The organism is uncultured Sphingobacterium sp. (assembly GCF_964277905.1).
In the GTDB taxonomy this organism is placed as follows: Bacteria; Bacteroidota; Bacteroidia; order Sphingobacteriales; family Sphingobacteriaceae; genus Sphingobacterium; species Sphingobacterium siyangense.
Window position 1 is genome coordinate 1,038,084 of record NZ_CAXYKD010000048.1, and the last position, 57,208, is coordinate 1,095,291.

Here is a 57,208-nt window from a genome sequence, read left to right on the forward strand (position 1 = left end):
TTTTTGCCCGCTGCCAAAACTTTGAATATTGGTAGCGATATCGTTTTCAAAGAAAAATCCTGTGTTTTTGACAGTTCCATCAATAACATAATAACTTCTACAATAGCCTTTGTCGATAAAAAAGAGCGAATTGCAAACTTTACCCTGTTCCAGCAGTAAATCATTTTTTTTGAAGTTACGCAATGTCAATGCTGGTTGCAGCAAGTGCCAGCTATCCGTCGAAAAGTCAACCAGTGCGTGAATATAATTGCGAAGATTGTCCACGATTAAATGGTTTCCTCGTCGTAGTGACGCATAATGTAATAAAAATAGTCTATCATCTTCAAGTAGTTTTCAATGCTGATGTATTCATTGGTACTATGCATACTCTGCTGTTCAGCGTGATTAATTTTAATAGGCATAAAGCGATAAATATGATCACTGAGATTTTGGTATTTGATAGCGTCGGTTCCGCCAACGGTCAGGTAAGGCGTAACGATAAGATCAGGGTATAGCCTGCGGATAGAAGCTTCCATCATCGTATAGGCTTTAACGTCTGTTGGTGAGACTTTGGATGCTTCTCGGGCATTGTCGACCTGTTCGATTTCAACATCAAACCCGCTTGTAACCTGCTGGACATGATCCCGAACTTCCTGCAGGGTGTTTTCAGGCAGTAGCCTAAAATTGACGACAAATTCAACTTCAGGTGAAAGTACATTGGGGGCATCGCTGCCTTTCATCATCGTTAGTGCCGTAGTTGTTCGCACGAGGGCATTAGTCGAGTGGTTTTTCGTTAGTTGAGCCAGAAGTAAAGGTTCCATAATCCAGCGATTAGCGATCGCAAAACGGGAGACAAAAGGCATGCTACCACCAACCTGTTGAAAGAAGTTTTGGATAATAGGGCTGATCTGTGCTTTCATCTGGTGATTTTCTAAGCGCTGCATGATGACTGCCGCTTTACCAATTGCACTCGTTGTTGGCGGCATCGAAGAGTGCCCACCAAGACCTTTGACCTTAATTTTCAGGGATAAAAATCCCTTCTCTGCGCAACCGATTAATGCTACATCGGAGCTGATTCCCTTGACCGAGCCCTTTTCCAGAATGAGTCCACCCTCGTCATAAACGGCTTCGAATTTAAGGCCTTTTTCTTTGAAGTAGTCTGCTATTTTAGCTGCGCCGCGTACGCCACCAACTTCTTCATCAAAACCAAAAGCGAGGTAGATATCCCGCTTGGGCTGTACCTGTTCTCGAACCAACTGTTCCGTAGCTTCAAGTAAGGAGAAGAGCATACCTTTCATATCTAAGCTTCCGCGGCCATAAATGCGACCGTTGGCTACTGCCCCCGAAAAAGGTGCATAGTCCCATTCTTCGGCTATTTCACTAACGGGCGGTATTGCCTGGTCTCTAGGCTGAAATAGCGTTGAATCGTTATTTTTTATGGCAGCTGAACCGGGAGGAACCACATCCATATGCGAAAGAAAGAGTAGCGGAAGCAAGCTATTGTCGCTTCCCTTGAGTCGAATGACCAGCGCGTGGCCATTGACCGTATAGGTTTCCAGGGAGCGATAGATCAGTGGAAAATTGTGCCTGATGTAACTATTAAGTTCTTCAAAAGGAACATGGTTAAATAATGTCGAGTCGCCAATAGAGATTGTGGCTATTTTGATGCCACCGGCAAATCGGGCAACAATGCTATCATTGATCGCTGGCTGCACAGGCGCTGCAGCCAATTTTTTGACACGCGCAAACGGGTAAGTCAGCGTTCTAATTAAAAGCCCAATGATAAATAGGATAAGTAAGACAAAAAGGATTAAGAGAATTTTCTTCATAACAAACCTCATATTAACATAAGAACTTACCTTACATACGCTCGTAAAAACCTGTCCAGCGTATATCCTGTTGTTTCTAGTAGAACACGAAAGCCCTTCGTTTGTTTCTTATTTTTCCGTTAAATGTGCAATAGCTCAAATTCTTGTTGAACCGTTTCTTGCCCATTGACGATAATTGAAATTTTATGTTTCCCTGCATAAAATTTCCGGGTAGTAATCAATTTAAAAGACTGCTTTCGCTCGATACGGTTTATTTCAGTTCCCTGATAGATTCGTTCACTAATTTTAAATACCTTTCGAGATAGCTGACCATTTGACTTTTGATAATATAACCCATACTCCAAACGTAGTGATCTGGGGGCGCTGCTTCCATTCTCAATTTCAAAGGAAAAAATAAGGTGTTCACCTATTTTAACTGCTGGTGTATGGATACTGAGATTCCTAAGATGAAAATCGCTACTATCCAGTCCATAAAAGCTTAGAATTGCTGGATGTCCTTGTTTGAGTAAGGTGCGGCAGCCATGCTTGATGATGGCATCTGTATTTTTACTGATGCCATTCCACTGCTGGGCAATGGTTAGAACGAGATGGGGATGATCTTTGGCGATATCGTTGAGATTGTTGGCCACACTTCTTCTGACACTCTCGGATGGGTCATTATGGAGGTTTTGGAGGATAGACAGGATAGGGGAAGGGTCGTTTTTCAACGATGGAATTGCCATCGCCCAGGGGAGTCGGGGTCTAGATCCTTCACTTGCAAGGCGTCTAACCTGAGGATGTGGGCTTTTGGACCATCTTTCCATTTCCGCGATCATACGAGATCCATAGTCGATAATAAATGGACGAACGGCAAATTCGCAGGTTATGAATCTCGTGACGATTTCAAATGACTGCACAGCTGTTTCAAAATCTTCGATACCGTAAGTTTCGATATAGTCCGGAAAAATAACATATTCAAGGCCTCCCGGATGCTTGGTTTCCAGGAGATGTTCCACAACTTGTGTTAGCAAAGTCGCTGCTTCGGAAAAGGATGCCGGCATAAATTCGTGCAGGGCCGCTGTGCTGTGTTTTGTACGCTGTTTCCATTCCATTTCATGAAAACTGCCTGAAAAAACGCGTTTGATAAACTGTTCTCTGTTAAAACTGTTGTCAACGCGGTGGAACTGATCGGCAATAAACTGATAAAATTCCGGTGTATATATATCTTTAATTAGGGCCATGAGTTGAAAAATAGCTGTTAAATATCGATTAAGGAAGACAAGATACTATTTTTTAGACGTTAGTATCTTGTCATGTGAGCGGATTAGTGAGTGGATTAGTTTGTGGTTTCTACACCAAATTTTTTGATCGCCTCAGGGCTCAGCGGAGTAAAAAAGTTAAGCATGTTACCATCGGGATCACAAAAAAGCAATGAGCGATTACCCCAAGGCATTGTTGTCGGTTCCTGAATGATTTTTGAAGCACTATTTTTGATCCGAATATATTCATGATCTACATTTTCCACTAAAAATTCAATAATAATTGGGGCCATGCTGCCAAAGATAGTGGGGCTGTCACTAAACATTTGCATCGTGCGAGTACTTCCTATAGCTAGGGTAATCGAACTGGTGGAAAGCTCGGCAAAATCTGGTGTAAACCATTGTGCGGTGAGCCCCAGGATTTCTTCATAGAATCTGACGGACTGCTGAATGTCATTTGCAATCAGTCGAATAGATGTTAGTTTCATGCTGATATAAATTTATTGATGACAAAGTTAAAAGGGCTATTGACAATAGTCTGTCAATAGCCCGATTGAAACTGTCCATAAATTTACTTATCCTGGCTAGATTAGTACGTCGTCAATAATTCCAAACTCTTTTGCTTCTGCAGCAACCATCCAGTGATCCCGGTCGCTGACATCATGTACGCGTTGATAGCTCTGTCCACTGTGTTTGGCAATAATATCATACAGCTCTTTCTTGATTTTCAGCACTTGATTGGCTGTAATTTCGATGTCCGAAGCCTGGCCTTGAACACCGCCAAGTGGCTGATGAAGCATCACCCGTGCGTGTTCCAGTGCGCTACGTTTGCCGGCAGCACCGCCGCAGAGTAATATCGCACCAAAGGAGAGCGCCATACCGGTACAGATCGTTGCAACATCCGGACTGATCAATTGCATTGTATCATAAATACCTAATCCGGCATAAACTTCGCCTCCGGGTGAGTTGATATACAGTTGTATATCTTTTTTGGGGTCAACAGATTGAAGGAATAGCAGCTGGGCTTGTACGATATTGGCGATGTTGGATTCTACAGGAGCACCCATAAAGATAATACGGTCAATCATCAATCTGGAAAATACGTCCATTTGTGATACACGCAGTTCGCGTTCTTCGGTGATATATGGCGTCATGGCCAACGGAATGCGTGACTGCTCGATGCCTGAAATATAATGATCCACCAGATCTTTTTGGACATAACAATGCCCTACCGCAAATTTACGGAACTCATTTTTGTCAATCGTCATGATGTTAGGAATTTAGGATTTGCTAAATAGCTTTATTATTTTTTTTCTAAAAGAGACATGTTCAGGATGTGTAAATAATGCCTGCGTTATAGCTTCAATTTCCATTTTCACTTGTTTGCGGCCGAATTGCCGAATAGCTGCATAAGCTTTTTGTTGCGCAATAATCTTTTGTGCCAATTCCTCGTCCAACACCAATTTCGCTTCAAAAAGCAGTGCATCTTCCGGCTCAGCTATTCCAAAGATATAAGCTTCTATCTGCCGGGTTTCATTCCATGAAGTCATCATAAACCAGGGATTTTTGTTTAACGGATTCTCTAACTTTCTCCAGGCATTTAAATTTCTGTACAGTGGCACTCCTTGCTCCCGAATAGCCATATTCATCTGCAATTTCCTGCAGTGACATTTGATCATAATAGAAGCTTTTCAAGAGTTCTAAACATTTACGCCCAGCAGTCTCCAAAAAACGGATCAGCCTTGCGCTAGAAGGAGACTCTTCCGTTGTCAAAGCAACATCTACTTGATCTAGGGGAAGGTTTGGACTGGATTGACCATACCGTTTTAACCATAGATTTTTGGCTGTTCCAACCAAATAGCCAATATCGTTGTTTAGTGGTGTCGCTGTTAAAAGAATCTTTTCATAATACACAAGCAAAGCGTCCTGAAATACATCTTTGGCTTCATCCAAATTACCGCCCATGCGACTGATATACTTAGCCACGATGGGAAATGTACTTTTATACAAGTTCATAAAGAGTACCTGTCGGTCTATTGTTCGATTTGAATTGATCAATTGTTGCATAGCAATATCATTTATAGACATGTACCAATTTAGTGAAAAGTATCACCTTTTATTTGAAAAATTAGTTAAACAAAAATGCTTCCCTTTTTTGGGGAAGCATTCATTCGCTTATCAGAGTTAGCTTATTCCAGTTTAAGTTTCTACTGCTCAAGGTTATTTTTTTAAATCCAGTTCCATCTGGATATTACATCGTTGATAAGGACTTGGATAGCCGCTAATCTTTTGGAACCCCAACTTGTAATAGAGATTGATTGCAGGTTTCAAAATGGTGTTGCTCTCGAGAAACAGTTTTGATGCCCCTAAGGTTTTTGCTTCTTCAATAATTGCTCTTCCCAAAAGATAGCCTATACTTTTGCCTTGCACTGTTGGAGATACCGCCATTTTTGCCAATTCATAGTCAAAATCGGGATGATTCATTTTAATAAGTGAGCATACACCTACAGGTTCATCGTTATAAAGAGCAACCATAATTTTACCCCCTTTTGCCAAAATATATTCCTCGGGATTGTCAAGTGCTTTATGGTCAGTTTCTTCCATTTCAAAATAGGTGGAAATCCATTCCTCATTCAAAGACTTAAATGCCAGGCGGTATGTTGGATCATATGGAACAATGTCGACATCCTTACTTTCACGCATTTTCTTTTGTTCCTGAACGCGTTTCAATAAGGATTTTTGTTCAAGAAGAAATTCCCATTCAGCTAAAGCTTCCCATAGATTGTGCGTGGCTTCTTCGATAATTCTATCAATGGCGCGATCGATATCGATGCATTGAATTTTCATTCTTTCCCAAAGCATTTTTCCTTTATTGGTCAATCCAACCATATTTCGCCGTTTATCCACAGAGCGAAGGTTATCCTCTACAAGACCTACGTTGATCATTTCTTTAACGATTTTAGTGACTGATGGCTGGGAGTGGCCAATCTCTGTTGCTATATCGGTAATTGTTTTTGAATCACCCTCAGACAGGATAAAGAAAACGGGAAACCACTTGGGCGCAAAATCAATCTGATAAAGCTCATGTAATCGGGCGGCCTCTTCTGTGATATTTGAGGCCATGTAGCGCAATCTGCTGCCTAATGCTATTTTTCCTGTTTTTTCAAATAGTTCCATCGTATTATAAGTAATTATATAACCAGTTATGCAAATGTAGGAAAATAATTTAAATGCTGTAAAATTTAAATTTTAAAATTCTACTGAAATAAAAATATATCGTTGCTTTTTTCGTTATATTTCAATAATTTCAAAGCATAAAAAACCAGAACCCCTTAAAATAGACCGAAGGACATGAACGAGTTAGAAACTTATTTCCGAAATAATGATGCGAAGCTAATCAATAAATGGATGCATTATTTCGATGTATACGACAGGCATTTTAGTCGTTTCAAAGGCAAAGAGATCGTGGTGTTGGAAGTTGGGGTTTTTCAGGGCGGAAGTCTTCAGATGTGGAAGAACTATTTTGGTGATCGTGCGAAAATTTACGGTATCGACATCAATCCGCACTGTAAGGAACTCGAAGAAGAGAATGTAGAGATATTTATTGGTTCACAGTCGGACCGGAAGTTCCTGCGGCAGGTAAAGGAATCTATTCCGCCGATCGATATATTGATCGATGATGGTGGCCATACGATGATACAACAGATTGTGACATTTGAGGAGCTTTTTGATCATGTGAAAGATAATGGCGTTTACCTTTGTGAAGATTTACATACATCTTATCAGGTATTTTACGGTGGTGGCCATAAAAGGAACGGTACTTTTATTGAATACAGTAAAAATTTTATTGATTACATCAATGCTTACCATTCCGAACAACGTGGATTGAAGGTCAATGGATTTACACGTTCGGTAAGTTCCCTGCATTACTATGACAGCATCTTGGTCGTGGAGAAGCATCGAAGGGATGAAGCACCGATACATATGAAGACAGGGGCGGCGACAGTGAAAGATTTCAATGCGGCTCCCACAGGATTCGATGGATTAAAATGGAAGATTAAGAAACCTGCTTTGACCATGATCAACAAGTTGCTCCGTTTCTTCCGTATTGGCGGGTTTATGTGGCGTTAAATTGTTCATCTTATATTTCCTCTTTCTTCAGGATCTTAGCTTGAGGGATAGATTTTTATGTAAGACTATAAGCCAACTCGCACGGGATAATTTTTGGTGAGAGTTGGCTTATAACTGGTCTGGGGCTGAATAAGGAAAGAAGTCTCTGATTAGACACCCTATACTTCAAAGTCTGTTCTGCCAAAAGGGGGCTTCGTGCCAACGCTGTTCTTTTTTATAAAAAAAGGCTTTGGTTTCGATATATTGACGATAAATTGCATTGATGTTTTCCTGATAATTTGAGAAGGTCCTTTCGTGGCCTAGATCTGCATCGATAATCGCTTTGGCAGCATTGCATGCAGAATTTATGGCGAAACCAATGCCCATAGAGGAAATTGGATCAAATGATGCTATTGCATCGCCAACTGCTACAAAGTTGTTTTTCGAAAGCACGTTGGAAATCTGCGAAAAAGCATTTCTTACCCAAGGTTTTCCTTGACTCTCAGCAGGGGCTATTTTATGTTTAATGTATTTCGTTTTTGATAGCATGTCGTTCCAATTTTCTATTTTTTCAAGTCTTTTTTTTCGAATAATAGCAGCATCTGAAAAGAATGTAAGCGTCATTTTTTGATTGGGTAAGGTCGCGCAATACCACCACCCATCTTCGACGGCTTCGATAAGAATATCTTGTTTGACCTGTTGTGATGCTTTAACGTGCAAAAATTTTCCAATTGCGGTTAGTTCGTCGTATCGTTTTGATTCAATGCCTAATTTTCGACCGACACTTCCTGACCTCCCGGTAGCGTCGATCAAATATTTTGCCCGTACTGTAAAGTTTCCCTTTATGTCATGTTTTAACTTCACCGTCCAATAATTCTTGTCGTCCTGTTCAAAATTCAGACATTTCGTCCTTGGGAAGATGAGTGCACCTCTTGCAGCAACTTTTTTCAGTAAGAGATAATCAAATTCTTCTCTATTTAACTGAAAATTTTCGCTGTCGGTATTAAAAATAGAATCTCTAACGACCATTTTGTCGCTGCCCCAGGCTGCAATATTGCTGTAGCCTTGTATAAAATGATCGGGACTGAGATTGTCTTTTTCAATGCCTATATAGTCAAGTAGGTCAAAAATACTTGAATTGACCTGTTCCCCGATTTTTATTGTTTCTAAATTCGTCTCCTCAACAATAACGACCTTTAGGTTCGAATATTTGAGTAAACTTAAAGCGGCGGAGGTCCCTGCGGGGCCTCCACCGACTATGAGTACATGAGTTTCAAAAAAATGTTGCATTATTTATCTTCGGTTTCGTGTTCCAGAGCGAGGCAATGGCATGCGTTCTGCCGCGAGCTCAATCTTTTTGAATCCAACTTCTTCCAGGTGTTCCATCAATAGCCGCCCTTTGTCACTTCTTTGCGTGATAACATGTGCTTGCTCCTCGATATAAAAAACAGGAATTGAAGTTTCTTGATCCTCCATATTACCGCTTATCTGACTCACTGGCACATTGTCATACGTAAATATTTCGTTGTTTCTTTCCGTTTCAACAAAAAATGGGAATCCTGTGCTATGGGAGTTTTTATCTCTGATGAATCCTAATGCATACCAATACTGAACCATCTGTGTAAAGCTATTTATTCCGCGGGCATAATTCATTTGCTGGCCTGCAGGCACGTTTGTTGCCTGCTGTCCCTCAGCGGTGAACTCGCCGACCAAAACATCCCAGGGGCTTTGAGGCGGCCACCAATACGCGTAGTAAGTAGGAGGCAGCGGGGCTGCTGGGGAGCCGGCTTTATTCACTGAAGGATCCGTGAAATTGATTAATTGGATCGTACATTGGAAGAAGTCTGCCTGCCATGGACAAGCCATTCTTTTTGTCAGGTCACCCGGTTCACAGCCGCCGCCTTCGCATTCATCACGTGAAGGTGTTAGGCCCGATGTTGCATATTGTGACTCGTTTCCATACTGTAAAATTTGGTAAGGGGCAGCGTAGATAATTGGATTTTGCAGACTCCAGGTAACTTCAATTCCAGGGCACATTGGCAAACCTACACAGTTGCCCACACTTGCTGTATCCATTGGATTTATAGGATATTGCTCATAATTTGGATCGTTTACGAAATTACCATTAGCCCATTGTTGCATCAAGAATAGCTGTGTTTGGTCCAAAGCCAAGAATTTCATGATATTGATGTTGCTTACGGAATTGCTGCCGGAATTCATTGGCATCATAGGGAATATATCGGTCCCATTTTCTTTTAGTAATTGCTCCTGTGGTAAATATTCAGGTGACGGTGGTTGACCATCATTTTGCCTGAAGTATGAAAAATAATTTTGTCTATTTTGCCAGTTTGCTTGAGAATTATCGGTAAAATCAAAGATATTGCTGGTAAAGGCCATCATGGACTGTACATTAGATACCCACTGATAGCGCCCTATTCGGTTGATAATTGGCAAAATGTCCCGTTGAAAATTCGCCACGTAGCTCGAGTTATAGTAGCCATTGCTGTACATGCCTGGGACTAAATTGAAATTTCTTATAGCGACGTCAAACATAGTATCGCTTAAGTTAGAGATATTTACAATTTCCGGTGCAAAATCAGGGGATCCGATTACCACCCAAGCCGTTAAGTAAGAGGAACTTCCGTCATTAAATGTTACGGTGCAATAGACTGCCCCGTCAGAAATATCATCGTGCCAGGTACTTGATCCCCCATAACTGGTCAATGGAAGATCGCCACCGGCATTTCCAAAACCACCCAATACGACGAGCCTACCAGCGTTATCTGTAAGGAGGTCTCCCAAGGTAGTTACCGGCACGCCATAGTGGACATGGTCCGGTGGATATTGGGCAGGATAGCCTACGGGGACATTATTCTTATCGAAACCGATTGAATTAGCTCTTCCTGAAATACTTCTAGGTCCGGGATCTATAATTAGCTTGCTTCTATCTGGTGCGTCTGGATTTCTGAACTGAACATCCCAGCTTTGATAGCTGTTTTGTGGACCATACAGCAAATTTCCCTTTAACTCACTATACTGATACCAAGCTGCTTTTTTGTTCGCCAAATGCACTGTCCACTCAATGGATTGTACACCAGGGCTATCGAGCGTGATTTCTTCGCCATAATCAGTAAGGATTGTAAATGGCTGGCCTTGTCGTTTGATCAGACCTTTCGCATCTTTGAAATCTGTAATGGGACCCAGGGAATTTCCGTTGCTGTCCGCATCAAAAGGAAGGCCTCCGATCGTTGTCGGAGATAAACAGATATCGGTAGTACTGTTCCCGAGACGGGCAACACCTACAGATGGATGAATTGATAAATTCATGGTTTATTTGTTTGGTTTTTCCTACTCTATTAATGGCTTTTCGGTTCCGCCATATTGAAATAATAATTGAATTGCGAAAAAACAATGCCTGTAATGGTGAGTAATAGTTTATAAGGATAAAAATATGCTATTATAAATTTAAATAATATTTTTAATATATGTATGTTATTTTATTATTAATTTAAATAAAATCTATTTTAGCTGATTTTAGGTATTTATAAGATATTTATTTATTGTATTACATTTTATTTGAACAGTGCCAACCGCCTTTTCTTTCGGTTTTTTGTAATTTTGTGTGTTGTTAAAATTCTTATAATTAGTTTTTTATATTTATTTTATGCTCTTTTTAAGCAGTCTATATTTACAAATTTATATTGCGAGTCCATAGTTCGCTGTGTAAAGCGGATGGAACAATGAAGTAATTAATTTTTTTCCTCTGTTGAAAACATTAAAGAACTTAGCGTAGCTTCGTCTGTGTTTAATCAGCTTTATTTAAATAGGGATTTGACAGCGGGTGATTGTGGCTGTAATATTGATTTCATCCAAAATAGGGGTGTAAAATGGTAAAATGAATTGTCTGTTTTTAGCGCCTTTTGACGTTTTTTTTAATTTTTTTCAAAATGTTCTTAAGAATTTAGTCAGCGCTAACCGGATACATCGAACAGATTGTTTTTCAATAAGTATATGTAGGAATAGTAATTCTAGCGTTTAAACTTTATAGATAGCAGACAATATTATTTCTTTACTTTCCGAAATCAAAAATATGTGCCCCGAAAAATCATAAAATAGTTGAATTTGTAAACTAAAGGAATGATTTTGATAACGTACTTTACATTTCAATAGGTTAAATTTGTGATATCAAAATAGGAATAACAATCATAACACACACTTACCTTGCTTCGGTTTCCAAGAATCCGTCAAGTTCCACCGGAGCGGGTAAGTTTCTTTTGATTCCCACAGATTCCATTGCTATAGTCGAAAACTCCCCTGCATCTACCTTTAAGATTAACAATATGCTAATTGCTCTTGAGACAAAAACGATAGATGATGAAAATACTGTCGTTAAATGGCCGGGAACTACAATTTGGTTTATTCCTTGCACGATTTAAATTTTTACTTATACTATTTGTTGAATTAGAATAAAAAACAATAGAAACTGAATTCAATTCAATTTTATTGTTTTGAAGATTGGACAGATGAAAAAATATTAGCCTAGCTGATAAATAAATTTGTAAACAAATGGAATGATTAAGATAATAAAAAGAAAGGACTAATGAATTAGCTTTGTTTTTATTACGATATGGCAAAATTAATAGCTATAAGATTTAATTTTCCTAACTCCGGTTTCCAAAGAATCCGTCAAATAGGCTGCTAAAAATCCCATCGTACCTGTATGAGTTGGATTTGGCCAAGGGGAATAATTTAAGATACAATAAGAGTAAAATAGCACTAACTTATGGGAATATTTGAGATTACATTAACAAAATATGGCGAATATCAGTTTCAATTAATCGCAGACAATGGACAGGTAATTTTAAATAGTGAATGTTATATAACTAAAGAAAATTGTTTAAATAGCATTGCTTCCATCCGTAGAAATGCAAAAGATGATACTAAAATTAAGTGTAGAGCCATTAGTGGAAAACTCTATTTTGAGTTAACAGGGGATAATGGTCAGATCATAGGTAGTGGCCTAAAGTATGAAAGCTTGGCCAGTTTAACAAATGCAATTGAATTCGTCAGATCATTTTCTGAAACAGCATTAATCAATGACCGGACTCTTTAGTCATGTGTTTAATGATCTTAGGATAGTATTTAATGTCCAATAATGTAACCCTTGATTTTTCCCAAAAGATTTACTTACGAAAATTTGCAACATGAATCGTAAAGGTCAGTTTAGTTTTTTTTCGAATAGATTAGATTAATAAGGACTTACAAGAAAACAAAAAAGGCAGATCATTTGATCTGCCTTTTGGGTAAGTAATCGGGCTCGAACCGACGACCCCTAGAACCACAATCTAGTGCTCTAACCAACTGAGCTATACCTACCGTGATTTTGATGTCACAAAAGTAGTATTATAGCTAATATGTTCCAAATGTTTTTTAAACTTTTTGACTAAACAATTGTCTATCAAAAGGTATAATTTCCAAGCATGCCCGTTTAGGGACCCTGGAGAATAATATCTAGGTAATATTTTCAGGTTAAATGCCTAAAAAAGCAGCTTGGTCTTTAATTTGTATACTATAGTTTATGGGAAAATTTTTAAAATTTTTAATTATCGTAGCCATTTTGGCAGTGGGCGCTTGGTTCGTTTATAAAAAATATAACAGCGGACCGGCAGTGGAAAGTAAACATCAGTTACTGGTGGATCGCATTGAAGCAATGGGAAAACTAGAATTGGTCAAATATCGCTATAGCGATGTGGTGGAGCATAAAAACGTGAATACGTTTTTACCGGATGCAAGTGTATTGTTAATCGTCAAAGCAGATGCTGTAGGCTGTGTAAACCTTACAAAACTTAGTCAGGAAGATATTAAGGTGGTAGGGGATTCGGTTTCCATCAAATTGCCGGCTCCAGAAATCTGCTACATTAAGATCGATCATGAAGCATCCAAAGTCTATGATACCAAAATGGCTTTCTTGCGCGAAGCAGAGCTTGTGGATGAAGCTTACAAAACTGCGGAAAAAGCTGTTGCTGATGATGTTAAAAAATCAGATATTCTGCAGCAAACCAAGGCCAATGCAACCACCGTTTTTAAACCGCTCTTACAGGGATTGGGGTTTTCGAAAATCAATCTGACTTTCGAATAAATCCAAAAAAAAGCTAGGCAATGTTAACATTGTCTAGCTCTCTACAATAAATCTAATCTCCAGCCGTCTCACGACGGGAGGATTTCATAATTATGCTATCACGCAAAGAACAATAGCCAATTTATATTTGTTTTACTTTTTTGTTGATGTATCGGGCTGGGGTGTTGGCGGGATTTCTCCACGGGATTCTGCAGATGTAGTATCGCGATATTGTATCGTCGTGGTATCGTTGGGAACGGAGTCTCGCATCAGTTCCTTTGATTTTTGATCATCAGTTTTAACGCCATTACATCCATAGGCAGCTAAGCATATTAGACCGACGGCAATTAATTTTGTTGGTTTTTTCATATTATTTATTGTTTAATGATGGCATGCCACTGCATGCTCTCATCCGAAGAACAAAGGTCACATCAAAATCGTTTCGGATTTTCAAATTAGCTATTATGATAGAAAAAGAAAATCTATCTTATATTCTTAGTTTTTAGATAAATTAAATTGTAAAAAACATTTTACAATTGAGTGCTGTTCCTATGAGTACATAAGTTCATTAAACAGATAGATATGATTCAAATATTGCTTGTCGACGACCATCACCTCGTAAGGAGTGGTTTTCGGCTGATTTTAGAAACGCAAGATGATATCGCTGTTTTGGCTGATGTTGAAAGTGCTGAGGCGGCCTTGGATGTTTTAAAAATCAATCATCGACCTGATATCATCCTTACTGATATTAATATGGGTAAAATGGGAGGAATAGCCCTCATTAAATTTGCCAAACAGAAATATCCAGATATCAAAATCCTTGCGTTGACGATGGAAAATGACAAACATGTCGCCGCAGAAGCATTGCATGCTGGTGCAGATGGCTACTTAGTGAAGGATAGTAGCTGTGATGAGGTGCTTTTTGGCATTCGGCAAGTTGCTAAAGGAGAGAAATATATCAGTGGTTCCTTAGGTGCTTCCTGTCTTAATGATTATAAAAACTATGCGGACAAGGCTCCTGACCTAAACCGGATTTTGTTGAAATATGATATTTCAGAACGGGAATTGCATGTATTGGAACTGATCGCTGAGGGATACACCAATGGTGAAATTGCTGATCGTATTTTTTTGAGCAAACGTACCGTAGAAGGACATCGACAAAAACTTATCGAGAAAACCAATACAAAAAACACCGCGGGCCTTGTCCGATTTGGTTTTCATCATATGCTTTTACATTGATTAAACAACAAAAAATAGATGAATATGGCTACAAAGAATGAAAACCGCGTTGTCGGGACCGAAATGGAAAAAAAGAAAAAGATCAAGCTAGGAGTGAACGGGGAGTCACTTCGGGATGTAAACGATAGGGATCAAGGAGATGCCGAGGCTGGTGTAGACCCGCAGGTGGATCAGCTCAATGACATACCCAATGACCCTGCTGATAGGCCGAAGGAAAAGAAGAAATAAAAAAGACCTGCATTTGCTGCGGGTCTTTTTTATACTGGCCGAACCTATCTGTTAAAACGGGTCTATTTTTTGCCCTGTTTGTCGATGGCTTTAATAAGTTCATCTTTTGTCATATCATGACGACCCGTGATATCCATTTTCTTTGCCATTTCCAAGAGCTCAGCTCTGGTTTTTTCGGAATTTCCATTTTGCGAGTTCTTAGCTGCAGAAGCGCTTTTAGCAGTTGCTGGAGTAGATTTTTTTTCTTTGTTGTTGCTGTTGCCCTGCGATTGTCCTTTGGCAGTCGTATGGCTTGAACTTTTCGTTGTATTCATAATGTTCTGTTTTATTTGTTACTTATATGCTGAACATGTTACAGGCACAAAAGGTTGTTCGTTTTAATACGTTATTGGACGGTACAATTACGCTTTGTTCTTTTTTACCATAGCAAATGCTTTGATAATGGCTTTATTGAAAGCAGGTAAATCGTCGGGCGTGCGGCTCGTAATAAGTTTATCGTCAACGACGACTTCACTGTCTTCCCATAATGCGCCTGCATTAATCAGGTCCATTTGAATGGCTTCGACAGACGTTATTTTTCTATCACGTACCAAATCCGCATTAATAAGTAATTGTGGACCATGACAAATTGCCGCGATCGGTTTATCGCGTTCCCAAAAAGCATTGATCAAAGCAATAGCCGTTTTATTGGTTCTCAATTTATCGGGGTTTATGACTCCGCCGGGCAGCAGCAATCCATCGTACTTATCCTCTTCTGCTTCCTGAAGAGCAACATCGACAGGATAATCATTTGACCACTCATCACCATTTTTTGCGCGAACTTTTCCTTTAGCCGGTGATATAATATCTGTTTTGGCGCCTGCATTTTCCAGCGCTTCTTTGGGGCTGGTCAATTCAATTTCTTCAAATCCATCTGCTACCAATATGGCAATCCGGTTATTTTTTAAATTTTCCATATCTAAATTTGTTTTGTATTATATGTTTTTTGTTTTCTTAAAAGGAACGGATCTAAACCTACGAAGGTTTGATATAAATTACCTTCGAGATTTGGTCTGCCAATTACCATAATGAGAAGCTAAAGTTGATTTTAAATTTAGATATCGATAAGTGCAAAACATGTATCGTCACCATGATGAGCTTTCAGTACAGGTACTGCCACATTATAAATCGGTATTCCGGCCGGGGATAGGGCTTTGAATTTTCCCGCATGCGCATGCCCATGAAAGGCAGCAGTAACTTTACGCCGCTGGAGCGGCTCCATTAAATGTGTTGAGCCTAAAAAAGGATAAATTTGTTCGGGTTCACCCAATACTGTTTCCGCGATAGGGGCATAATGGAGCAAAGCAACTTTTTTTATAGCTGCATGCTCTTGCTCCAACCTTGCCAAAGCGCGGTCCAGTAGCAATGACTCGTTAACAGCTTCCTGCACAAAACTTTTCATGGCATCTTCGCCGAACATCGACAACATATAACGGTCAAATCCACCACCAAATCCTTTTATCCCAGCAAAACCAATATTTTCGATCACGATTGCTTCGCCGTCCAAAACCGTAATTTTACTGTCGGTCAAAATTTGGCGAATCTGTTTCTGCCGTCCTTTTTCATAATCGTGATTTCCTAATACGGCGAGGACCGGAACTTTGATGGATTGAAGTTCGGCAACGAGTAATTCAGCTTCTTCTTCATCCCCAGTGTCGGTTAAATCACCACATAATAGCAGGACTTTTGCTTTTTCTGAAATCTCTTCAAATTTTGTTTTCCATTTTCCATGCTGATTTGCATTCATATGTATATCGCCCAAAGCGGCTATTGTTGTCTTTTTATTCATCTCAAACAGTTTTTATGGTATATGATTTATAATCCCATTCTTTAATATCGATCTCATATTGTGTCTGGTCGATGAGTGGTCCCAGGCAAACTTTCTCTAAGCAAGGAGGTAGTTCATACTGATCTGCTGCGCGCTTAATCAGCTGATCAAATAATTCCTTCGGAAGAATATCGCGATAGTCATGCGGATAGGTAAACTGAAAGATGAGCATTTGGGCCAACAAGAGGTGCCAATGTTGATCCATTCGCGCCAATAAGCGATCCCAGTCCAGTTTCTTCCCATATTTTAACCAAATATGGTTTATATCGGCACTGTCGTGCCGCTCTCTGTTTTGTACATACAGTTTACACCAAACGAGTTCTTCTGCGGGCATATAACGTACTGTTGTATCAAACAGCACTCCTTCGGGTCCTCTGTCAAACCAATCTTGCTCAACAGTACAATTGTGGTTAACACTATCAAAAATAATGTCAATAAAATAGGGGGCCTTATAAATCTTGGCCAGCCATCTTACATCCGTCAGTTCCGTTTTATAACCACTGGTGGCAAAGTGCTTGAGAATTTTTGGGTATTCGCTGCTTTTGCAAAAAATATCCATGTCTTTCGTAGGCCGTATGATTCCTGTGTAGTGAAACATAGCCAAACCGCCGCCTACCATAAATTGACATCCGTTCTCCTGCAGCAGCCTCAATGTATCCTGAAAGAAAGCCAAGCAATCCTCAGGTGGATTATCTAAATGAATCATATTGTCTACTTTTTCTTAAAGACAGTCAAAGAAATGCAGTAGTTTGTTGATTGTCAATGAAAACGTATTATCCACCTGTTTAATAGGTAAAAGTACTCCATTTAAAAATTGTTGGAACTCGGAGGGCTCTTATCGATGTTCTGAAATAAAAAGTTCTGAAATAAAGTAAAGGCTCATTGCCCGATGAAGTATGGATGGGCGTATCACAAAGATATAAAAACAGCATAAATATGGACAGTTTTTTTGGCTCTGGTGAGGATCTCACGATGTTACAGATGGGATCGCGCGCGTTTATTATGTTTATTATAGCGCTTTTTCTGGTTCGACTGGGAGGAATTCGAATTCTCGGCCGAAAGTCGGGTGTGGATTTCGTAATCATTATTATGCTAGGTGCGGTATTGGCTAGAGGAATAGTTGGCGCCTCGCCGTTCCTGTCAACGGTGTTCGCTGGCTTTGTCATGATTATTGTCAATAAAATCCTGGCCCAGGTATCAGCCCGGCTTTCCTATTTGGGTAACATGGTAAAAGGTAAGCCGGCTGTTTTATACAAGAACGGTAAAATCCAATGGGATCAGATGGATAGACTGGGTGTAAGTCGCACAGATCTACTGACGAGCTTGCGGTTAGAAACAAACAGTAAGCACCTTGATGAAGTGGATATGGCTTTAATGGAACCGAATGGCCGAATAAGCTTTACACTCAAGGAAAGAAAATAAATATTTAACAGATAACTCTTCCTTGGTAAAACCATATTGTGACGTCGAAAGGGATCACCTGAATCAAAGCCTATTGATACTTCACATAGCTAACCTGGGAAGGGGTAAAAAACTTAAATAAAAGATAAGATTATGATAAAATATTTTTATTTGACCATCGCATTTGCGGCAACAGCAATATCTTGCGATAATAGGGCTAATAATGAAGGAGAGGAAACTAAGATAGACACAGCAGTCAACCAAAATGGTCTACCGTTAGACAATATTCACCGAAGCCGTGGAAAAGATACGACAAAAAATGACGGGAGCGCAAAAGAAGGGGTGCCATTGGACAATTTGGATCGCGGCAAAAATACAGATTGACCTGGTTGTATCTTTACGAACAATGGTGCAAAATTATTTATTTCCCGAACGATAATAGATCCAACCCGGTAACTGCTCTAATGGGTTTGGTATTTTCAGATCTACAAGTGTATTCAACCCTAGTTCTTGGGATAATTTTCCGAATGCATCTATGTCATGAACGGGATAGAATATCGCGTGCTCATTGGGCATATCCACATTTCCTTGTAACCAGCGGTAGCCCTCGGCATGTAGATTGTCGATAAAGGTATCGGTAATAACCTCTAGGTAACGCATCATTTTGTTAATCCACATAAGTTCATCCTTCGCTCGCGTCGGATAGTGTTCATGTGTGAAATCAAGGATCAGTTGTTCGCCCTCCATGTCCCAGCCATCGCGAATCATTGCAAGCCCCATAGACCGCACTTCTTCCTGATAAAAATCCTGCCCATAGCTCATTTTAATTTCGCCCGCAATAGGACTTTCTTCTATTTTAGCACGTAGGGCCATTTGTCTATTAAGAAGTTCATGTATGTAGTCGAATGTCTGTTCCATGGTATGATAAGAATTAACGAAGGACAGAGCCTTAATGAATTTGTCCTTCGGAGTGAATGAATGGAATAAATATGCTTTTATTTTAATGTCGGTTTGGGCACCTTGTTCTTAACAGCTGGCGATGGCGCATTTGGTGTAATGTGCATATCACCTATCGAAGGATCTGAAGGCTGCATATTTTTAATTTGATCAAGATGTTTTTCAAATGCGGGAATTTTATCAGTAGCGAATTTCTTAAGGTCAGCATCTGTAATTGCTGTGCCTGCACTCGCATCTTTGAAAAGTGAAATAGCATCCTGATGGCTCTTAATCATCAGATCGGTATAGATGCGGTCAAAACTTGCTGTGTCCGCATTATTGAGTTGGTCGATCATAGATTTATAATTTTGATCGTCACTCGTACTCAGCTGCCAATTTTTATTCTTTACAATGGCCGACAGTTCATTTCCTAAAGCAGTATGCTCGTCTGCGATCATCTGTGCATATTGTTTTATATTCGCGTTTTGTGATTTTGCAAGAGCAATGCTTGCTGCCTGCAGTTCGAAATTGTTGCTGGCCGTGGCTTTGCTGGCGAAGTCCAGGTCTCCAGGCTGTGGCTGAGCGGGTTTGCTGTCTTGCGCCTGAACAGTTAAGATGCAGGCGAAAATCACAAGCAGCGTTCCCAAAGTTTTTAAAATGGTTTTCATAATGCTATTGTTTAATTGTTAACGATGTATGCTATTTCGGTTATCATTTCCTTATTTGTCCATCACTAATGATGATAGCGGATGCTAAAATGAATAAAGACGATACCGATGATATAAACTTAGACTCCTTTATGTGTGTGATTTAAATAGTGAACAGTGGTCGAGAAGGTAGGGTTTGGAACTGTGATATTTTACGTATTTAAATCGAAAAGGGGGTTGTTTACGTAAATGCATCGTACAAATTCGTACTACACTATGATTAAAGCTCTTATAATATGGGTAGAACAGCTGTACAATTTACAGTAATCCCCATTACGGGGATTTATTTTTTTATCATCAATAATTTGAAATGTTAATCCGTATTGTCTGTTCTATTATCGTATGAGGCGTCGTGTCTTTCTTTTCGAGCCTTCATTTTAAAAGCGTGATTTTCCTTTGCGGCATCAATTGAGTGTGTGCAGGTGAGATCACCTTCCTGAAGCGCCAATTTAGCGACGTGGGCATAAAATTTGGCAAGCTGATCAAGTTCTTCTTCACTGAGATCTTCCAAATTAACCATTCGGTTGCTAGTGCCCTCGTGAGAGGCAATCAACTCATTGAGCTTAAGGTGGATTGCCTTTGAATCTTTATTCTGCGATTTCTGAATAAGAAATACCATTAGAAAAGTAACAATGGTCGTACCTGTATTGATGACCAGTTGCCAGGTTTCAGAGTAGTTAAATATGGGGCCACTCACTGCCCAAATGATAACTGTAGAGGTTGCAATAATAAATGCCGCTGAACTACCAGTTGCGTGTGTCGCCCAGTTTGAGAACCTTTCAAATAAGTTTTTTCTTTTTTTCATCGCTAAACTTTAAGTTTCTATAGAGACCCCACTGAAACTGAATTTGTTTGCATTGATTAGCTTTATCTTAAAAGATCAGTTTTTCAAATATTTGTCTGCTCCATAGCTAAGAATAGCCTACCTGCTTTGTTGCTACTACCGTATTTGAACTTTGTACTGACTAGGTGTGACTCCTTTAATTGACTTGAAAATTTTATTAAAGTTTGAAAGGCTATTGAAACCACAAGCATAAGCAATGTGCGTGATTTGATGCTTATTTTCAACGATCAATCTACAGGATTCACTAATGCGCACCTCATTGACAAACTGGACGAAGGTTTTCTGCGTACGGGATTTGAAGTAACGGCAAAAGGAATGTTTCGACATATTAGATAGCTTCGCAACTTGATCCAATTGAATTTCTCTAGTATAGTTGTTAAATACGAATTTAAAGATGCTGTCAATTTTACTATTGTCAATAGGATTATAGTTGTGGGTGTATCCCGCGCTGGAGAGGTAATCAAATTCATCTGTGGAAAACATCAATTCGATAATCTCCAATAACAAAATGGTTTTCTCAAAGCCATAATCCAGCTGTACGATCTTTTTTAGTTTTACCTTTAATTTTTCCTTTGTTGCACCACGGAATAGGAGACCACGTTTTGAGGCCGAAAAGAATGCTTCGATTTTGTGTGTCTGAAAGAAATGCCCTAAAACTTTAATCATTAATTTAGGTTCTATATACAAGGCCAAAGAGCGGGATGTCTTTGTCTCCGCCATGGCCGAGCCCGGGCAATTTATATTGTTATTGTGCCAAACATGTGGTAGATCGGGCCCTACAAAAGTGAGTTCATCAGAAACAAAGTTACTCACATTATCTCCAATGATCCGTTTTCCCTCACTTTCCACAATATAGGTCATCTGACAGGCGCTATGAAAGTGAAATTCGGTGGAGAAGAATGGTCGCTGCACATCTTTGGTCGCAAAAGTCGTAATAGCTGCACCTTCCAGAATTTTTGCAAAAACAGGTTTCATGCGTTTGGTTATTTTAATTAAGAGCAAGTAATATAGCTTATTTTGTCCTAAAAAGAGGTAAACAGAGGTAAAAATGTTAATATAGTGGGAGAAATGAGCAATCTAGCAGTAGTCACAGTACTGTTAAGCGCGTAATTTCGTATAAAATAACGCGTAGAACTTATGAATCCTAAATTATATCCTTATAGCATGATGATCGTCTTTGTCGTATTTTGTGCGACAGCCTTTCGGTCTACAGAAAGAAGCCACCCTGTGGCTCGCTATGCATCTATAACAGGATTAAAAGCAGAGAAAGTAGCTTATTATAAGAAACTTCATGCCAAGGTTTGGCCTACGGTACTTCGAAAGATCAAGGCATGTCATATCCGCAATTATTCTATTTTTTTGAAGGAAATAGACGGTAAATTTTTTCTTTTCAGTTATTTCGAATATGTAGGACAAAATTTCAAGCTTGATATGCAGAAGATGGCGTCCGACCCAGAGACACAGCGTTGGTGGAAAGAAACGGATCCTTGTCAGCAACCCCTGTCCGATGCACTGGAGAAAGGAGAGATATGGTCTGGTATGGCGGAGGTATTCCATACGGAATAAAGAAAGAAAAAGAATGAATGCTGTAATAACCAACATCATATAACCATGAGAAAGAAATTATTATTTAGTTTGGCACTTGCTGTATTGGGAACAAATCTCTGTGCGCAGACAAAGACTATTGTACCTGTTCCATCGATATATCCCAATGCTTATCAGCGGGAGCAAATTGACCGAAAATATGGTATGTTCGTTCATTTTGGCATGAATACATTTCATGACCAGGAGTGGACAGATGGATCCAAACCCGCTAGCTCGTATGCACCATCGGCTATTGAGGTTAAACAGTGGGTTTCGACAGCAAAGGACGCTGGGATGAAGTATATGATTTTGGTTACGAAACATCATGAAGGTTTTTGTTTATGGGATAGTAAGTATACGGACTACGATGTGGCGAGTTCTTCAAACGCGACAAATGTTGTGCAGGAGCTGGCTAAAGAATGCGCCAAACAGGGGATGCGCCTTGGTTTATATTATTCGTTATGGGACCGAAAGCAGAATCCCAATGTAAAAGACATGTCTGCAGATGCAGCATATAATCAATATATGTTGAACCAGCTTAATGAGTTGGTTGATATGACCAAAAAGTATACAGATATCGTTGAGCTTTGGCTGGACGGTGGCTGGGAAAAAGAGGGCTATCGATGGCCCACGCAGGCGATTTACAATTTGATCAAGAAAAAGGTTCCCGGATGTCAAATTGGTATAAACTGGAGTATAGGATCACCTGAGAATACAGACAAACACATAGTTTTGCCGAAAGATCAGAAAAATTATTACCCTATACGTTATTTTCCAAGTGATTTTAGGCTAGGCGATCCTTACCTTCCGGTCGATCCTGACCCTAAGCTTTTTATGGCCCAGGGGAATACGTATTATATGCCTTTTGAGACGACAGTGGTACTTGGAGAACGCTGGTTTTATAATACTACGGACAAGAAATATAAGTCTTTGGAAGAGCTTGCTGGGATTTATCAGACCGCAACCGCACAGGACAATATCCTGATCTTAAACGTTGGTCCCAATCGGATGGGACGCATCAAGGATTCGGATGTTGATATTTTGCGCAAATTAAAAGATAAGTTAAAGTTGTAATTCAAAATAGATTAACCTAAATACTAAAAACAAGTACGTTAAGATTTTATGATAAAGACGTTTGATATTCAGGATCGGAGATTTCCTTTGGCTACAGGTGCGGGCAGTGATGCGATACACAAGGATCCGATCTATTCTTATGCTGTGACTCGATTGGCAGATGATAAGGGGCGCGTAGGGACAGGTCTGGCTTTTACACTGGGTGCAGGAAATGAGTTAGTCTGTCGTGCTGCAGCTTTTTATGCCGAACGATTGAAAGGGATTCCAATTGAAGATCTTATGGCAGATTTTGGTCAGTTGTTTAATAAGTTGAGCAACGAACAGCAATTTCGTTGGTTGGGTCCCCATAAAGGTATCGTTCATTTGGCCCTAGCTTCGGTAACAAATGCCTGTTTCGACCTTTGGGCTAAAACAAGAGGTGTTCCACTTTGGAAGCTGTTAACCGACCTCAGCGCTGAAGAGATTGTCAATACATTGGATCTTTCCTATTTGGAAGATGAATTTACAAAGGCTGAAGCCATCAGCCTGCTGGAGTCGACTATCTCAACTGGTCATAAAAGAATGGACATTATTGAAAAGGGTTATGCGGGCTACGATACATCAGTCGGCTGGTTTAACTATTCTGATGAAAAAGTACGGGAGAATTGTAAACGTGCTTTAGATAACGGTTTCTCGGCAATGAAACTCAAAGTAGGTAGTGAAGATCCATTACGGGATATTCGTCGTGCGCATATTGTACGGGAGGTTGCGGGTGATGAAGCTAAAGTAATGCTCGATGCGAATCAGCAATGGACGCTACCTCAGGCGTTATCCATCTGTCAAGAGCTTAAAGAGATGAACCCTTTTTGGGTAGAGGAGCCGACACATCCCGACGACATTGTTGGGCATAAGCGCTTAGCCGAGCACATTGCGCCGATAAAAGTTGCCATGGGTGAGCATGTGCCGAACCGCATCTTGTTTAAAAATTACCTTCAAATGGGTGCGGCGGGATTTGCACAGGTGGATGCTGTTCGGGTCGGCGGCGTGAGCGAGTTTATTTCAGTGAGTCTACTTTGTCGAAAATATAATATTCCCGTTGTACCCCATGTCGGTGATATGGGGCAGCTTCATCAGCATCTTGTTTTGTTTAACCATATAAGCCTAGGGCATGAGGCTTTGTTTTTGGAGCATATTCCCCACCTAAAGTCTCATTTTGTACATCCCGTGTCTATAGCGAATGGCGTGTACCGTACCCCAATGGATGTTGGAAGCAGTTGTGATTTGTTATAAGTTGACGTTATGTTAGGAAATTTAGATTTAGGTATCGCCATCTTTTATATTGTGTTGATTTTGGTTGTCGGCGTATTGGCTGGATCAGGGCGATTTAAGAAAGTAAAGGAAATAAGTGCTGAGGGGTATTTTTTGGCTGGAAAGACACTCCGGTGGCCGGCCATTGGGTTGGCGCTTTTTGCAACTAATATTTCAACGGTACATCTGGTTAGTTTGGCACAGAGTGGATTTGATACAGGCTTGCTGAATGGCAACTTTGAATGGATGGCTGCCTTTACTTTAATCTTGCTGGCGCTTTTTTTTGTGCCGTTTTACCTCAAATCGGGTGTTACAACCTTGCCTGACTTTCTGGAACGGCGTTATGATCGTGCCAGCAGAGATTGGCTCACGTTTATATCCATACTATCGGCCATTGTTATTCATATCGCTTTTTCGATGTTGGCCGGAGGGATTGTGTTGCGAACACTTTTTGGATTTAATATGTATTTGAGTATTACGGTAATCTGTGTGATAACTGGAATATATACGATATTGGGTGGGCTGCGCGCTGTTGTGGTGACGGAATCTATCCAAACAATTGTGTTGCTTGCAGGGGCTTTTATTATCAGTTTTGCAGCTTTTGACAAGATGGGCGGTTGGATGCCGATGAAAGCTGTTCTGGCGCAGGATAATGCCCTTGATCGTCTTTCTATGCTCCGTGGTGGCAACGATGGAAGTGGAATGCCTTGGTATGCCGTATTGTTTGGCTATCCGATTTTAGGCATCTGGTACTGGTGTGCCGATCAGACGATTGTTCAGCGCGTTTTAGGAGCCAAGGACGAAAACCATGGACGTGTGGGCGCCCTTTTTTGTGGTTTTCTGAAAATTTTGCCTGTATTTATTTTTGTGCTTCCGGGGCTATTTGCGTATACGCTGTTTAAAACAGGTCAATTGGATTTAAGCAGTCTTGGCGTAGACCATCAAGGGCAGGTCAATTCAAAAGGTATCTATACACTCATGATTACGCAACTTTTGCCTTCGGGATTGATCGGTGTGTTGGTAGCGGCGCTCTTATCGGGTTTAATGAGTCAGATATCGGGTGCGCTAAATTCGATATCGACCATGGTGAGTTACGATATCTTTAAACAGCGGCGGCCTGCTTCTTCCGATGGGCAGCTGATTCGTATCGGGAAAATTTCCGCAGTTATTGCCATGGGATTTTCCTTGGCTCTTTTACCACTATTGGATCGCTATGAGAGTATTTTTTATGGCATAAATGATGTGATTGCCCATATTGCACCACCAATAACCTGCGTGTTTCTTTTAGGTGTGTTTTGGAAAGGAGCATCAGCAACAGCTGCAAAACTTACCCTGTGGATAGGTTCTGTTTTGGGGGTTGCCGTATTTTTGCTGAATAAGCTGCTACCTGACTCGTGGGTAGGGCAGACACCATTTATGATGATGGCTTTCTATTTGTTTTTGATCTGTATGTTACTTCAGGTTTTGTTATCGTATAAGTATCCCGTGCAGCATACTGCACAAAGTCGGGATTTGTACTGGAGGAACCCCGTGGATCCACTTCGGGGAAAAGCCTGGTCGGGTATCGGGAATTACCGTATTTTGTCTGCATTGCTGTTAGCTATTGTCGTGATTTTATATGTAATTTTCAACTAATTTTTAATTTGTTCCGATTCTTTGGAACTTGATGCTAAATACAAGAATAATAAAAACGTGAAAACCTTAGAAGATAAAATAATATTGATTACAGGAGGAACTGCTGGAATCGGCTTGGAATGTGTAAAAGCCTATGTCAAAGCAGGGGCAAAGGTTGCTTTTATTGGTCTCGGTCAAGGATCGGTAGATGCTACAGCTGAACTGATCGGTGCGCCACATATCGGTATCTGTGGGGATGTTACGCAAGCCCGCGAAGTTGATTTGGCCATCCAAAAGACTATTGCTGTTTTTGGGCGGCTGGATGCAATCCATAACAATGCTGGTCTGGCAAGCCCAGCAAAGCCTTTGCATGAAACTACGGATGATGAATGGACAAGGTTGCTGGAAACCAACATGAAAAGTGTTCTTCTGACTACACGGTATGGCTATCCTCATTTAAAGGAATCTGCTGGTTGTATTCTAAATACGAGTAGTTTAGTGGGGGATATTGGCCAGGAGAACCATGCGGCATATGCTGCCACAAAGGGTGCTATCAACGCGTTGACAAAATCTATGGCCATAGATTATGCACCTGTCGGTATACGTGTCAATTCGGTTATGCCTGCAGCTGTTATGACCCCCATGCTCAACAAATGGACACTGGAGCAAGCGCATCCGACACAGGTTTTTGACTTTTTGAAGGATATTCATTTGCTGGGATACTGTCCTGAGGGCGATGTCATTGCTGATGCCTGTGTGTTCCTACTGTCAAACCAAGCACGCTTTATCACGGGGGTAAATCTACCTGTAAGTGGTGGTGCTGAATTGGGGTATCGCAGAAATGTATGACAGATTTTTTTATATTAGCTACAATTAGCTTGCATTTGAAATGCAATTTTTCTAAGTTTGGCGCGCAGTCATAGACTGTTTATAAATAATACATCAATCATGAGCCAGAAATTTATATATAATACACGTTATCCTTCTGTTGAAGATCTAAAGATTAAAGCGAAGAAAAGGATTCCCCGATTTGCATTTGATTATCTGACCGGAGGTGCAAATGAAGAATTGAACCTTGCCAGAAATGAGAATGATTTTGATAATATTCTGTTGAAGCCGCAATATCTGCTTGCGAGTGAAGAAATAGACTTATCTGTAGAATTATTCGGTCGTCGTTACAGTGCACCTTTTGGTGTTTCGCCTATTGGACTTCAAGGATTGATGTGGCCGAATGCGCCGGAAATTCTTGCGAAAGCGGCAGCAAAAAATGATATTCCCTATATTTTGAGTACAGTATCAACAAGTAGCATTGAACGTATTGCCGAGGTGTCTGATGGGAAAGCCTGGTTTCAGCTCTATCATCCTACGGAAAACAGGTTGCGGGATGATATTATTAAACGTCTGGAGGCTGTTGAATGCCCTGTATTGGTAGTTTTGGTGGATGTGCCTGCTTTTGGACTTCGTTATCGTGAAATAAAAAGCGGATTGTCTATGCCGCCTAAAATGAGTATCGCCAATATCTTGCAAACCTTTGCCTGTCCGACTTGGGGGATAGAAACATTAAGGCATGGAATTCCTTCTTTTGCAACATTGAAGCCTTACATGGAAAAGGGACTTGATTTAGCGCAGCTGGGACAGTTTATGAACAGAACATTTACGGGTAAAGTGGATGTTGAGAAAATTAAAGCTATTCGTGATCTTTGGAAAGGGCCCTTGGTGCTTAAAGGGATTGCCACCGATGAAGATATGCAGGCTGCTATCGCATTGGGCGTTGATGGAGTCATTGTGTCAAATCATGGTGGACGACAGCTCGATGCAAGTGAATCTTCGATCAATTCATTGATCCACTTGGCGAGCAACCCAGAATATAAAAAGAAGATAAAAATCATGTTAGATGGTGGTATTCGATCGGGGGTTGACCTTGCGCGGGCACATGCAGTTGGATCAGATTTCAATTTTATGGGAAGACCATTTATGTATGGCGTTGGCGCATTGGGCAATGAAGGTGGGGAACATACAATCAATATGTTTAAGACGCATTTGTTTCAGGTTATGAAGCAATTGAGTCTTTCAAAGATTGAAGATTTTCCAAAACGTCTGCAGGCTGTCCTGTAACTGCTGCAGTAGGTCGAGTTTTCGATCCAGCGTTGGGGTGGCGATCGGGCCTACGATAAAAAGAAGAAGATGTCTCTTATGTTTGTATTAAGCAAATGTAGGAGACATTTTTTTTGCTTTATAGGTTCGTAGGAAAAGTCGTCGGCTTTTACCTTTTCTCCTTTAGTTCTTAGATGCAACATATGGTAACCAAATTCCACTTTTAAACAGTGCTTGTTCAGTGCTCGTTCAGTGCTTGTTCAGTGCTTGCTCAGTGAAGACTGAATAAACAGTGACTAATTACTGTCTAAGTATTGATTGAAAACTGTTGTTTGTTATAATTTGATATGCGTATGTTTTCGTATTAATGTTTATCTTTATTATCTATAACATAATCAATCAATTATGGCAATCATCAAAAATGGTGTAAATGGAACTGTTTCCGGGAAAGCAGGTTCTGTTGTGTTTGTGTCGACTAAAACGGGAAATTATGTACGATCTCTCCCCCGCGTTAAAAAACGGGAGCCGACTCCTGAGCAATTGCTGAGTAGAAAACGCTTCAAAATTGTGAGGTCACATATTGGCCAATTAAAACCGATCATCAATATGGGTTATAAAGCGTACAGCTATCCTAAACGGGCATACGATGTCGCGATGTCTTATAATTTGAACGAAGCACTTATCCGGGAAGAAGACGGTTTTGTGATTGATTGGCCGAAATTTATGATTGCCAAGGGGAGCCCTAATCCCATCACTTCCTACACAATGGATTTCGATCAAGAAAATCAAGTGCTTCAGGTCACCTGGGAATATGATGCCTATCTGGAGGAAAAGTTTGACACGGGATCTTACGATTCGTTCTTAATCCTGTATAATGCAGGGGAGAACGGGGGTGGATATCCACTTGTGATGAACGATTTGAAAAGCAGCTTAACGTCTGGTAAACAAAATATTGAAATTCAAAGACATGGAAAGGAAATGACCTATGAGGTGTATATCTTTTTTATCGAAAGTTATGGTGGAGGTAATACAGACAGTCTGCACTTGGGTAGGCTAAAGGTTTGAGTATAAATATGGATGACACGTTTGTCTATTATAAAATTGCATAAAAAGGGGCAATCCAACTTTGCAGTGCCCCTTCCTTTTGTTTACTGTTGAAAATAGTTTACCAGTCGATATTTCTATTATCTGTTGATCCTACTTCCCATTGTTCGTTTACTTGACCGCTGTTGGCATCTTCTGGTCTGGCATATGCAGAACCAGCTGCAATACCTTGTTCAAGTTCGATTGTCGTTGTGTTAACTTTGGGGGCGATGTATGCTAATTTTTTTTCCATAATAGCTATTTTTTACGTGCTGTTTTTCTTTGTTATACCAGCAAAATTTAGTCTTTCTGATTATTGATCTATTAATTGATTATTGGCAAGGGATTTTCTTCTTTCCGGCACCTACACCCTTGATAATAGTACGTCCATCAACAAGTTGGGTTACTTTTACGGTGTTGCTTTGTGTTGCACTCCAAGGGAATGTGTTAAAGCTGTTGCCATTCACGAGTTTAAGTTCGTATAAAGGACCGCCAGATGTTTTACTACCAAACATGGTAACTTGGCCAGTTCTGCTGATGACAAGTTTGATCAATGGACTTGTACTTGTACCTTTCATGTTGTAAACCTGATCGATTCTTTTGTTGGTTTCAATATTGTTGCCGGCGTATTTGCTTCCATCAACAAACTGGATATTTTGAGAAGAAGAAGCGCCTACCTCAAATTGAATTTCCTGTTTCGCTAATTTGACACCATTTACTTCCATGTTGAATGCATTGTCCAGTTCGGTAATGTCGAAAACAAAACCATAGTCTGCGGCTGGGGCAGTAAAGCTTCTATCGATTGTTGTTCCATTGGCATAGAATTTACCGTCTTTCATAATACCGGTTTTGCCGCCCGATGTTGTTGCTGGATAGCTCCAGTCCAAACCACTGCTGGTTACATCTTGTGTACAGGTTCTGAAGTTAAGTTTCAGATCGTATTTTTGTCCAGGATTGATCTTAACATTTGGAATGGTGATGTTTGTTTTGGTCTCATCATCAAGGGTCAGACTGCCGAGCATCAATGTCCCGTTACTGGTGGTGGGGTGAATTAATAACGATGGGTTACTGATCACGGTACGTAAGCCATTTCCTAAAGCCGGGAATTGCGTTGTCACACCTGCGTTGTTCAAGCCATTGTACGTTAATGTTTCATCTGAGAATTTCAAATTTGCACTACTGTGACTAGGTTTTAGTACTGCGGTCCCGATTTGAGTGATGGCTCCGGTCATACTTGGATCCATGGTCAATGTTGTGGTGATTTGGCTAAATCTGTGTTTTAACACAACATTTAAATTGTTTACACCATTTTTTAATGTTAATGTGCCTGTGTAATACATTAAGTCGCCACTTATATTGTTTAAGCTGGCTGTGGACAGTGTATTTTGGTTGTTAATACCCGGTAACGCTGTGGTGCTATTGATCGAATAGGCAATGAATGTATATGATTTTCCGGCATCAAGAACGATACCTGCTGCAGTAGCTTCCTCACCATAACTATAATCTTTTGCCGTTACGTAAGCTCCTTGGTTGTCATAGACAACAACTTTATACTTGACGTTTTTGTCCAATGGCTTCTCTTGTGTTTGGACAGCCGCTAGTTTGGGGTTGGATGAAGCGACGAGGCTTTTTGTAACCGCTGAATTGTTTGTTAGGACAACGTCAACTGAACCACCGTTTTCTAACGGTACAGTCATTTCCTGTACATCAGGTGCATTGCTTGATGAATGCGAAGCGTTTGCAGATGCTTGCTTTTGAACAGCATTGTTGTCTGTTTCATTGTAAGCTTCTACGCCCGATAGATTGATTTTAACGACAGTTTCTCCTGTTAATGCGGTGTTTTCTCCACTTTTGTTACATGAGTAGAGGCTAAGTGCGAAAGCACTGCAGCCTAGCATGAACAGGTTTGTCAGTCGGCGATGGGGGATTAGATTCATGTTAATTGACATTTTGTTTTGTTATTGATTTTTTGATTATTTGATTTCGTTGTTGATTTGTTTTGCAAATACTCTTGCAATTGTATGCCGATTTGTATTTAAAATGTGGTATACTATTGCGTTTTTATTACTGTTATTTTTTATCGATGCAATTATATAAATAGCATTTTACTTAATCTACTGAATTTATGTTATCTTATGTTTCTTGTGGAGAAATATCTACAATAGCGTTATTTTGCATCTAAAATGCTGTTTGAACATGTTTTATATGTTTTTCTGTTAATTACAATTCGTTTTATTTGAACAATAATTTACTTATAATTAATTTTGACATTAAGCAATAATGCTGTGTAGGATTGTGCGGTTTTATGAAAGCCTAAGGGATAAAAAAAATGCTCGCTTGAGAGCGCCTGTCTCCTTATTTTATAGAAGGCAATGGAGATGACGCTAACCAATAGATTTCTGGGGTTAAGGAGAGATTTTGATTTATTTTTTTTAAATTTGCGTATTCATGAGGTTAATTGTTTTCATATTGATAGCATATATTATGGGACTTTCTTTTGTTCCCTGCAGTGATTCTAGCAATCGCTGTGAGCAGACTGCTATGGAAACACAATTAAACCAAACTCATAACCATAGTGATGACGCATCTGATGCTTGTTCTATTTTCTGCTATTGCAATTGTTGTAGTGGAAATATAACGGCTTATGCGTATCAATTCCCGCAAATAGATGGTGTCCCGGTATCAATTTATTTTGATAATCGTAATCCTTTACGCAATACAGCGATTGTTTCCAGTTATTTTGGAAGCATCTGGCAGCCGCCAAAAGTTAATGCTTAATTTTTCGTAAAAATTCTAAAAACAAATCTGATGGAGCGCGCTATGCTATTCTTTATTCAGCTTTGTGCTCGGAATCCGTTTGTTGTATTTTATTGCGACAAGCGATGAAGATATTCTAACGAGCTATTATTTAAGCATTAATCACGTATATTGTGTTAGATCATATTATAAAATTTAGCATTAAGAACAAGATCGTTATCGGTTTAATGACCTTGTTGCTTATCATTTGGGGGGCATGGAGTGCGACGAAACTACCCATAGATGCCGTTCCCGATATTACCAATAATCAAGTCCAGATCTTTACCTCTTGTCCAACTCTTGCCGGACAGGAAGTAGAGCAATTGGTGACTTTTCCAATTGAACAAAGTATTGCAACTGTACCCAAAATTGAGGAGATCAGGAGTATTTCACGCTTCGGGCTTTCTGTCATTACCGTTGTTTTTGACGATGATGTAGATATTTATTTTGCCCGTCAGCTGATCGGTGAGCGTTTGAAAGAAGCGGTGGATCAGATTCCACAGGGTATTGGTAAACCTGAGTTGGCTCCAGTAAGTACCGGATTGGGAGAAGTATATCAATATATTATCCATCCCAAAAAGGGAAGCGAAAAGAAATACAACGCAAAAGATTTGCGAACCATGCAAGATTGGATTGTTGCTCGTCAACTTTACGGAACTCCTGGAATTGCCGAGGTCAATAGTTTCGGTGGTGAGCTTAAACAATATGAAGTAGCTGTTGACCCGAATAGACTTAAGGCTATGAATATCACGATCCCAGAGATATTTACTGCCTTAGAGAAAAACAATCAAAATACAGGTGGTGCCTATATTGATAAAAAACCGAATGCATACTTTATCCGGGGGATTGGACTGGCGACTTCTTTGGAAGATGTCAGAAATATCGCTATCCGAAAATCAGGGTCTATACCGATTTATGTAAAAGATGTTGCAGATGTACGGTTTGGTCATGCTGTGCGTTATGGAGCCTTGACATACAATGGTGAGGTAGATGCTGTGGGTGGTGTCGTCATGATGCTAAAGGGTGAAAACAGTAATGAGGTGGTCAATCGTGTGAAAGAAAAACTACCGACTATCCAAAAGTCTTTGCCTGATGATGTGGTTATAGAGCCCTATTTGGACCGGACAGACCTCGTTGGACGTGCGATCAGTACCGTTGAAAAAAATCTGATTGAAGGTGCCCTGATTGTAATTTTTGTCCTGGTATTATTTCTTGGGAACTTGCGGGCAGGTCTTATAGTTGCTTCGGCGATTCCACTGGCGCTGCTGTTTGCACTTGGATTGATGAACGTCTTCGGCGTAAGCGCCAATTTAATGAGTTTGGGTGCGATAGACTTCGGTTTGATTGTGGACGGAGCCGTCATTGTGGTGGAAGCTACGCTACACCATTTAGGCTTACGAAAGTCAACCGAGAAATTGACCCAGGCCGAAATGGACCATGAGGTATTTGAGTCTGCTTCAAAGATTCGTACCAGTGCAGCCTTTGGTGAGATTATTATTCTTATTGTCTATATTCCAATTTTAACATTGGTGGGTGTTGAAGGGAAAATGTTTCGTCCAATGGCACAAACAGTTGGGTTTGCTATTTTCGGGGCATTGATTCTCTCGTTAACCTATATCCCCATGATGTGTGCTCTGTTTCTGCCGAAAAAACACAGCGACAAGAAAACGTTGAGTGACCGGATGATTGCAGGACTGCAACGTATTTATGAGCCTTTATTACAAAAAGCCATTCGGTTTAAATACCTGATCGTGAGTTTAACTGTTGCCATTTTTGCTTTGTCGGCTTTCTTTTTTAAGAATATGGGGGGCGAGTTTATTCCACAATTGCAGGAAGGTGATTATGCATTCCATTGCATACTTCCTCAGGGAAGCTCGCTTTCGCAAAGTATTGAAACCTCTATGCAGGCTTCCCGGATTATCAAAGAGTTCGATGAAGTGAAGATGGTCGTCGGTAAAACAGGAGCTGCGGAGGTGCCAACGGACCCTATGCCACCGGAAGCGACAGATATTATGGTGGTATTGAAGCCTCAAAAAGAGTGGAAGTCGGGTCGTTCTTATGAAGAACTGGGGAGCGCTATTCTGGAGAAGCTAGAAGTAATTCCGGGCGTCTTCTTTGAAAAAAATCAACCTATTCAAATGCGTTTCAATGAGTTAATGACGGGTATCCGTCAGGATGTTGCTGTAAAGATCTTCGGTGAAAACATCGATTCACTGGCCGCTTACGCCAGTGTGGTTGCTGCTCAGATTCAATCTGTTCAAGGGGCAACTTCTCCACAGGTGGAGCGCGTATCCGGTCTCCCGCAAATTAATATCGTTTATGACCGCACCCGTATCGCAAATTATGGATTGACAATTCAGGACGTTAATGATGTGGTGAGTACCGCCTTTGCCGGTCGGAGTACGGGACAGATCTATGAAAATGAACGTCGCTTTGATCTGGTCGTCAGGTTAGATACAACGCACAGAAATAGCATTGATGATGTGCGTAATCTGATGATTCCTACAGATACGGGTACGCAGATCCCTCTTTCTCAGGTTGCTGCCATTGATTATAAATTGGGGCCTGCCCAAATCAGTCGCGAAGCTGGTAAACGAAGAATTGTGATTGGATTTAATGTGGCAGGGCGTGATGTTCAAACCGTAGTAAAGGATATCCAGCAACAATTGGCTGCAAATGTAAAACTTCCCGCGGGTTATTATTTCACCTACGGAGGTCAGTTCGAGAATTTGCAAAAAGCGAGTTCGCGCCTGCTGATTGCTGTACCAGTGTCCTTATTGCTTATTTTTATGCTGTTGTATTTCACATTCCATTCCTTTAAGCAGGCCACGCTAATTTTTACCGCAATACCAATGAGTGCTATCGGGGGTGTCTTTGCATTGATGTTGCGCGGTATGCCTTTCAGTATTAGTGCCGGTATCGGTTTTATCGCCTTGTTTGGTGTGGCCGTACTCAACGGTATCGTTTTAATTGGGACATTCAATCAGTTGAAAAAAGAGGGCGTCGATGATATTTTTCAACGCGTTAAAGAAGGTACTTTGACCCGTTTACGTCCTGTACTGATGACAGCGACAGTGGCCTCACTGGGCTTTTTACCGATGGCAATAAGTACAAGTGCCGGCGCTGAAGTTCAGAAGCCTTTGGCAACGGTTGTTATCGGCGGATTGATAACGGCAACTTTCCTGACGTTGTTTGTGCTGCCCTTATTGTATATAATCTTTAATTCTAAATTGAATATGAAACGAAGTAGGGGTGCTAAGACCTTTGTTACAGTACTTGCTTTCTTATTTATGGCCTTGGGATCTCAGGTGTTTGGCCAAGAGCGCATTTCTGTTACAGAAGCTGTGGAAACTGCGCTGAAGAGCAATCGTCAGTTTCAGATCAACCAGGCTGAAATTCTGGGCGCTGGTTTCAATGTTAAAACGGCAACCGAAATCCCCAAGACCGGGATTTTTGCAGAAAATGAAGATTACCGTCCTACGGATAAGGCCGGCTTATTGAAAATTGGTATAACGCAAAGTATTGCCTGGCCCGGGCTCTATGCGGCGCGTAAGGAGTATTTTAAACAGCAGCTAAAATATGCGAATTTAAATACGGATGTATTGAAAACAGCGATTACTAAAGATGTGAGGACAGCCTATTTTCAACTTTGGTATCTCCAGGATCGCCAAAAGCTGTATATGGAGCTGGATAGCATCTATACAGCCATGTTCAAAGCAACTGAACTTCGCTTCAGAACGGGTGATGTGGCTGCGCTGGACAAGATCGCAGCTGAAGCAAAACTAAAGGAACTGCAAGCACAGCTTGTTCAAAACAAAAAGGACATTGTTATCCAGCAACAGCAACTTATGCTCTTGTTGGACCGTAACGAGTGGATGCTCCCATTAGATCAGTCCTTGGAGAAGATTCTCGTAAACGCCAGTCCATCTGAGGAAACAGCACATCCTTTACTTGTTTTACAGCAGCAAAACGTAAATATCGCTACATCAAATATCAGTGTTCAGAAAAATACAAATAAGCCTGAGTTCTCGGGTCGATTTTTCTCCCAACGCGTTTGGGGAGCCAAAGATCCATTATCGGGATTTTCGGTCTCCGCATCTTTTCCGGTCTTTAGCCTAGGCGCGTATAAAAGTAAAGTGAAGGCTGCCAACGCTGAAATGGAAGTTCAACAGCGTAAGTTGGAATATGAGACGCAGGCATTCCAGACAAATAAAGGAAACGCACTTGCTGAAATTGACAAGAATAGTGCGTTACTACAATTTTATGAGTCTTCGGGTTTAAAACAAGCTGATGCCATCATTAAAGCGGCCAGTTTGGGTTATAGGACAGGCGAGATCAATTTTGCTGAATTAAGTCAATTTTTAAGTCAGGCCATTGGGATTCGCCAGAATTATTTAGAAGTCCTCAATCAGTATAATCAATCAGCAATTCAATATAATTACTTCAATAACAAATAAGTCAACAATGAAAGTTTTCATAAAGATATTTATCGTATGCATAGCCGTTACTGTTTTTTACGGTTGCGGTTCTAATGAGTCGGAGCCTAAAGGTCAACCGGAGGGAAAGGAAGCGCCTAAATCCGAAGAGGGGCATGAGGAAGGTCCGGTTACTGTAGCGGCACTGAGTGCTGAGCAAATAAAAGCTGTGGGCATCGTTTTTGGAGGTATTGAAGAGAAGGAACTAACGGCTACAATCAAGGCCAATGGACTTTTAAGTGTACCCAATAACAATAAAGCAAATGCAACGGCGCTTTATGGTGGTGTTGTAAAGACATTAAACGTGCAGCTGGGTGATCACGTACGCAAGGGGCAGGTGATCGCTACGATCACCAACCCCCAGTTTGTACAGTTGCAGGAGGAATATGTATCCCTTGCAAGTAAGATTACCTTAGCTGAACAAGAAATGGCAAGGCAACAGGAACTCAATGAAGGTAATGCGGGCGCACGGAAAAATCTGCAGGCAGCAACAGCAGACTTCAACAGTTTACGGGCTCGAAAGGCCTCTTTGCAACAACAGATCCAATTGATGGGCATTAATCCCAATAGCGTGAATCTTTCTAATATGCGGACCTCATTGGCCGTAACAAGCCCTATCAATGGAACAGTAAGTAATGTTTTTGCGAAAATTGGGAGTTATGTAGACGTCTCTTCGCCCGTGATTGAGATTGTTGATAATAGTCTGTTGCATTTGGATCTGCAGGTGTTTGAAAAGGATCTACCTTTGGTTAAAGTCGGACAGCTCATCAACTTTCAACTGACCAACAACCCGGATAAGACCTATACCGCCAAAGTTTTTACGATTGGATCTTCCTTTGAAAATGATAGCAAGACCATCGCTGTGCACAGTACGGTTGTGGGCAGCAAAGTAGGGTTGATTGATGGGATGAACATCACGGGTATGATCGGTGTCAATAATGTACGGACTCCGGCTGTTCCGAATGATGCAATCGTGGAGGCTGACGGCAAGTATTATATTTTTGTGGAGACAGACAAGAAACCTGAGGAGCATGAAGAAGGGCACGACGATCACGGGCATGCGCACGATGAAGGTGAAGCAAAACATGCGCATAAAAATGAGCAAGAAGCTGGGCAGCATGGCGAAGAACAGGCTAAAAACATCAATTTTGAAAAAATAGAGATTCAAAAAGGCGTGTCTGCTTTGGGATATACGGCGATTACCCCGGTTACCGAAGTTCCTGCCGGAACGAAAATTGTTGTAAAGGGGGCCTTTTTTATCAATGCTAAAATGAGCAATACAGGTGGGCACGAACATTAATTGACAGTATTTGTTAAGATAATCAAAGCATGTTATGGAACATCAACATAGTTATGATGCACAAGGCAGACAGCTTTGTTGTACACAGACAGAAAAAATATATAGTCAGGCGGGAGCTGAAGACCTTATTGGGAAAGCTCCGGCTTCCAGTCATGGTCATGATCATAGCCATGATGAGGACGGTCACGATCACTCAACGGCAGGGGCTAGTCAGATGCAGTTATTTCTACCCGCGCTAATTTCTTTTATTTTGCTCATTGCAGCAATAGCGATGGATAATTGGATTGCGCAAGCATGGTTTAAGGATTGGGTTCGTTCGGGCTGGTATATCGTATCTTATCTGCCTGTTGGGTATCCTGTAATCAGAGATGCCCTAAAGAGTATTGCTAAAGGGGAAATCTTTTCGGAGTTTCTTTTAATGAGTATTGCTACGATAGGAGCTTTTGCGATCAAAGAATACCCAGAAGCTGTGGCGGTGATGTTATTTTACGCCGTAGGCGAGGTATTTCAGACTTTAGCGGTGAGTAAAGCTAAAAGTAATATTAAGGCACTACTGGATCAGCGTCCGGATGAAGTGACGATTTTGGAGAATGGAAAGAGCAAAGTAATCAAAGCCGCAGACGCAGGTATCGGAGCAATTGTTCAGCTGAAACCTGGCGAAAAGCTCGGGCTCGATGGTGAATTGCTGTCTGAACAAGGCGCATTTAATACTGCTGCGCTAACTGGCGAGAGCAAGCCAGATACAAAAATGAAAGGTGATGTTGTGCTGGCAGGAATGATTAATATGAACACGGTGAGCCTAATTCGGGTGACAACAGCTTATCAAGATAGCAAACTGAGTAAAATCCTTGAGCTTGTACAGAACGCCACAGCTCAAAAAGCGCCTACTGAACTTTTTATCCGCAAATTTGCTAAGATATATACCCCAATTGTCGTGTTTTTGGCTATTGGAATTTGCCTCCTGCCGTACTTGTTTGTCGACCAATATGTATTTAGCGACTGGTTGTATAGAGCACTCGTATTTTTAGTGATCTCCTGTCCCTGTGCACTCGTCATCTCAATCCCTTTGGGGTATTTTGGTGGAATCGGTGCTGCGAGTAGAAATGGTATACTTTTTAAAGGCAGTAATTTTTTGGATGCGATGGCAGATATCCGGCATGTGGTGATGGATAAAACCGGAACAATGACTGCCGGCGTTTTTAAGGTGCAGGAAATTAAGCTGCAGGCTGGTTACGACGAGGCAAGAATTTTAAAGCTCGTCAATAAAATAGAGAGCCATAGCAGCCATCCAGTTGCAACAGCGATTAGGGAATATGCAGGTGCGATCGACGAGTCTATTAATCTCCATAGTATAGAAGAAATCGCCGGACATGGATTAAAGGCAATTACTGAAGGCAAAGAGTTGCTTGTGGGTAACTTTAAATTGCTGGACAAATTTAATGTAGCCTATGATATCGATCCGAATAGTATCGTATATACGACCATTGCCATCGCTTTGGACGGGAAATTTGTAGGATTCATGACCATCGCTGATAGCATTAAAGCAGATGCCGCGTTTACAATTCAGCTACTGCATAAGCTCGGTGTAAAAGCGACGATGTTGAGCGGTGATAAGACGACGGTAGTCGCCTATGTTGCCAAGGAACTTGGAATAGATCAGGCCTACGGCGACCTGCTTCCGGAAGATAAAGTGAATAAGGTCAGGGAAATAAAGGGGCTAAACGAATCTGTTGCTTTTGTTGGTGATGGCGTTAACGATGCTCCGGTCGTTGCACTGAGTGATGTTGGAATAGCGATGGGTGGACTGGGCAGTGATGCGACGATCGAGACGGCCGATGTCGTGATCCAGGATGACAAACCTTCGAAGATTCCAATGGCCATTCGCATTGGGAAACAGACAAAAAAAGTTGTTTATCAGAATATAGGCCTTGCTTTTATAGTCAAAGGGATCGTGTTGATTCTTGGAGCTGGAGGTTTGGCAACAATGTGGGAGGCTGTATTTGCCGATGTTGGCGTATCTTTAATTGCGATATTGAATGCCATTAGAATTCAAAAAATGAAATTTTAACAATTGGCGCTATGTTACACCCGCCTTTTCATTGGACGAAATGAAGGGCGGGTGTATTCCTATTTTTATTCGCTATCATTTATATGTACTAAATATATTAGTATATTTGAGCATGCAGATCCACGAAGTGAATAGCTTATTTTTTAAATTACCTTTGTAAGGTATTACCTGCTGTTAAAGTGATGACGAAAGAGCAAATTGCCGGATTGCTTGAAGGGGTACCCTCTGCAGTCGGCGTATATTATATTTATGATAAGCATGACGCGCTAATTTATGTCGGCAAGAGTATCGATATTAGAAATAGGTTATTGCAGCATTTTAGAAGCACAGATTTTAAGGAACGCAAAATCCAAGGAGCAGCCTGCAGAGTTGGATTTGAACTGACAGGTCATGAATTACTAGCGCTATTGCATGAATCTGACCTGATCAAAAAATATCAACCCTATTATAACCGGGCGCAGCGTCGAACATACTATGGATTTGGCCTTTATCTAGCAGTGAATCCATTGGGCTATCAAGTTCTTCAAGTTGAGGCGCTTGATCCCGAGCGAGAAGAGCTAATGACCTTTTCGAGTTACCAGGAGGGGCGCGAGCAATTATTCAATATTGTGGAAGCTTATCAGCTCTGCCAAAAAATAAACAAATTACAGACGTATACGAAACATTGTTTTCAATATATGTTGAAGACCTGCAAAGGGGCATGTATTGCGCAGGAGCTTCCAGATGACTATAATCGAAGAGTGCAGGAATTTGTAGCCTCTTCGGATCTTCCGATGGGCGAAATATTTTTGGAGTTCTTAGGACGTAATCCCAAAGAAAAGGGACTTGTTTACTTGTTGGATGGTCGGTATAAAGGATTTGGCTACTGTAATAAGCGTGTATATAGCGAAAAGAAAAAGCGAGAAGCCATCATCTTCAAAGCGGAAAACAGAGACGTTAGACGTATTTTGAGACGTTACTTCAAACTCAACCCTGTTTAGATTTTTAACAACAATAATTTACTGGTCTACTAAGCCAGTAAATTATTATTTTACCTTCGGTAAGAACTTTTTGTCGTTCTCATCGGAATCTTTATAGTAGGCTCGGGCTTCGTCCAGTTTATGTTGCATTTCTTCACGTACCTTTTGGTATGCTTGTATATTGTATACATTCTGCATTTCCTGTGGATCTTTCTCTAGATCGTATAATTCCCACTCATCTTTGTCATAATAGAAATGGATCAGTTTGTACCTTTCGGTACGAATTCCATAGTGTCGTTTTACCATATGAATGGAAGGGTACTCATAATAGGTATAATATACTGCATCGCGCCATTGTTTTTCTTTTCCATTGAGCAGACCACGAAAAGATTTTCCCTGCATATCTTTCGGGATTGCAAGTCCTGCATAATCTAGGATTGTGGGGGCAAAATCAAGATTCTGAACAAGTGCTTTTGAGGATTGGCCAGCTTTAATTTCTGCTGGATAGCGGATCAATAAGGGAGTTCGGAGCGATTCTTCATACATAAAACGTTTGTCAAACCAACCATGTTCACCCAGATAGAACCCTTGGTCTGAGGTGTAAATGACAATTGTATTTTCGTCGAGTCCATTGTCTTTCAAAAATTCCAATAGACGTCCAACACCGTCGTCCACCGCAGCAACAGTACCCAGATAATCCTGCATATAGCGTTGATATCGCCAGCGCATCAGGTCTTCTTTGGACATGTTGCGATATTTCATCTTAAAATCTGCCATGATTGGGTTGTAGATTGAATCCCATGTTGCGCGCTGCGCTGCAGTCATTCTTCCTAGGTTTCCATTGAAGGCAGCTTTATCCCAGGATAGATATTCTTTTAGTCCCAATTCATCCATTAGCGCAGGAGGTATCTTGTTGTCACCAGCCCAGTTCATGTGTTTAAGGATATTCATTTCAGCGGTTTTAGCAGCAGTTCCTCTTCCTTCGTAGGTGTCGAATAGATTATTCGGTTCTTTGTAGGTTTTTGATGTATATTGTTGAAGATGTCGCAAAGCCGGTAGCCACTCTCGGTGTGGCGCTTTTTGATGATAGAGCACACAGAAAGGTTTGCTGGTATCTCTTTTAGCGATCCAATCTAAGGTCATATCGGTGGTGAGATCCGATACATAGCCTTGTATTTGTTGTTTTACACCATTGATAATAAAGTTTGGATTATAATATTCGCCTTGGTCAATAAGGACCGCTGAGTGGTTAAATCCCTGGGGTAGGCCATCCATATGGATTTTACCGATTAATGCCGTTTGATACCCATTTTTTTGGAGAATCTTGGCAAAGTTGTCCTGATTCCAATCGAATTTTGCCTCATTATCAATTTTCCCATTCATATAACTGTGCTTCCCAGTTAGGAGTACAGCCCGACTGGGTGCACATAATGAATTTGTCACGGTCGCACGTGTGAAAATGGCACCTTCCTTTGCTAATCTGTCGATATTGGGAGTTTCGTTCAATCCGTAACCATAAGCGCTGATCGCTTGATAACCATGATCATCACTCATGATATATACAATATTTGGATGCTTTTTTGCCTGGCCTTTTTGTGCCAATGCCCAAAAAGGTACAAGTGTGTACAAGGTGAAAGTAAGTATATAATGATGCAGTTTCATGGTTAAGGTTTGAATGTGTTATGCTGATCGATTTTACCTTAGGCTAATATAGGTGTTTTCATTGAGACAAAGACGGTGCTATTAGTTTAATGATAGGTTGTACTATTTAAATGATTTGTTTATTAAATTATTCTGATAGAAATTTGTGTTATTAATAATTTTACTTATATATGAAGAAGAGTTTATTAGCACTTGCACTGGGGGGATTGGGGATAGGAATTACCGAATTTAGTATGATGGGGATGCTACCGGACGTTGCCCAAAGTCTGCAAGTTTCAATTCCGGAAGCTGGTTATCTCATTACAGCTTATGCCTTAGGTGTAGTTATCGGTGCCCCACTGTTGGTGGTTGTTATGAATCGATTCTCGCCACTTAAGACTTTGATTATCCTCATGGGATTGTTTACCCTATTTAATGGACTGTCTGTGGTTGCTCCAGACTATGGTCTTTTGTTGGTATCGCGTTTTATTTCGGGATTGCCACATGGTGCTTTCTTCGGAGTAGGGTCTGTTATTGCCAGTCGATTGGCCGATCCTGGTAAAGAAGCGCAGGCTGTAGCGACGATGTTTTCCGGATTGACAGTTGCCAATTTATTTGGAGTTCCATTGGGTACCTATATTGGACATCATTTTTCATGGCGTTATACTTTCCTATTGATTGTTATCGTCGGTATTTTGACCATGTTAGCCTTAAAGTTGTGGATGCCTAAGATGAAAGCAGCACCTAAAAATAATCCTTGGAAGGACTTTGGCATTTTTCGCAATGTGAATGTTTGGTTTATGGTTTTGTTATTTTCTGTAGCTCCAGGAGCGCTGTTTGCCTGGATAAGTTATATAGCTCCGCTGATGACTGAAGTGTCTGGTATTGCTGATAAATACCTGCCTTATATTATGGTTTTGGCTGGATTAGGTATGTTTGTGGGGAATTTGATCGGAGGGAAGTTGACGGACGCTTTTTCTTCAACAAAGGTGGTTGTAGCCGTACTGGTGGTTCAGATTTTATGTATGTTGGTTATTTATGGGCTGTCCGATAACGTTTGGGTATCCTTGGTGATGACTTTTTTAACCGGTGTCACAACTTTTGCGCTCGTACCTTCGTTAACCTTATTATTGCTTAACTCGGTAAAAAGTGATGCTGAAATGTTGGTTGCCTCTTTAGGACCTGCTTGTTTTAATATTGCGAATGCATTGGGTGCCTTTCTAGGTGGTGTACCCATTAATCAAGGCTACGGTTATACTTCTCCAGCCTTGGTTGGTGCGGTTATGGCAGCTTTAGGAATCGTAATTTCCCTATGTTATATCCGACGAAGCAAAAAGCAACCGGCTGTGGCTGCCAAAGAGGTTCTTGAGGATGCCGTAGGTCAGCTTTCGTAGCGTCCATTATGTTGTCTTGAAATTTGCTATCGGTCTTAAAAAAATAACGTATAGAATTGGTGTTAACCTAGATTTCCACCAATTCTATTGAAGATAGACTGAAATTGAACATCGATATTTTCACCCAGGTACATGTGCTTGCCCTGGCGTTTTATTGGATATCCTTGAAGCCTTATTCCAGGGTCGAGTGGCGCTGTGTCAAGGCATTTGAGGAATGGATTGGAACGACATTGACCTTTGAACTTGAACCTCAGCAAAAGGGATGTATGCTGCTGTTTCACCATGATGGCTGGACAAATTATAGTGCGGAATTCGCTTCCTGTAGTTTTGATTGGGCACTATTTTTCAGGAGTTTAAAATTTTTCTGTGAAAAAGGAAAGGGTTTTCCTTATCCCGAATTTAATGTGTAAAATTCCTGAAGGGGCATAGTTTATTTCTGATATAAAACGGGATTATTGCAATAGCTCGGCAATCGCATGCAGATAGTCTTTATTTTTAGAAAAATCATTATGTCCTTCCTTTGCCAAACGTATCAATTTATCCTGTTTTTTAAAGAAGTTACTCAGTTTAATGGAAGAATCAAAATAGACGGCATTATCCTGGTCTCCGTGGAAGATGATCGTTCTACATTTTACTTTTTGCAATGCTGCAGCATTGTCGAAATAAAAGGGGATCCCGCTTGTATCGAGTTCAGGAGCGACATGTTGTGTCCAATCTTGAAAACTATAGTAAGGTGCCTGAAGAATAAGCATTTTTGGAGAATTATGCGAAGCAATAGTTGAAGCAAGTGCCGTGCCCATAGATTGACCGATTATGATAATGTGATCTTCCGGATACTGTTGTGTCAGCTTATCATAGACCGTTTGCAGATCACGATAAAGTAGTTCTTCATTGGTTACTTTACCTTCACTTTTTCCGTAACCTCGGTAGTCCAACATAAAAATATCATATCCGTTATCAGTATAGATATTGGCAATTTTACCCCAGGTATCTACAGCCCCATTACTGCCATGCAAATAGAAAATTAGTCCTTTGCTCTTGTCTGCCTTAAACAAGATTCCGTGGAGTTTAACATGATCTGCTGTTGTGATAAATTGTTCTTCAAATTTGCCCTGAAAGCGGAACGTGGAATCTTGGAGCTTTTTACCTGGAAACAGTTGTTCTTCAAGTATTTCATTCCAGTTTGGTTTCACTTTAGATTTATTGTTGGATTGCGCATGTACTACGGGGTATAAAAAGATGAATAGCAGGAGTACTAGTATTGGACGTAACCAAAGGTGACGGTAGAATTTTGTTAATGTGCCAGTATTGTTCCAGTGCATAAGGATACTTGGTCTATGATTTTTATTGAAGTTACATATTTCTATGGCATCTAGAAAATGTGGGATTACTAGTTTTAACAGTATCTTTTCTTATAAACTTAATCTAGGTTAAGTTTATGCCTTAATCCAGGTTGTTGGAAGCAGGCTTCTTCTTGTCGTACCTTTGAGATAACAATTTAAAATGAAGTGAATCAATTTAGGCTTCAACTTAAATTCATCAAGAACGATAAAAAAGGAGATCATAATATGAAAAAATCAATTGAAAGAATTTTCGAACGTCCAGCTCAACCGGGTATGGTGGGAGATGGATTTCGTGTATTTAATATGATACCAGGGAATGGGATTTCCCAAAAGAGGATGAGTCCATTTCTTTTACTGGATTTCAACGCAGCATTTGATTTTGGACCTTCGGATCATATCAGAGGTGTGGATGTACATCCGCATAAGGGATTTGAAACTGTTACTATCGCCTACAAAGGTAGTGTAGCCCATCACGACAGTTCGGGAAACAGCGGAGTTATTCGTCCGGGTGATGTACAATGGATGACTGCCGGTGCGGGTATATTACATAAAGAATACCACGAAGAGGAATTTTCAAAAAAAGGTGGATTGTTTGAAATGGTTCAGCTCTGGGTTAATTTACCAGCGAAAGATAAATCAACGGAGGCACATTATCAGGCGATTACAGCCAATCAGATGGGGAAGGTACTATTGCCTGATGCGGCAGGGGTAGTTAATGTCATCGCGGGGAAATTTCAGGATACGGTAGGGCCAGCGAACACCTATACGCCTGTCAATCTATTTGATATCAAATTGGCGGAGCAACATGAAACTAACTTTTTAGTTCCGCAAAATCATAATACTGCGATGCTGGTTGTGAATGGGGAGGTCGAGGTCAACGGTGAACTTGCGAAGGAACATAGTTTTGTTTTATTTGGTCATGATGGTGAAGAGATCTCGATAAAGGCCCAAAAAAATGCGGTTTTACTTGTATTAAGCGGTGAGCCCATTGATGAACCTATCGTGAGCTATGGCCCATTTGTAATGAATACACAGGCAGAGATTTACCAAGCCTTTGAAGATTTTCAGGCTGGTAAGTTTGGTGTACTTGAATAAATGAAATAAGTTTTCATTCATGGCCTACATTTATAACATGTAGGCCATGAATGGATATCATCATATAGAAGATTTTCTGTTAACTAGCTTTTCTTTAGATTATGGTGTTCAACGACTAAGAAAAGTTTTTTGGCCGTCTGTCGTAGCAGATATGGATGATGAGAACCAGTAGTGTACAACAAAAGCCTGTCAATACCACGCCATTCCATTGAAAGTATTTCCAAGCGAGAGAGGCCAAGTAACTACCCAATGATCCACCCGCAAAGTAACTAAACATATAGACTGTATTTAGTCGGTTGGTTGCCCCTAGATTTAAGGCAAAGAAAGCAGATTGATTGCTGATATGCATTGATTGTAAACCCAGGTCAATTAAGATTACACCAGCTATTAATCCGATATAGCTATTCCCCCCGATGTAGAATACAATCCAGCTCAATAGCAGGATAAATATGGAACCAAGAATAACGGTATACGTAGAAACACGCGTTGAAATCCGGCCGACCAATGCTGCTGCTAGAGCGCCAACAGCCCCTATTAATCCGAAGGATCCGGCTACAGCGGACCCCGCGTGGAAAGGAGCTTCCTGTAAATGAAATACTAATGTAATCCAAAAAGCACTGAATCCCGCAAAACCTAGGGCACCTCTGAGTGCAGATAGCCGTAATACCGGTTGAGTTTTTGTCAGATGGATCAATGAGTGCATTAATTGTAGATAACTTCCTTGAAATGTCGGATTCACATCGGGGAGTGCGAAAGCTAATAATAACATGAATAGAACCATTAACGCTATCGCTATATAATAGATCGCTTGCCATCCCCAGATATCACCAATAAATCCTGCTGCGACGCGGGAGAGCAGAATACCTAATAGTAAGCCACTCATGACCATTCCGATTGAAGAATTGCGTTTTTCGGGAGTAGCAAGTTCCGCCGTAAGGGGGACGAGCATTTGGGGAACGACCGAGCTAAATCCAACCATAAAGCTTGCGATATAAAGCAGCTCGAGGCTGGGAGCGAAGACCATGGCCAATAAGGAGGCTATGATGAGCAGAAATATTGATAATATTAATTTCTTTCTTTTTATCATATCTCCCAAAGGAACGATAAAGAGTAGCCCTGTTGCAAAACCGATCTGGGTGAGCATAGCGATCATACTAATTGCAGCTTCACTAACGTGAAAGTCTTTCGCCATCAATCCCAAAAGAGGTTGATTATAATAGTTGTTGCCGACTACTATTCCAGTTGTCAGGGTAATAAGCCATAAAAGAGGCTTCGTAAGTACAGGTGTATGCCGCTTTGAGTCTACGTGAAGCTCTATGTTTTGATTTGTTATGTCTGTTGTATGTATCATTTTGAATTTTATTTCCTTGGCTGCAAATTTACAGCGATCAGTAATGGAGGAATTGAAGAATTCGATCCATGAATTGAAGAATTGAAGTTTGATTAACCTAAATTGATCCAGAAGTTCGATAATTATGTGCTGGATTAGCTATTGTGTTGCTGTTTTTTGACTTAAGTCATGGTTTTTCAGTTGCGAGGCGATTAGTTTTGGGACTTAAATTTTTTATCAAATGACAGAACTCGAGCATATTATTTGGATTTCTATTATTTTAATTGTGATCACATCAGTTAGGAGCCGTTTAAAACTAGCACTCCCCATTTTATTGGTTATCGTGGGACTTATATTGAGTTTGGCACAGTGCTTTCCGGTATTGGCGATTAATCCCGATATAATTTTTAATATAGTTTTGCCGCCAATTTTGTTTGATGCAGCCTGGAATACATCTATTCCGGATTTCAAACGGCAATTTTCTAAGATTTCTTTATTGGCAGTCGGACTGGTATTGATTACAACTACTGTTATTGCAGTTGTTGTTCATTCGATCATTCCAGGATTTAACTGGGCGATCTCCTTTGCGTTAGGGGCAATTATTTCGCCACCGGACGCGATAGCAGCGACGAGCATTGCGAAGGATCTTCCCCTATCGAGAAAATTAATCACGCTTCTTGAGGGGGAAAGTCTGCTTAATGACGCATCCGCATTAATTGCATTTAAGTGTGCGATTATAGCATTGGTAAGTGGTGGTTTTTCATTTTGGAATGCTGGATTACAGTTTGTGGTAATGGGAATAAGTGGAGTGGCACTAGGTTTGTCGATCGGTTATGGGTTTGTAAAATTACATCGCTTTCTCCATGGCAATAGTAATGTCGAAACCTTTGCTGTGCTGTTGTTACCATTTGCGACATATAGCCTTGCTGAACATTTAGCTGCTTCAGGGGTGCTAGCTGTCGTCAGTTTAGGGATGTATATCTCCTGGAATTCCTTTTCCTTATTTAGCTCAGCAAGCCGTTTACAGATGAGCCATTTTTGGGATGTCATTATCTTTATTCTAAATGGACTCGTTTTTTTGATTTTAGGCATGCAGCTTCCCCACATTGTTGAAGCAATACCTCGTTCAGAAATAATCGTTCTGACTTTGTACGGCTTCTTGATCTTCTGTCTGTTAATTCTGATACGCTTAATTGTGACCTACTTTTTTCCGCTGTTTTCTTGTCGGGAAGATAAAGAGGATGCAGCTTTTCAATGGCGATTTCGAAAGGAGTATATTATTTTGTCTTGGTCGGGTATGCGCGGGGTTGTTTCACTTGCTACCGCATTTGCATTGCCTTTATATGCAAACAATGGTTCGCTCATTGCACAGCGAAATACCGTTCTCTTTCTTTCCTTTGTTGTCATTATTTTCACGTTAGTTATTCAAGGAATTAGTTTGCCTCAACTTATTAAGCGTATTACTCCCAAGCCGAACAAACAGGATAAGGGGAAAGAACTAAACGATTTATTGATTGAGCGTTCGTTAAGCTATTTGGAAAGTCTGGAAATCGACAGACCATTAGTGCAAGAAGTCGTACAAAAGATGCAAGTAAAGTTGCAAAATCAAAGGGAAGAACCTAACGACATGAAGAGATCTATCAAAGACATTATCTGTAGGGATGAGTGGCGAGCATGCTATTTTGACATCGAACTATCTATGATTCAAGTGCAGCGAAAAGAACTTGTGAGAAGCTATCAAAAGGGGATTTATCCCTTGGAAGATGTTAGGAAAAAGGAATTTGAACTTGATTTATGGACAGCAAATATTTATCAAGAAATGAAATTGTAGGTGTTTGCTGTTTTTGACTTAAGTCAATGTTTATTGTTTTTAATGGATAGATCTTTGTCATCAAATAAGCCAGCCTCAGTTATTCGGAAAGAGGCAGGATAATATAGAATGATATGAAAAATTTGTTAACAATGTTTGGGGATGATCCCATAGCAAGAGTAGAAAAGGCATTAAAGGATTTACAGGCCGGTAAAGGGGTTCTTCTTATCGATAATGAAGATCGAGAGAATGAGGGGGATCTTATTTTCTCTGCCCAAAACATGAGCATACCGGATATGGTACAAATGATCCGGTATTGTAGTGGTGTTGTCTGTCTTTGTCTCACCCATGAGAAAGCGAATGAATTAGACTTACCTTATATGGTGTCAGCTAATTCAAGTCCTTACCAAACGCCATTTACAGTATCTATCGATGCAAAGATAGGGGCAACTACGGGGCTCTCGGCTTCCGATCGAATTGCCACAATACGGGCGGCCTGTGCGCAGGATGCCAAACCGGGGGACCTTGTTCGCCCAGGTCATATCTTTCCCTTGCGGGCGCACGCGAACGGAGTATTGGGTCGCGATGGTCATACAGAAGGCAGTATCGATTTGATGCTTATGGCGGGTTTAGAACCGATGGCTGTCTTATGTGAATTGATGAATGAGGATGGGACAATGGCGCGTTTGAATGAGGTCTCAGCATTCGGACTGAAACATAATCTTACCGTATTATCTATTGAGGATATTGTTACCTATAGAAAGCTAAATAGTAATCATCGAAAAACAGTATATGAATCAGACAAACACTAAAAAAATAAGATCGTTATTCCGCGTTGGCCGAAAAGAGTACCTTACACCACATCTTATCCGGGTAATATTTGATTTAACAGATGAGCAGCTCGGCTTATTGGCCGAAGTCAGTTCGGGTTCAAATAACAAGCTTTTCGTTCCGTTGCAGCACAATGCGCAAGAAGTAGTCGTCAGAACTTACACCAATCGTAAAATAGATCTTTCTAACAGAGAATTGCATATCGATTTTGTTGTTCATGGTGATAGCGGTCCTGCATCTGCTTGGGCAATCAAGGCGGAAAAGGGCGATCAATTGGAAATTGGCATGAAGGAGAGCAAAAGAAAATTGGTTCCCCAGGTAGACTGTTACCTGCTGGTTGGAGACACAACAGCTTTACCGGTTATTGCTGCAATATTAGAAGAGCTTCCAGCGACGGCTAGAGCAAAAGTAATTATTGAGATTCCGGCAAAAGAAGACGAGCTTGTATTGTCCTCAGCCTGCAGTGCACTCATACAATGGTGTTATAATCAGACACCAGAACAAGGGAGTAATCTCGCTGAATATGTTAAGAAAGCCGACTTTAGGGCGGATGATCAAACGAGTTATATCTTTATTGCTGCGGAGTATGCCATTGTGAAAGAATTACGTCATTACTTTCGGGAGGAAAAAGGGAGAACTTCACAGGACCTATATGCCTGCGCATACTGGAGAGTGGGGCATGCAGAAAGTGAACTTATGAATTTAAATGAGCCGATCTAGTTCTTGAATTAGTTACTGTTAATCCAATTTTATTAGTTTTGCTGGAAATTAATTTAGAACAGCAATTAAAATGGATGAGCTATTGATATCCTATATCACGAGTAAAATTACGGTAACAGAAGATGAATTACATCTAATACGCTCATATTTTAAGCCTTTAAAGCTAAAGAAAAATGAGTTTTTGTTGGCCAATGGTGAAATAAGCCAACGCTCATTTTTCGTGACCAAGGGGTGTTTACGTATTTTTTTTATTAATGAGTCTGGACAAGAAGCAACACGCTACTTTGCCTTTGAGAATCAGTTTGCAACCGCATTAGTCAGTTTTATTACAGGAGAAGAGTCCGAAGAATTCATTCAGGCTTTGGAACCTACTGAAATCTACTATATAAGTCATAAGGATTTTTATCATTTGTTGGACCTTATTCCACAGTGGGAGAAGTTCTACCGTCTCTATTTGGAAATTGCCTATGTAACAAATACAAAGCGTCTGATGTCATTTTTAATGCAAGATGCCCTTGAAAAATATCGTTTATTGTTGGATGAGAATCCAATGGTTGTCAGAAGGCTATCCAATAGAATAGTTGCTTCCTATCTGAATATTTCACAGGAGACTTTGAGCCGTTTAAAGTCAAAGCTCTAAAACTCAACTGGCCTATGCAGTTCTTAAATGCATAGGCCAGTTGAGTTTTTGAAGAAGATAGATGAAAATAGTGCAGACTGATCAATCAGGTTTAAAGATTTATTTGCTGATTTCTCTTTTTGCGAGAAGCATTATAGACAATGATCACACTAATCGTCATCAGGATAAATGCTAAGAAAAACGGCGCGCCGGAAAATTTAAATGGTGCTTTGTCATGTGTGAAATAATAAAATAGGTTTGTCATCATCGGTGGACCAATAATCGATGTTGCACTCATTAAGCTTGTTAGTGCACCTTGAAGTTCACCCTGTTCGTTTGAAGGAACATTTTTTGTAATAACAGACTGAAGAGCTGGTCCACAAATACCACCCAAGCAATAGGGGATAAGGAAGACGAACATCATCCATCCTTCGCTTGCAAACGAGAATAACAGTAGTCCAATAGCATACAGGGTCAATCCATAGAAAATGCTTTTTTGTTCACCGAGTTTGGGCGTTGTCCATCGAATTAAAACGCCCTGAACCAATCCAATCAATAATCCAATAACACCTAATGAGATACCCACCATTCTTTCTGTCCAGTCGAATTTATACATGGTGAAGAAGTTCCAGTTACTTTGAACTGCATGGCCTGCGATATATATTAAAATTAAGGCAACGATTAATCCGGATATTTCTGGATGTTTTCCAAGAAACTTAAAGGATCCAATTGGATTTGCGCGTTTCCATTCAAAAGCTCTACGTTTTTCTTTATCTAAGCTCTCGGGTAAGATAAAATAGCCATACAGGAAGTTTAGCATACACAGTCCTGCGGCCGCATAAAAGGGAACCCTGGCACCATAGTGACCGAGTAGACCGCCGATAACTGGGCCGATGATAAAGCCTAGACCAAATGCCGCGCCTATCAAGCCAAAGTTCTTTGCCCGATCTTCATCCGTAGATATATCTGCGATATAAGCACTTGCCGTTGTAAAACTAGCGCCTGTCAATCCAGCGATAACACGTCCTAAAAATAGCCAACCTATAGTTGGTGCGAGGGCAAGAAAGATGTAGTCTACAGCAAACCCAAAAAGTGAGATCAAAATAATTGGCCTTCTGCCATATTTATCACTGAGGTTACCAACGACGGGAGAACAGATGAATTGTGTGAAGGCGTAGGCAAAGCCAAGCCAGCCCCCATATTTTGCCGCTTCACTGACGTCACTATGAATCAATTCCTCGATAAGTTTAGGGACGACTGGAATAATGATTCCCCAACCCGTAATATCGATTAGTAGTGTAATAAATATGAATCCGATTGCTGCTTTTTTCCTGGAATTTTCCATCATGATTCAAAAGTAATGAAATCCTTAAAAACTTTTTTGTTATTTAATTACTAATTTGTGCTGTGTGTTATATTATCGGTTGTGTTAACAAACCGATAATAGGGGGATTTTTTCTTTCGATTGAAAGCCTAGGTGTGGATTAGATCGCTTGGCATTTGGGATGGTGCAACACAGTGAAATTACATGAATTCGCAATAAAACACAGTTTATTTGCTTGGGCATGTAAGGATAAAGCAAGTTCTATCTGGGATTCATCTGTGATGAGAACCTCGGGGTGTAATATAACTTCTGTAAAACGACCACTTCCATCTCCACCCGTTTCGAGGGTAGCGATAGCATTGTCCGTATAGGATAAAATCTCGATGCTATTTTTCGAGCAAACGTATAAATAGGACATCATGTGGCAAGAAATCAGGCTGCTAAGCAGCAAATCTTCCGGATTGTACAATGCGGGGTCACCCTTGAATGCTTTTGCTGCGGAAACTTGCAGGTCAGCTTTCCCTTCGATCGCGATGTGATGGCTCTTTGTATAAATTTTTGAACCCACAGCACTAGGCTGTTCAGGATGGTTCCAAGTTAAGGTCGCTTTAAAGATATGTTTGTAACTCATTTTGTTTCAAATTTAAGGTATTCTCCAATATTATAGAACGTCTAGTCCGCAAATTACAGAATGTGTAGGATAGGTCGAATCGACTATGTCAAAATTTTAATAGAACTGCTTAAAAATCAAAGCGACCATTATCTGGTTGAAAACGAGTATGTCCTAGGGTATTCCTTTTATTACCTTACAGAAGGATTGATCCAGCATGATATTTATCGTTTGGAGCAAATCGGCCTTTGAATAAAACTACTTTGTTTGTAATCAGACTACAGTGGCGTCTGATTACAGTACTGTTATGTGCGAACAAAAGTGATATAATCTGTGTTGATAGGTTCAATACCATTTTTTCGCATTTCGCCTGCTATTTGCGCCCTGTGATAGGTGCCATGATTAAAGACGTGTAACAGAATGTCGTTGGCCTTATTCTGAAAAGCCTGATGCTGTGTGTTTGTATAATTGATAATTTCATCCTCCGTGTCATTTCTGCGCTGAATCTGTTGCCCAAATCCTTCTGAGGCTAAATCGTGATACCTCTGGCAATCGATGATACTGTGCTCATCCCAAACACCAACAGGTGGTTTTTCACCAGTTAATCGACTTAACCAAATAATCTGAGCATTAACAATATGGCTAAAGAGCCGTATACAAGAATGAGGTACATTTTCGCCTTCACTTTTCAGTTTATCCAGTAGTGCTGTATTGGCCCAGTTATTATATAACCAAAGCTGCATAAAAGTAGTTGACATCTAATTGTTGTTTATGTGGGTTCTGTAAAATTAAATATACGGAAGATCGCAATAACTTTTTTTTGCTGAGCCTTCAATTATGGACAATTTATGTTATGTAAATAGACATTTTAGTGATTGCTACGCATTATATTTACCTTATTAGGTAAGTTTTGAAAATTACCAACTTAATTGAAATTAGAGATAACGCGATTCTATATTGATAACCTAGAAAATTACTTTATTTGCTGGATGGACTAACCGTTGAGTGCAGGCTAAAAATCATATTCATTTTAGAGCAATATATTTGTTACAATTTAATTGTTTTGTGCGTAATTCTATTTTTTTGATTTGTACAGATCCTAATTGGGATATATTCAGATTGTTAGCGTTATAGGTTGTTGTTTTTTGTCGCAGAAATGTCTTTTTGCGTTATCTCTTGACAAGTCAGACTACCACAAACTAAAGGATATCATTATATTAGACTGATATTATTGAAAAGTATGCTATCTATGAACAGGTTTTTCCAAAATTACAATACGGGGAAACGTATTATTCTTCATTTGTGTTTTTGGTTTTTGGTTTTGGGAATGCAATTCATTTCCTATCAGCGGATAGATATTGATAATTCCTGGATTTTGTTTGTAAAGGACGTCTTTTCTTTGTTGACAATATTTTATGTGACAGCATATATCATCATTCCGCGGTGGTTTATTCCAGGGAAGTTTGTATTATGTATATTATGGTTGTTGTTTATTTACGCCTGGTGGTCGTTTCTAAGTTACTTTGCTGCCCTATTAACGTTGAAATATCTAACACCAGATGTTCGCCTGTCAAGCTATCTTGAAATAATATTAAGTCAAGGAATCTTTGGTGCTTTTCGCCTTTCTTCCATTAGCGATTATTTGTTGGATTTTATTTTTTTGGTGGCGCTGCCATTGACCGTAAAAATTGTACAGGCATTTATGTCTGTCAGAAATTCAAAAATGAAACTCGAATTGAAAAATTCAGCATTGGAATTGAACAATGTCCAATTGGAACTTGCCTTTCTAAAATACCAGATTAATCCACATTTTTTACTTAATACACTTTATAGCATCTACGTGCTGGTATCCGATCATGATGAAAGAGGCGGCGAAAGTATGATGCGTTTAAGTAGTATTATGGTGTATTTACTGCATGAAAGTAATCAACCCAGGATAGAAATTAGTCGCGAATTTCAATTGCTAAAGGATTATGTTGAATTGGAAAAGTTACGCTATAGCGAGACCGTGCAGATCAATCTAAATTTGGTGGCTGAGGACGAAAACAGCATGATTGTTCCTTTGATCTTTTTTCCTTTTGTGGAAAATGCATTCAAACACGGACCTCGGTTAAGTTCTTCGGCGGGATGGATATCCGTAGACATTAAGGTTGCGGATGACAAGGTGTATATGCACGTGGCTAATGCGTATAGAGAACTTTCAAAACCAGAAAATTATGTCGGCGGATTAGGGATAGAAAATGTAAAAAAACGACTGGAACTTCATTATCCTCATAATCACAATTTGGAAATAAAGTCGCATGAGGGTGTATTTAGTGTTAATCTTGTTGTAACTTTACATTCGGAAACAGAGCCGTAGCACCAAAGCAACGGGTTGCGAAGTACTTATGAATAGAATTAAAACTATCCTTATTGAAGATGAGCCTATTGCGAGAGGCCGCCTGGAGAAATTAGTTTCCAAATTAGGCCTGATCGAAATATTGGGTGTATTCGAGAGCCCATTGCAAGCAATTGACATTTTAAGGCAGCAGGAGGTAGATCTCATTTTGTCGGATATAGATATGCCTGAAATGGACGGAATTACCTTTCTCAAGGGACTTGCTCATCCACCATTTGTTGTTTTTATAACTGGGCATTATGAGTATGCGGTCGATGGATTTGAGCTGGATGTGATCGATTATATCTTAAAGCCACTCCTGACGGAAGAGCGGTTAATCAAGGCAATTGAAAAAGTCCAAAAGGCAATTTTGTTTTCTAGAAGGGGGCCACAAGGTGAAAGAAAGGCTATTAAGATAAAGGATCGGAACAAAACTATTTTTATAGATCCGGCGGATATTTTCTATCTAAAAGCCTGGGGGGATTACATTCAAATTTATACGTTAGAAGGTATGCAAACGTTGCTGTCTACCATGAAAGATATGGAAGCAGAACTGCCTTGGGATATGTTTTCTCGTATGCATAGGTCCTATATTGTCAATATTAAACAGATCAAAGGAGTTGAGGCAAGTAAAGTCATTCTGAAAAATGGGACAGAACTCGGTATAGGTTTACAATATCGTAATCAACTTTTCGCGAAGATGGGACTCATATAATTTATCGCATTCATACGTTCTTTCTGTTTCCCAATTTGCATTTTATAATAGCCAACCATAAAGTGGTAAACAGCAAGTTCATGTAAGCGTTGATCGGACATGAACAATCGATTAATAAACATATGAATGTAGCTTGATAGTAACGATGTCCGGGTCGACTTGAATTCATCTCGATCGGTATGGCTCCGTAAGGTGTTAAATATGCTGTATTGAAGTGTATTTAGTTTCTTTTTCGATTCTTCTGGGTTGTCTAAAGGTTTGTCGAACCAGTCTTTTTTCTCTTTAAACTTATTGTTGAGATGAATCCAAAGGTTTTTATTATTATCAAATTCTTGCTGATAAAGGGTATTCATCTGTAGGCAGAAATCTCTTTTCTCGATCAGTGTAAATTTTGCAGCTTCTAATAGCGACTCAATATTTTCGAAAGCCAGGCGCCATCGATCATTGATTGAAGTACTTTGTTGAATAACCTTCAGTATCGTTTCGCTCTGTTGATAGAATAGCTCCTCACTAAGTTCCATACAAAATGGGGTATATCGTTCAATCTCCCGTGTATAAGTGTCAAAGGA

56 protein-coding genes, 1 tRNA gene and 1 pseudogene (2 of these 58 only partly in view) are annotated in these 57,208 nt (G+C 40.3%); 29 read left to right on the forward strand and 29 right to left on the reverse strand.

Annotated features, from left to right (window positions below):
* The 8 genes from ACHWSC_RS26245 to ACHWSC_RS26280 all read right to left on the reverse strand — a co-directional run.
* A protein-coding gene (locus tag ACHWSC_RS26245) for a Crp/Fnr family transcriptional regulator (RefSeq protein ID WP_394678837.1) crosses the window boundary here: on the reverse strand, positions 1–264 show its start. The gene continues 309 nt to the left of window position 1, outside the view; only the first 264 of its 573 coding nucleotides appear in the window; its start codon is at positions 262–264; its stop codon lies beyond the left edge, outside the window.
* Positions 265–266: 2 nt separating this feature from the next.
* Positions 267–1,808, reverse strand: coding sequence for a M20/M25/M40 family metallo-hydrolase (locus tag ACHWSC_RS26250; protein WP_394678838.1), 1,542 nt, complete (start codon positions 1,806–1,808; stop codon positions 267–269).
* 119 nt (positions 1,809–1,927) lie between these two features.
* Positions 1,928–3,028, reverse strand: a complete 1,101-nt coding sequence (locus tag ACHWSC_RS26255) for a DNA alkylation repair protein (protein WP_394678839.1) — start codon at positions 3,026–3,028, stop codon at positions 1,928–1,930.
* Between the two features lie 95 nt (positions 3,029–3,123).
* The gene (locus ACHWSC_RS26260; RefSeq protein ID WP_394678840.1) at positions 3,124–3,534 is read right to left on the reverse strand and encodes a VOC family protein; all 411 of its coding nucleotides are present in this window, start codon (positions 3,532–3,534) and stop codon (positions 3,124–3,126) included.
* Between the two features lie 96 nt (positions 3,535–3,630).
* Positions 3,631–4,314 carry an ATP-dependent Clp protease proteolytic subunit gene (locus ACHWSC_RS26265; protein ID WP_153845956.1) on the reverse strand — a complete coding sequence of 228 codons (684 nt, stop codon included), beginning with the start codon at positions 4,312–4,314 and terminating at the stop codon, positions 3,631–3,633.
* Positions 4,315–4,326: 12 nt separating this feature from the next.
* Positions 4,327–4,599 carry a hypothetical protein gene (locus tag ACHWSC_RS26270; protein ID WP_394678841.1) on the reverse strand — a complete coding sequence of 91 codons (273 nt, stop codon included), beginning with the start codon at positions 4,597–4,599 and terminating at the stop codon, positions 4,327–4,329.
* Positions 4,580–5,134 (reverse strand): RNA polymerase sigma factor, encoded by a 555-nt coding sequence (locus ACHWSC_RS26275; protein ID WP_394678842.1) that lies wholly within the window; start codon positions 5,132–5,134, stop codon positions 4,580–4,582. Before ACHWSC_RS26275 ends, ACHWSC_RS26270 begins: the two co-directional genes overlap by 20 nt.
* Positions 5,135–5,266: 132 nt before the next feature.
* Positions 5,267–6,223, reverse strand: a complete 957-nt coding sequence (locus tag ACHWSC_RS26280; RefSeq protein WP_394678843.1) for a GNAT family N-acetyltransferase — start codon at positions 6,221–6,223, stop codon at positions 5,267–5,269.
* A gap of 174 nt (positions 6,224–6,397) precedes the next feature.
* On the opposite strand from ACHWSC_RS26280, the gene ACHWSC_RS26285 reads away from it, so the two are divergent.
* On the forward strand, positions 6,398–7,177 hold the full coding sequence (locus ACHWSC_RS26285; RefSeq protein ID WP_120335935.1) for a class I SAM-dependent methyltransferase: 780 nt from the start codon (positions 6,398–6,400) through the stop codon (positions 7,175–7,177).
* 165 nt (positions 7,178–7,342) lie between these two features.
* Here ACHWSC_RS26285 and lodB read toward each other — a convergent pair whose 3' ends face one another.
* The gene (lodB, locus tag ACHWSC_RS26290) at positions 7,343–8,446 is read right to left on the reverse strand and encodes a lysine-epsilon-oxidase maturase LodB (RefSeq protein ID WP_394678844.1); all 1,104 of its coding nucleotides are present in this window, start codon (positions 8,444–8,446) and stop codon (positions 7,343–7,345) included.
* A 3-nt stretch (positions 8,447–8,449) separates the two neighbouring features.
* Positions 8,450–10,483 (reverse strand): CTQ-dependent lysine 6-oxidase LodA, encoded by a 2,034-nt coding sequence (gene lodA / locus ACHWSC_RS26295; protein WP_394678845.1) that lies wholly within the window; start codon positions 10,481–10,483, stop codon positions 8,450–8,452.
* A gap of 986 nt (positions 10,484–11,469) precedes the next feature.
* On the opposite strand from lodA, the pseudogene ACHWSC_RS26300 reads away from it, so the two are divergent.
* Positions 11,470–11,565: pseudogene (locus tag ACHWSC_RS26300) on the forward strand (penicillin-binding transpeptidase domain-containing protein); the annotation flags it as partial.
* 374 nt (positions 11,566–11,939) lie between these two features.
* The gene (locus ACHWSC_RS26305) at positions 11,940–12,269 is read left to right on the forward strand and encodes a YegP family protein (protein ID WP_394678846.1); all 330 of its coding nucleotides are present in this window, start codon (positions 11,940–11,942) and stop codon (positions 12,267–12,269) included.
* 189 nt (positions 12,270–12,458) lie between these two features.
* Here ACHWSC_RS26305 and ACHWSC_RS26310 read toward each other — a convergent pair.
* Positions 12,459–12,532: transfer RNA gene (locus tag ACHWSC_RS26310), tRNA-His, on the reverse strand.
* A 202-nt stretch (positions 12,533–12,734) separates the two neighbouring features.
* Here ACHWSC_RS26310 and ACHWSC_RS26315 point away from each other — a divergent pair.
* Positions 12,735–13,295 carry a DUF4230 domain-containing protein gene (locus ACHWSC_RS26315; protein ID WP_394678847.1) on the forward strand — a complete coding sequence of 187 codons (561 nt, stop codon included), beginning with the start codon at positions 12,735–12,737 and terminating at the stop codon, positions 13,293–13,295.
* Between the two features lie 132 nt (positions 13,296–13,427).
* Here the strand turns inward: ACHWSC_RS26315 and ACHWSC_RS26320 are convergent, their stop codons facing one another.
* Positions 13,428–13,643 carry a hypothetical protein gene (locus tag ACHWSC_RS26320; protein WP_394678848.1) on the reverse strand — a complete coding sequence of 72 codons (216 nt, stop codon included), beginning with the start codon at positions 13,641–13,643 and terminating at the stop codon, positions 13,428–13,430.
* A gap of 213 nt (positions 13,644–13,856) precedes the next feature.
* On the opposite strand from ACHWSC_RS26320, the gene ACHWSC_RS26325 reads away from it, so the two are divergent.
* On the forward strand, positions 13,857–14,513 hold the full coding sequence (locus ACHWSC_RS26325; RefSeq protein ID WP_394678849.1) for a response regulator: 657 nt from the start codon (positions 13,857–13,859) through the stop codon (positions 14,511–14,513).
* A 24-nt stretch (positions 14,514–14,537) separates the two neighbouring features.
* The gene (locus ACHWSC_RS26330; RefSeq protein ID WP_394678850.1) at positions 14,538–14,741 is read left to right on the forward strand and encodes a hypothetical protein; all 204 of its coding nucleotides are present in this window, start codon (positions 14,538–14,540) and stop codon (positions 14,739–14,741) included.
* Between the two features lie 62 nt (positions 14,742–14,803).
* Here the strand turns inward: ACHWSC_RS26330 and ACHWSC_RS26335 are convergent, their stop codons facing one another.
* The 4 genes from ACHWSC_RS26335 to ACHWSC_RS26350 all read right to left on the reverse strand — a co-directional run bounded on the left by ACHWSC_RS26335 (position 14,804) and on the right by ACHWSC_RS26350 (position 17,314).
* A complete protein-coding gene (locus ACHWSC_RS26335; RefSeq protein WP_394678851.1) occupies positions 14,804–15,055 on the reverse strand; it encodes a Rho termination factor N-terminal domain-containing protein in 252 nt (83 codons plus the stop codon).
* Between the two features lie 87 nt (positions 15,056–15,142).
* A complete protein-coding gene (locus tag ACHWSC_RS26340) occupies positions 15,143–15,697 on the reverse strand; it encodes a type 1 glutamine amidotransferase domain-containing protein (RefSeq protein ID WP_394678852.1) in 555 nt (184 codons plus the stop codon).
* A gap of 137 nt (positions 15,698–15,834) precedes the next feature.
* Positions 15,835–16,569 (reverse strand): metallophosphoesterase, encoded by a 735-nt coding sequence (locus ACHWSC_RS26345; protein WP_182981529.1) that lies wholly within the window; start codon positions 16,567–16,569, stop codon positions 15,835–15,837.
* Position 16,570: 1 nt separating this feature from the next.
* Positions 16,571–17,314 (reverse strand): nucleotidyltransferase, encoded by a 744-nt coding sequence (locus ACHWSC_RS26350; protein WP_394678853.1) that lies wholly within the window; start codon positions 17,312–17,314, stop codon positions 16,571–16,573.
* A gap of 230 nt (positions 17,315–17,544) precedes the next feature.
* Here ACHWSC_RS26350 and ACHWSC_RS26355 point away from each other — a divergent pair, with 230 nt between their 5' ends.
* Together ACHWSC_RS26355 and ACHWSC_RS26360 are read left to right on the forward strand one after the other, a co-directional pair.
* Positions 17,545–18,030, forward strand: a complete 486-nt coding sequence (locus tag ACHWSC_RS26355) for a DUF421 domain-containing protein (RefSeq protein ID WP_394678854.1) — start codon at positions 17,545–17,547, stop codon at positions 18,028–18,030.
* Positions 18,031–18,162: 132 nt separating this feature from the next.
* On the forward strand, positions 18,163–18,393 hold the full coding sequence (locus ACHWSC_RS26360; protein ID WP_394678855.1) for a hypothetical protein: 231 nt from the start codon (positions 18,163–18,165) through the stop codon (positions 18,391–18,393).
* Between the two features lie 33 nt (positions 18,394–18,426).
* Here ACHWSC_RS26360 and ACHWSC_RS26365 read toward each other — a convergent pair whose 3' ends face one another.
* From ACHWSC_RS26365 to ACHWSC_RS26380, 4 genes are all read right to left on the reverse strand, one after another.
* Complete coding sequence (locus ACHWSC_RS26365) at positions 18,427–18,927, reverse strand: hypothetical protein (protein ID WP_394678856.1); 501 nt, start codon at positions 18,925–18,927, stop codon at positions 18,427–18,429.
* Positions 18,928–19,004: 77 nt separating this feature from the next.
* A complete protein-coding gene (locus tag ACHWSC_RS26370) occupies positions 19,005–19,613 on the reverse strand; it encodes a DUF4142 domain-containing protein (RefSeq protein WP_394678857.1) in 609 nt (202 codons plus the stop codon).
* A gap of 352 nt (positions 19,614–19,965) precedes the next feature.
* Positions 19,966–20,457 (reverse strand): low affinity iron permease family protein, encoded by a 492-nt coding sequence (locus ACHWSC_RS26375; RefSeq protein ID WP_394678858.1) that lies wholly within the window; start codon positions 20,455–20,457, stop codon positions 19,966–19,968.
* Between the two features lie 135 nt (positions 20,458–20,592).
* Positions 20,593–21,471, reverse strand: coding sequence for an AraC family transcriptional regulator (locus ACHWSC_RS26380; protein WP_394678859.1), 879 nt, complete (start codon positions 21,469–21,471; stop codon positions 20,593–20,595).
* A 162-nt stretch (positions 21,472–21,633) separates the two neighbouring features.
* Between ACHWSC_RS26380 and ACHWSC_RS26385 the strand changes: the two genes are divergently transcribed.
* From ACHWSC_RS26385 to ACHWSC_RS26415, 7 genes are all read left to right on the forward strand, one after another.
* Entirely contained in the window at positions 21,634–22,062 is a 429-nt protein-coding gene (locus tag ACHWSC_RS26385) for an L-rhamnose mutarotase (protein ID WP_394678860.1), read from the forward strand.
* A gap of 45 nt (positions 22,063–22,107) precedes the next feature.
* Entirely contained in the window at positions 22,108–23,154 is a 1,047-nt protein-coding gene (locus ACHWSC_RS26390; RefSeq protein WP_394678861.1) for an alpha-L-fucosidase, read from the forward strand.
* 48 nt (positions 23,155–23,202) lie between these two features.
* Positions 23,203–24,423 (forward strand): enolase C-terminal domain-like protein, encoded by a 1,221-nt coding sequence (locus ACHWSC_RS26395; protein ID WP_394678862.1) that lies wholly within the window; start codon positions 23,203–23,205, stop codon positions 24,421–24,423.
* A 9-nt stretch (positions 24,424–24,432) separates the two neighbouring features.
* Complete coding sequence (locus ACHWSC_RS26400; RefSeq protein WP_394678863.1) at positions 24,433–26,076, forward strand: sodium:solute symporter; 1,644 nt, start codon at positions 24,433–24,435, stop codon at positions 26,074–26,076.
* Positions 26,077–26,133: 57 nt separating this feature from the next.
* Complete coding sequence (locus ACHWSC_RS26405; protein WP_394678864.1) at positions 26,134–26,904, forward strand: SDR family NAD(P)-dependent oxidoreductase; 771 nt, start codon at positions 26,134–26,136, stop codon at positions 26,902–26,904.
* Positions 26,905–27,003: 99 nt separating this feature from the next.
* The gene (locus ACHWSC_RS26410; RefSeq protein WP_153845979.1) at positions 27,004–28,170 is read left to right on the forward strand and encodes an alpha-hydroxy acid oxidase; all 1,167 of its coding nucleotides are present in this window, start codon (positions 27,004–27,006) and stop codon (positions 28,168–28,170) included.
* Between the two features lie 384 nt (positions 28,171–28,554).
* Positions 28,555–29,214, forward strand: a complete 660-nt coding sequence (locus ACHWSC_RS26415; RefSeq protein WP_394678865.1) for a DUF6266 family protein — start codon at positions 28,555–28,557, stop codon at positions 29,212–29,214.
* 100 nt (positions 29,215–29,314) lie between these two features.
* Here ACHWSC_RS26415 and ACHWSC_RS26420 read toward each other — a convergent pair whose 3' ends face one another.
* Positions 29,315–29,485, reverse strand: a complete 171-nt coding sequence (locus ACHWSC_RS26420) for a hypothetical protein (protein WP_394678866.1) — start codon at positions 29,483–29,485, stop codon at positions 29,315–29,317.
* Positions 29,486–29,564: 79 nt separating this feature from the next.
* The gene (locus ACHWSC_RS26425; protein WP_394678867.1) at positions 29,565–31,169 is read right to left on the reverse strand and encodes a hypothetical protein; all 1,605 of its coding nucleotides are present in this window, start codon (positions 31,167–31,169) and stop codon (positions 29,565–29,567) included.
* 511 nt (positions 31,170–31,680) lie between these two features.
* Between ACHWSC_RS26425 and ACHWSC_RS26430 the strand changes: the two genes are divergently transcribed.
* The 5 genes from ACHWSC_RS26430 (at position 31,681) to ACHWSC_RS26450 (ending at position 40,851) form a co-directional block, all read left to right on the forward strand.
* The gene (locus ACHWSC_RS26430) at positions 31,681–32,010 is read left to right on the forward strand and encodes a DUF6660 family protein (RefSeq protein ID WP_201671317.1); all 330 of its coding nucleotides are present in this window, start codon (positions 31,681–31,683) and stop codon (positions 32,008–32,010) included.
* A gap of 152 nt (positions 32,011–32,162) precedes the next feature.
* Positions 32,163–36,485: a CusA/CzcA family heavy metal efflux RND transporter gene (locus tag ACHWSC_RS26435; RefSeq protein ID WP_394678868.1), complete on the forward strand. Its 4,323-nt coding sequence runs from the start codon at positions 32,163–32,165 to the stop codon at positions 36,483–36,485.
* A gap of 7 nt (positions 36,486–36,492) precedes the next feature.
* Positions 36,493–37,803: an efflux RND transporter periplasmic adaptor subunit gene (locus tag ACHWSC_RS26440; protein ID WP_394678869.1), complete on the forward strand. Its 1,311-nt coding sequence runs from the start codon at positions 36,493–36,495 to the stop codon at positions 37,801–37,803.
* Between the two features lie 34 nt (positions 37,804–37,837).
* Entirely contained in the window at positions 37,838–39,871 is a 2,034-nt protein-coding gene (locus ACHWSC_RS26445) for a heavy metal translocating P-type ATPase (protein WP_394678870.1), read from the forward strand.
* 182 nt (positions 39,872–40,053) lie between these two features.
* Positions 40,054–40,851, forward strand: a complete 798-nt coding sequence (locus tag ACHWSC_RS26450) for a GIY-YIG nuclease family protein (protein ID WP_120335918.1) — start codon at positions 40,054–40,056, stop codon at positions 40,849–40,851.
* Between the two features lie 45 nt (positions 40,852–40,896).
* Here the strand turns inward: ACHWSC_RS26450 and ACHWSC_RS26455 are convergent, their stop codons facing one another.
* Positions 40,897–42,492 carry a sulfatase gene (locus ACHWSC_RS26455; RefSeq protein ID WP_394678871.1) on the reverse strand — a complete coding sequence of 532 codons (1,596 nt, stop codon included), beginning with the start codon at positions 42,490–42,492 and terminating at the stop codon, positions 40,897–40,899.
* 170 nt (positions 42,493–42,662) lie between these two features.
* On the opposite strand from ACHWSC_RS26455, the gene ACHWSC_RS26460 reads away from it, so the two are divergent.
* The gene (locus tag ACHWSC_RS26460) at positions 42,663–43,865 is read left to right on the forward strand and encodes an MFS transporter (protein WP_394678872.1); all 1,203 of its coding nucleotides are present in this window, start codon (positions 42,663–42,665) and stop codon (positions 43,863–43,865) included.
* 104 nt (positions 43,866–43,969) lie between these two features.
* The gene (locus tag ACHWSC_RS26465; RefSeq protein WP_394678873.1) at positions 43,970–44,275 is read left to right on the forward strand and encodes a hypothetical protein; all 306 of its coding nucleotides are present in this window, start codon (positions 43,970–43,972) and stop codon (positions 44,273–44,275) included.
* 42 nt (positions 44,276–44,317) lie between these two features.
* Here ACHWSC_RS26465 and ACHWSC_RS26470 read toward each other — a convergent pair whose 3' ends face one another.
* Positions 44,318–45,187 carry an alpha/beta hydrolase gene (locus ACHWSC_RS26470; protein WP_394678874.1) on the reverse strand — a complete coding sequence of 290 codons (870 nt, stop codon included), beginning with the start codon at positions 45,185–45,187 and terminating at the stop codon, positions 44,318–44,320.
* A 246-nt stretch (positions 45,188–45,433) separates the two neighbouring features.
* On the opposite strand from ACHWSC_RS26470, the gene ACHWSC_RS26475 reads away from it, so the two are divergent.
* On the forward strand, positions 45,434–46,303 hold the full coding sequence (locus ACHWSC_RS26475) for a pirin family protein (RefSeq protein WP_394678875.1): 870 nt from the start codon (positions 45,434–45,436) through the stop codon (positions 46,301–46,303).
* A 115-nt stretch (positions 46,304–46,418) separates the two neighbouring features.
* On the opposite strand, the gene ACHWSC_RS26480 is transcribed toward ACHWSC_RS26475, so the two are convergent.
* Positions 46,419–47,654: an MFS transporter gene (locus tag ACHWSC_RS26480; RefSeq protein WP_394678876.1), complete on the reverse strand. Its 1,236-nt coding sequence runs from the start codon at positions 47,652–47,654 to the stop codon at positions 46,419–46,421.
* A 220-nt stretch (positions 47,655–47,874) separates the two neighbouring features.
* On the opposite strand from ACHWSC_RS26480, the gene ACHWSC_RS26485 reads away from it, so the two are divergent.
* The 4 genes from ACHWSC_RS26485 to ACHWSC_RS26500 all read left to right on the forward strand — a co-directional run bounded on the left by ACHWSC_RS26485 (position 47,875) and on the right by ACHWSC_RS26500 (position 51,634).
* Positions 47,875–49,464: a Na+/H+ antiporter gene (locus tag ACHWSC_RS26485; RefSeq protein WP_394678877.1), complete on the forward strand. Its 1,590-nt coding sequence runs from the start codon at positions 47,875–47,877 to the stop codon at positions 49,462–49,464.
* 113 nt (positions 49,465–49,577) lie between these two features.
* On the forward strand, positions 49,578–50,255 hold the full coding sequence (gene ribB / locus ACHWSC_RS26490) for a 3,4-dihydroxy-2-butanone-4-phosphate synthase (RefSeq protein ID WP_286751850.1): 678 nt from the start codon (positions 49,578–49,580) through the stop codon (positions 50,253–50,255).
* The gene (locus ACHWSC_RS26495) at positions 50,236–50,994 is read left to right on the forward strand and encodes a siderophore-interacting protein (RefSeq protein ID WP_070564305.1); all 759 of its coding nucleotides are present in this window, start codon (positions 50,236–50,238) and stop codon (positions 50,992–50,994) included. Before ribB ends, ACHWSC_RS26495 begins: the two co-directional genes overlap by 20 nt.
* A 70-nt stretch (positions 50,995–51,064) precedes the next feature.
* Positions 51,065–51,634 carry a Crp/Fnr family transcriptional regulator gene (locus ACHWSC_RS26500; RefSeq protein ID WP_070564302.1) on the forward strand — a complete coding sequence of 190 codons (570 nt, stop codon included), beginning with the start codon at positions 51,065–51,067 and terminating at the stop codon, positions 51,632–51,634.
* A gap of 91 nt (positions 51,635–51,725) precedes the next feature.
* Here ACHWSC_RS26500 and ACHWSC_RS26505 read toward each other — a convergent pair whose 3' ends face one another.
* The 3 genes from ACHWSC_RS26505 to ACHWSC_RS26515 form a co-directional block, all read right to left on the reverse strand.
* Entirely contained in the window at positions 51,726–52,961 is a 1,236-nt protein-coding gene (locus ACHWSC_RS26505; RefSeq protein WP_394678878.1) for a TCR/Tet family MFS transporter, read from the reverse strand.
* A 136-nt stretch (positions 52,962–53,097) separates the two neighbouring features.
* A complete protein-coding gene (locus ACHWSC_RS26510; RefSeq protein ID WP_394678879.1) occupies positions 53,098–53,568 on the reverse strand; it encodes an OsmC family protein in 471 nt (156 codons plus the stop codon).
* Between the two features lie 284 nt (positions 53,569–53,852).
* The gene (locus ACHWSC_RS26515) at positions 53,853–54,305 is read right to left on the reverse strand and encodes a DinB family protein (protein WP_394678880.1); all 453 of its coding nucleotides are present in this window, start codon (positions 54,303–54,305) and stop codon (positions 53,853–53,855) included.
* 491 nt (positions 54,306–54,796) lie between these two features.
* Between ACHWSC_RS26515 and ACHWSC_RS26520 the strand changes: the two genes are divergently transcribed.
* Positions 54,797–55,906, forward strand: coding sequence for a sensor histidine kinase (locus ACHWSC_RS26520; protein WP_394678881.1), 1,110 nt, complete (start codon positions 54,797–54,799; stop codon positions 55,904–55,906).
* Between the two features lie 28 nt (positions 55,907–55,934).
* Complete coding sequence (locus ACHWSC_RS26525; protein ID WP_394678882.1) at positions 55,935–56,639, forward strand: LytR/AlgR family response regulator transcription factor; 705 nt, start codon at positions 55,935–55,937, stop codon at positions 56,637–56,639.
* Here the strand turns inward: ACHWSC_RS26525 and ACHWSC_RS26530 are convergent.
* Positions 56,609–57,208, reverse strand: the final stretch of a protein-coding gene (locus tag ACHWSC_RS26530; RefSeq protein ID WP_394678883.1) for a lantibiotic dehydratase. 2,511 nt of this gene lie beyond the right edge of the window; the window shows 600 of its 3,111 coding nt (coding positions 2,512–3,111); its start codon lies beyond the right edge, outside the window; it ends in the stop codon at positions 56,609–56,611. The two genes, ACHWSC_RS26525 and ACHWSC_RS26530, sit on opposite strands and share 31 nt — an antisense overlap.

What these genes read in the sequence shown, in the direction of transcription:
- ACHWSC_RS26395 (WP_394678862.1), top strand. Translation starts at nt 23,203, where the DNA reads ATGATAAAGACGTTTGATATTCAGGATCGGAGATTTCCTTTGGCTACA.
- ACHWSC_RS26475 (WP_394678875.1), top strand. Translation starts at nt 45,434, where the DNA reads ATGAAAAAATCAATTGAAAGAATTTTCGAACGTCCAGCTCAACCGGGT.
- ACHWSC_RS26285 (WP_120335935.1), top strand. Translation starts at nt 6,398, where the DNA reads ATGAACGAGTTAGAAACTTATTTCCGAAATAATGATGCGAAGCTAATC.
- ACHWSC_RS26380 (WP_394678859.1), bottom strand. Translation starts at nt 21,471, where the DNA reads ATGAAACCTGTTTTTGCAAAAATTCTGGAAGGTGCAGCTATTACGACT.
- ACHWSC_RS26445 (WP_394678870.1), top strand. Translation starts at nt 37,838, where the DNA reads ATGGAACATCAACATAGTTATGATGCACAAGGCAGACAGCTTTGTTGT.
- lodA (WP_394678845.1), bottom strand. Translation starts at nt 10,483, where the DNA reads ATGAATTTATCAATTCATCCATCTGTAGGTGTTGCCCGTCTCGGGAAC.
- lodB (WP_394678844.1), bottom strand. Translation starts at nt 8,446, where the DNA reads ATGCAACATTTTTTTGAAACTCATGTACTCATAGTCGGTGGAGGCCCC.
- ribB (WP_286751850.1), top strand. Translation starts at nt 49,578, where the DNA reads ATGAAAAATTTGTTAACAATGTTTGGGGATGATCCCATAGCAAGAGTA.
- ACHWSC_RS26485 (WP_394678877.1), top strand. Translation starts at nt 47,875, where the DNA reads ATGACAGAACTCGAGCATATTATTTGGATTTCTATTATTTTAATTGTG.
- ACHWSC_RS26320 (WP_394678848.1), bottom strand. Translation starts at nt 13,643, where the DNA reads ATGAAAAAACCAACAAAATTAATTGCCGTCGGTCTAATATGCTTAGCT.
- ACHWSC_RS26345 (WP_182981529.1), bottom strand. Translation starts at nt 16,569, where the DNA reads ATGAATAAAAAGACAACAATAGCCGCTTTGGGCGATATACATATGAAT.
- ACHWSC_RS26390 (WP_394678861.1), top strand. Translation starts at nt 22,108, where the DNA reads ATGAGAAAGAAATTATTATTTAGTTTGGCACTTGCTGTATTGGGAACA.
- ACHWSC_RS26480 (WP_394678876.1), bottom strand. Translation starts at nt 47,654, where the DNA reads ATGATACATACAACAGACATAACAAATCAAAACATAGAGCTTCACGTA.
- ACHWSC_RS26415 (WP_394678865.1), top strand. Translation starts at nt 28,555, where the DNA reads ATGGCAATCATCAAAAATGGTGTAAATGGAACTGTTTCCGGGAAAGCA.
- ACHWSC_RS26260 (WP_394678840.1), bottom strand. Translation starts at nt 3,534, where the DNA reads ATGAAACTAACATCTATTCGACTGATTGCAAATGACATTCAGCAGTCC.
- ACHWSC_RS26355 (WP_394678854.1), top strand. Translation starts at nt 17,545, where the DNA reads ATGGACAGTTTTTTTGGCTCTGGTGAGGATCTCACGATGTTACAGATG.
- ACHWSC_RS26335 (WP_394678851.1), bottom strand. Translation starts at nt 15,055, where the DNA reads ATGAATACAACGAAAAGTTCAAGCCATACGACTGCCAAAGGACAATCG.
- ACHWSC_RS26385 (WP_394678860.1), top strand. Translation starts at nt 21,634, where the DNA reads ATGAATCCTAAATTATATCCTTATAGCATGATGATCGTCTTTGTCGTA.
- ACHWSC_RS26250 (WP_394678838.1), bottom strand. Translation starts at nt 1,808, where the DNA reads ATGAAGAAAATTCTCTTAATCCTTTTTGTCTTACTTATCCTATTTATC.
- ACHWSC_RS26270 (WP_394678841.1), bottom strand. Translation starts at nt 4,599, where the DNA reads ATGATGACTTCATGGAATGAAACCCGGCAGATAGAAGCTTATATCTTT.
- ACHWSC_RS26505 (WP_394678878.1), bottom strand. Translation starts at nt 52,961, where the DNA reads ATGATGGAAAATTCCAGGAAAAAAGCAGCAATCGGATTCATATTTATT.
- ACHWSC_RS26450 (WP_120335918.1), top strand. Translation starts at nt 40,054, where the DNA reads ATGACGAAAGAGCAAATTGCCGGATTGCTTGAAGGGGTACCCTCTGCA.
- ACHWSC_RS26350 (WP_394678853.1), bottom strand. Translation starts at nt 17,314, where the DNA reads ATGATTCATTTAGATAATCCACCTGAGGATTGCTTGGCTTTCTTTCAG.
- ACHWSC_RS26365 (WP_394678856.1), bottom strand. Translation starts at nt 18,927, where the DNA reads ATGGAACAGACATTCGACTACATACATGAACTTCTTAATAGACAAATG.
- ACHWSC_RS26430 (WP_201671317.1), top strand. Translation starts at nt 31,681, where the DNA reads ATGAGGTTAATTGTTTTCATATTGATAGCATATATTATGGGACTTTCT.
- ACHWSC_RS26255 (WP_394678839.1), bottom strand. Translation starts at nt 3,028, where the DNA reads ATGGCCCTAATTAAAGATATATATACACCGGAATTTTATCAGTTTATT.
- ACHWSC_RS26425 (WP_394678867.1), bottom strand. Translation starts at nt 31,169, where the DNA reads ATGAATCTAATCCCCCATCGCCGACTGACAAACCTGTTCATGCTAGGC.
- ACHWSC_RS26470 (WP_394678874.1), bottom strand. Translation starts at nt 45,187, where the DNA reads ATGCACTGGAACAATACTGGCACATTAACAAAATTCTACCGTCACCTT.
- ACHWSC_RS26360 (WP_394678855.1), top strand. Translation starts at nt 18,163, where the DNA reads ATGATAAAATATTTTTATTTGACCATCGCATTTGCGGCAACAGCAATA.
- ACHWSC_RS26330 (WP_394678850.1), top strand. Translation starts at nt 14,538, where the DNA reads ATGGCTACAAAGAATGAAAACCGCGTTGTCGGGACCGAAATGGAAAAA.
- ACHWSC_RS26370 (WP_394678857.1), bottom strand. Translation starts at nt 19,613, where the DNA reads ATGAAAACCATTTTAAAAACTTTGGGAACGCTGCTTGTGATTTTCGCC.
- ACHWSC_RS26305 (WP_394678846.1), top strand. Translation starts at nt 11,940, where the DNA reads ATGGGAATATTTGAGATTACATTAACAAAATATGGCGAATATCAGTTT.
- ACHWSC_RS26515 (WP_394678880.1), bottom strand. Translation starts at nt 54,305, where the DNA reads ATGTCAACTACTTTTATGCAGCTTTGGTTATATAATAACTGGGCCAAT.
- ACHWSC_RS26500 (WP_070564302.1), top strand. Translation starts at nt 51,065, where the DNA reads ATGGATGAGCTATTGATATCCTATATCACGAGTAAAATTACGGTAACA.
- ACHWSC_RS26510 (WP_394678879.1), bottom strand. Translation starts at nt 53,568, where the DNA reads ATGAGTTACAAACATATCTTTAAAGCGACCTTAACTTGGAACCATCCT.
- ACHWSC_RS26460 (WP_394678872.1), top strand. Translation starts at nt 42,663, where the DNA reads ATGAAGAAGAGTTTATTAGCACTTGCACTGGGGGGATTGGGGATAGGA.
- ACHWSC_RS26495 (WP_070564305.1), top strand. Translation starts at nt 50,236, where the DNA reads ATGAATCAGACAAACACTAAAAAAATAAGATCGTTATTCCGCGTTGGC.
- ACHWSC_RS26400 (WP_394678863.1), top strand. Translation starts at nt 24,433, where the DNA reads ATGTTAGGAAATTTAGATTTAGGTATCGCCATCTTTTATATTGTGTTG.
- ACHWSC_RS26420 (WP_394678866.1), bottom strand. Translation starts at nt 29,485, where the DNA reads ATGGAAAAAAAATTAGCATACATCGCCCCCAAAGTTAACACAACGACA.
- ACHWSC_RS26265 (WP_153845956.1), bottom strand. Translation starts at nt 4,314, where the DNA reads ATGACGATTGACAAAAATGAGTTCCGTAAATTTGCGGTAGGGCATTGT.
- ACHWSC_RS26440 (WP_394678869.1), top strand. Translation starts at nt 36,493, where the DNA reads ATGAAAGTTTTCATAAAGATATTTATCGTATGCATAGCCGTTACTGTT.
- ACHWSC_RS26375 (WP_394678858.1), bottom strand. Translation starts at nt 20,457, where the DNA reads ATGAAAAAAAGAAAAAACTTATTTGAAAGGTTCTCAAACTGGGCGACA.
- ACHWSC_RS26525 (WP_394678882.1), top strand. Translation starts at nt 55,935, where the DNA reads ATGAATAGAATTAAAACTATCCTTATTGAAGATGAGCCTATTGCGAGA.
- ACHWSC_RS26455 (WP_394678871.1), bottom strand. Translation starts at nt 42,492, where the DNA reads ATGAAACTGCATCATTATATACTTACTTTCACCTTGTACACACTTGTA.
- ACHWSC_RS26275 (WP_394678842.1), bottom strand. Translation starts at nt 5,134, where the DNA reads ATGTCTATAAATGATATTGCTATGCAACAATTGATCAATTCAAATCGA.
- ACHWSC_RS26315 (WP_394678847.1), top strand. Translation starts at nt 12,735, where the DNA reads ATGGGAAAATTTTTAAAATTTTTAATTATCGTAGCCATTTTGGCAGTG.
- ACHWSC_RS26340 (WP_394678852.1), bottom strand. Translation starts at nt 15,697, where the DNA reads ATGGAAAATTTAAAAAATAACCGGATTGCCATATTGGTAGCAGATGGA.
- ACHWSC_RS26280 (WP_394678843.1), bottom strand. Translation starts at nt 6,223, where the DNA reads ATGGAACTATTTGAAAAAACAGGAAAAATAGCATTAGGCAGCAGATTG.
- ACHWSC_RS26410 (WP_153845979.1), top strand. Translation starts at nt 27,004, where the DNA reads ATGAGCCAGAAATTTATATATAATACACGTTATCCTTCTGTTGAAGAT.
- ACHWSC_RS26325 (WP_394678849.1), top strand. Translation starts at nt 13,857, where the DNA reads ATGATTCAAATATTGCTTGTCGACGACCATCACCTCGTAAGGAGTGGT.
- ACHWSC_RS26520 (WP_394678881.1), top strand. Translation starts at nt 54,797, where the DNA reads ATGAACAGGTTTTTCCAAAATTACAATACGGGGAAACGTATTATTCTT.